This window comes from Kribbella sp. NPDC056951, assembly GCF_042674205.1.
GTDB lineage: Bacteria > Actinomycetota > Actinomycetes > Propionibacteriales > Kribbellaceae > Kribbella > Kribbella yunnanensis.
The window spans coordinates 112944-157132 of sequence record NZ_JBHUQZ010000018.1; the positions used below are offsets into that span (position 1 = coordinate 112944).

Here is a 44189-nt window from a genome sequence, read left to right on the forward strand (position 1 = left end):
AAGGCGGGATGTCAGTCTGAGCAGGGGAGTGGTGAAGGTCCGCCAGGCCGCGTTGGAATTGCCGACCGGTGCCCTACGGATCGGGCCGCCGAAGTCCGATGCCGGCATGCGTGAGATCTACCTGCCCGACTTGGTCGCCGGTGATCTGCACGTGCATTTCGAGTTGTACGTGAAGCCCGATGCGGATGCGTACGTCTTCACCGGGGCCAAGGGTGCGCTCCTTCGACGTTCGAACTTCCAGCGCTCCTGGCGGAAGGCAATCCGAAAAGCAGAACTTCCGCTCAACCTGCACTTCCATGACCTGCGACACACCGGCAACAACTGGGCTGCTGAATCCGGCGCGACTCTTGCCGACCTCATGCAGCGGATGGGACACGCCAGCACGAGAGCTGCCGTCCGGTACATCCACACTCGCGACAGTCGGCAGCGAGAGCTTGCCGAGCGGATGTCAGAACATTTGATCGCCGATCTAAACGGCGCGGCGGTAGAGGGCCGCGACGAGGATGACGGCGGCGCGGTTCCGGCTCTGACGGGCACGTAACGGGCACGGACACGCCGTAGAGGTCCTGAGAACGCGGAACGCCAGGTCAGGAAGTGGCCTCTGACCTGGCGTTTTCTCGTGGAGCGGGTGACGAGAATCGAACTCGCACTGTCAGCTTGGGAAGCTGATGTTCTGCCATTGAACTACACCCGCATGCGTCGCCCAGCAGCGGCGAGCGGAGAAAGCATAACCGATGGGTGGGGGCGCCGGTACGGCGGGTCCGGCGCGCCGCCCGAGGCAGTTGTTGCGCGGTCAGCGGAATAGGCCGGAGAAGGTGGCCGAACGCATCGAAAAGCGGTCCGGGACGGTTTGCGCGGGGGGTTCCGGGGCAGTTTTCCACAAAGGGCACGTCCAAGGACTGGGCATGCCCGTCATCTTCTGGCAGATTAGAACGCGTTGCCGGGGGCAACATTCGACGCAACGTGAGGATGCGGTCCTTGCCGGGACCGGACAAGATGGTTGCGGGGCAACTGGATGAAGGGGTGAACGGTGGCAACAGACACGAGTGACGCGCTGGAGAACCTGGAGAAGGAGCTCGTCACGTTGGCACGGCGGCTGCGCGGTCTGCAGCGGACGCTGTCCGACGAGGCGCATCCGGACCTGGAGCCGGCGCAATATGCGTTGCTCAACCACGTCGAGGAGCTGGCGCCGGTGCGGATGGCCGACCTGGTCGCTGCGCTCGAGGTGGACAAGGGACCGGTCAGCCGGGCTTGTGCGCGACTCGAGGAGGAGGGCCTGCTCAAGCGTGCCGCCGACAAGACGGACGCCCGGGCGACGCTGCTGACGCTGACCGCGGCCGGCAAGCGCAAGCTCGCCTCGGCCCGCAAGAAGCGGCACAAGGTGATCGAGGACCTGCTCAAGGACTGGTCGCCGGCACAGGTGAAGACCTTCGCCACCCAGGTGGGGAAGTTCAACAAGCTGTCCGACTAGTTCGTTGCCTCGGGCCACAGGAGTGGTGGTGTCTCACGCCGGGGAGCTGAGGGCTCCGGACGATCCATCACCAGCCTCCTGTGTACCGCCGGGGTAGGTAGGAACTGGGCGCAGAGCAGCACGCTTGCTACCGTGCATCCGTGCTGCTCTCCGACCGCGACATCCTGGCCGAGCTCGACGCCAAGCGCGTCCAGCTGGAACCCTTCGACGCCGCGATGGTGCAGCCGTCGAGTGTCGACGTACGGCTGGACCGGTTTTTCCGGGTCTTCGAGAACCACCGGTATCCGCATATCGACCCGGCCGAGGAACAGCCCGACCTGACCCGTGAGGTCGAACCGGAGGGTGACGAACCGTTCATCCTTCACCCGGGCGAGTTCGTGCTCGGATCGACCTACGAGCTGGTGACGCTGCCCGACGACGTCGCCGCCCGGCTGGAGGGCAAGTCCTCGCTGGGGCGGCTCGGCCTGCTCACCCACTCCACCGCCGGGTTCATCGACCCCGGCTTCTCCGGGCACGTGACCTTGGAGCTCTCCAATGTCGCGACGCTGCCGATCAAGCTCTGGCCGGGGATGAAGATCGGCCAGCTGTGCTTCTTCCGGCTCTCGTCACCGGCCGAGCACCCCTACGGTTCGGCGAAGTACGGGTCGCGCTACCAGGGGCAGCGCGGCCCGACACCTTCGCGTTCCTACCAGAAGTTCCACCGCACCGACATCTAGGCGGTCGGCTTCATCGCGATCAGGATCTTGTCGACGTCGTAGTTGTCGGCCTTGTCGTTCTGCAGGTAGGTGGCGCCGTACTCGGTGATGGCGGTCGGCGACGGCGTCCCCAGCTTCGGGTCGAACAGGGACAGGTCCGAGCCGAACTTGTTGCCGACGTCCTGGCTCGGGTCACCGGACGGCGCGCTGCTGCTGGTGCCGTCGGTCGGCGTGGTGCTCGTCGACGGGGTCGAGCTCGGGTCGCCCGAGGGCTGCGGGATGTCGGCGCCGGTCTTGGCGTCGAGCATGATCGGCTGCTCCTGGGCGGTGCCGTAGACGACGCCGTGGAAGGCGCCCGTGGTGAGCGGGACGACGCGGCTGGCCGAGTTCTTGTTGTAGCCCCAGACCTTCTTGCCGGTGGTGTCGTCGATCCCGATGATCTCCTCGGTACCGCCGTTCTGGCCGGTGCTGCAGACGATGGCGGTCGCCTGGTCGCTGAGACAGCTGTAGCCGTAGGCCTTCTCGGTGCCCAGCGTCGACTTGGTCTGGCCGACCAGCGTGCCGGTCGCGATGTCCACGGCGTACAGGCCGCTGTTGTACGTGTACACCATCGACTTCGGGTTCGGCACGTACGACGAACCGTTGAAATAGGCGTGTTTGGTGCCGCTGGCCTCGGGGGTCAGGTAGTCCATCTTGGTCGGGATCTGCTTGCTGATCTTGCCGCTGGCCCCGTCGAAGATCACGATCGTGCCGTCGTGCGCGCCCTCGTTGTTGGAGGCCTTCGCGCCGACGACCGTGCCGTTCAGTACGGCGGCCGGTGCGATGAAGGGAGTGATGGTCGCCTTCTGCGTCTTCGGGTCGGCGAACACGGTGAAGTCGCGGCTGCCGTTCTTACCGCCGTCGGAGCTGTTGGCGTGCAGGCCGATCGCGACCTGGCCGGTCGCGGCGTCGTACGACTGGGAGCTGATGTCGCCGGCGGTGGTGCCCGGCCCGAACTTCTCAGTGAAGTCCGTCGTCGTTTCGGCGATCGTCTTGCCGTCGACGGCGTCGATCCACTGGACGACGAGCAGGCCCTTGGCCTTCTGGGTGCCGTTGCCCTTGTCGATCTGGCTGTAGGCGATCACTGCGACGTCCTTGCCGTCCAGCTCGACGGGCATCACGTCGCTGTGGTCGGCGGTGGTGATCGTTTCGGTCTTGGTGGTGGCGAGCACGGTCCACGGGTCGCGCTGCCCGGCGATGTGGCGGCCGGTGAGACCGGTCTTGGCGGCGACCAGCGCGGTCTGGCCGACCATCCCTGCGGAGAGCGTGTCGTCGTCGGAGGCGCCCTTCTCGACCGGGATGCCGTACGCCGCGACGGGCGTGAGGCCCTTCGGCGGGTCGAACGATGCGACCGGCGGGGGCGCGGGAGTGCCCGGTGTGTCACCGCCACCCTGGGGTGCGTCGCTGCCCTTGTTGTCGTCCTTGCCGCCGCAACCGGCGACCAGGATCAGCAGGGCGGCGGCGGTGGCGACGGCCTTGGCTGTCGGACGCTGCATCGTTGCTCTTCTCCCCAAGTCAAACGAAGTGATCGCTTGAAACCTAGCAGCGTCCCCGGGGCCTGATCGCGGTTACCCACAGGCGTTGCACCAAGCTGCAACACAAGAGGTCAGCGCACGATCGAGAGGCCGGTACCGCGGGCTTCGGGGCGGGCGTGCCGGCCCTGCGGCGCCGGGGTCGTCAGCGGCTCGAGCTTGTCGGCCAGCCGGCGCAGGGCGATCGCCAGGCCGTGCCGGGGACCGCTGTCGGTGGACTGGTGCTCGTGCAGCAGCGCACGGGTCTCGGCGGCCCGGACCTGCTCGGCGACGCGGTAACGGGCGACCTCTTGGTGTTCGGTGATCATGGCCGTACTCCTTCGCGTGATGGTTTTTGGCAGTGCTTCGCCCAGGTCCCGCCGGACCGATGCCGGCGAGACCTCCTGGAGGCGTGGTTCAGACCTTGACGATGGTGATGTCGCCGGTGACGGTGCGGGCCCGCAGAGTCAGCGAGCGGGCGCCCGCCTCGGGCTTCTCGCTGGGCTCCAGCTCGGAGCGGATCCGGCCGGTGACCGTCTTCAGATCCAGGTACGTCGGGATGCCGTCGGGAACCCCGACGCGGACATCCCCGTTGGCCGTCTCGGCCTGGATGCTCGGCCCGTCGGCCACCTCGACGGTGACGTCGCCGGAACCGGAGGTGGCGACCGAGTGGTCGCGGATCCGCTCGATGGTGATGTCACCCGAGCCGACCTTGACGCTGGCGGGTCCGGTCGCGTCGCCGATCCGGACGTCGCCGGAGCCGGTGCTGAGCCCGATCGTGTCGGCAGCCTCGCCGATGTCGATCGAACCCGAGCCGGTGCTGCCCTTGGCGACACCGGACACGTGCGAGACCCGTAGGTCGCCACTGCCGGTGCTGACCGCGAGGTCGCCCTCGACGACCTCCAGGCGGATGTCGCCGGAGCCGGTGGACAGTCGAGCGGAGCCGATCGGGATCTCGGAGGTGATGTCGCCCGAGCCGGTCTTGGCCCGCACGTCGAGCACGGCCGACGTCGTGATCCTGAGGTTGATCTCGGGTCCGCGGCGAGTGCTGAACCGCCTGCCCTTACGCAGCTCGACGATCAGCTCGCCGTCTTCGACGGTGTAGACGACGTCCTCGTCGGTGCCGTCCTCGACCTCCAACTCGACGAACGTCTGGGTGCCTTCACCCTGGACGAGCAGGACCTGGCCGGAGCCGATCTCGATCCGCGCCTTGGTGACCTCGCCGTCCTCGGCGATCAACTGACTCGTGAAGCCGCTCACTGTGCCCACCCCTGGAATCGCTGGCTCGAGCCGCGCTCACCGCGGCGGTGCTCCTTCTCCTCGCGACGGCGCTCGCCCTCGGCGCGGCGCTGGTCGCGCTCACCGCGACGCTCGTCACGGCGGCCGTCACGCTCACGCCGGCCTCGGTCAGGACCGAAGACGCCGTTGTCGCCGAAGGGTCCACCGGGACCGAACACACCGTCCGGGCCGAAGACACCATCGGGTCCGAGCGGACCGTCGGGGCCCAGCGGGCCGTCCGGGCCGAACATCCCACCGCCACGCGGCGGGCGCGGCGGCCGCGGCGGGCGCCCCGGGCCACCACGGCGGCCTCGGTCGCTCAGCGACATCATCACCGTGCGCATCAGCCACGCGTTCGAGGAGATGCCCTCGGCGGTCGCGGCCTCGTCGACCTTGTTCTTCACCGACATTGGCAGCCGCAGCGTGATTCGCGCGGTCGGCTCGTCGGCCTCCGGGGCCAGGTCGTTGACCTCGGAGTCGTTGTCGTCTTCCAGTACGTCGTCCGTGTCGTCGGGTCCGGTCAGCTGGCTCGGGGCCGGCGTGACCACGAACTCGGGACGGCCACCGGCCATCCGGAGCTCGACCGAACCGGGGGACAGCTCACGGCTGATCTCCCCGGCGGCGTCGGACAGGGCTGAGATGAGGGCCAGGCGGCCGGCGTCATCCAGCGTGGCTGCGAGGCGCTGGGCCACGGAGCGAGTTTGGTCGTCGGCCAGGGCGGTCGCGTTCTCCACGCTCCGCCGGACCGACTCGAGATAAGGCTCAAGTTCCATGACGCCAACTATGACGTCATCGTGACGTCACTGTCAACCCTGTCTGATGTCACCAGGGCGTCAGAGGCAGAATGGGTGACACCACAACCATGGAGGAAACGTGTCCAGAGGAGTACTCGTGACCGGCGCATCGCGCGGGGTCGGAGCCGCCGCAGCCATGGCCTTCGCCCAGGGCGGCGACCGCGTGGTCCTGCATTGCCGCGGCTCGGTCGAACGCGCCGAAGAGGTCCGCGCAAACCTGCCCGGCGACGGCCATGCAGTGGTCGCCGCCGACCTCGGTGATTCGGCCGCAATCCCTTCCCTGGTTGAGGAATCAGCCCGCCTGCTCGGCCGGATCGACGTACTGGTGAACAACGCGGCCATGTACGTCGACGAGCCGGTCGCGGGGTCCCGGCGAGTCGGGCACCCGCTGGCCGAGACGTCGTACGAGGAGTGGGTCGCGGCCTGGCGCCGTACCCTCGCAGTGAACCTGGAAGGCGCCGCTCACGTGACCTGGTGCGTCGCTCGCCACATGCTCGACATCGAGCCGTCAGACGGTGTACGGCGGGGTGCGATCGTCAACGTGGGGTCGCGCGGCGCCTACCGCGGCGAGCCCGACGTACCGGCGTACGGGGCTTCGAAGGCCGGATTGCACGCGATGGGCCAGTCACTTGCCGTCTCGCTGGCGCCACATGACATCACCGTGACGTCAATCGCGCCCGGCTTCATCGCCACCGACCTGACGGCCGACTTCCTGACCGGCCCCGGCGGCGATGCGATCCGCGCCCAGAGCCCCTTCAACCGAACCGCCACCGCCGAGGAAGTAGCCGCAGCCATCCACTGGCTTGCCTCTTCCCCGGCAGGCTGGTCCTCCGGCGCCGTCCTCGACTTCAACGGCGCCTCCCACCTGCGCTGACGGGAGCGGTCAGCTGCCGTAGACCTCTAGTTCGACGATGCGGGAGTAGGTGTTGCCGTTGCCGGCCAGGCAGAGGATGCGTACGGCGTCCGCCTGGACCGGATCGAATGTCGATGCGACGTGGCCGAGGGTGTTACCGCGAACCTGGGCCACGGTCTGCCAGTCGCCGGTGCCGCTGCGGACCTGGACGTCCCAGTCGCGCAGGCCGTTGGTCGCGGCTGGGTACTTCACCGAGTCGAGCGTGTAGAGCTCGACGCGGTTGATCGTGGTCGGCGCGGCCAGGGCGACGGCGTAGTTGTCCGGGAAGACCGCGCGGGTGCCGTCGTTCCAGCCGGTCAGTGTGTCCCAGTGCTCGGAGTCGTGGTCGCCGTCGACCCCACCGCAGACCGCGAAGTTTCCGTGGGTCGACGAGGCCGTGGCCTGTTCGCCGAGTGCCACGTTGCTGCCAGGATCCTTTGAGGGCAAGGGATTCACGGTCACCGGCACGGTCACCTTGGATCTGTCGACCTCGAGATCGATCGAGTAGTTGCCGGGCTGGGTGTCGCGCGGCACGCGGACCTCGACCGGCGCGGAGACCGGCTGGTCGGGGTCGATCGCCGGGAGCCAGGACGAGAACAGTCTGCGGGACAGTTGCAGCGGACCACGTGGGTCCAGCGTCAGATCGGCGTACCGGTCCTCGGTGCCGGTGTTGGTCATGGTGAGCGTCAGGTAGCCCGGGAAACAGGGCAAACCGACGACGCTCAGCTGTGTGGGCTGCACCGACACCTGTACGTCGGACCGCGGCGGTGCGCCATTGGTTGCCTGGGGCAACGCAATCGCGGCCGCGACCGCCGTACCGAGGGCGACGGCCGATTGCCATCGAATCGTCATCGCTGTCTCCTCAGAGGGTCTGGATGCCCGGGCGGCCGTCCTCGACGAGGAGTTTGGCGCGGGTGCTGACGGTGCCGTTCGGGATGCTGACCTTGTCGACCACGCGGTAGTCGGAGATCCAGCGTTGCGGGGTGACACTGCAACTGACGTAGCCGCGCTGGAAGTTGCCGAACTTGATGTGCGGGTTCTCCTTGAGCAAGGTCACGCCGCCCGGATCGAGGTCCATGCCGTCCATCGCGGACGAGATCGACGTACCGACGAACTCGGTGCCGACGGTCGGTGAGTCGGGGTTCGCGAAGTCCAGCTTGAGGTCGGACGCCACGCTGCGGTGCAGGTCGCCACCGATCGAGACCAGGTTGCGGAGTTTGCGCTCGTAAGCCGCGCCGAGGACGCGGTTGCGGGACGCTTCGTAGCCGTCCCAGGTGTCCATCGGGACCAGGATCTCCGGGCCGTCCTTGACGTCGAGCTGGGCCAACGCGTTCTGCTGCGCCAGCACATTCCAGCGCGCCGGTGAGGATGCCCAGCCGTCGAGCAGCCACTTCTCCTGAGCGTCTCCCGTGATCGAGCGGGCCGGATCCTTGGTTTCCGGGCCGGGCGCCTTCGAGCCGTCGCCGTACGCCTGGTCCGAGCGGTACTGCCGGGTGTCGAGGACGCTGAACTCCGCCAGCCGGCCGTACTTGATCCGCCGGTAGAGGTGCATGTCCGGACCCTTCGGCAACTGCGCGAGCCGCAGCGGCATGTGCTCCCAATACGCGCGGAAGGCGTTCGCGCGCCGTACCAGGAACTGCGCGGGCGGCGCGCTCGTATGTGCCTCGTCGGCCCAGTTGTCGACCACCTCGTGGTCGTCGAGCGTGACCACCCAGGGCGCGGACGCGTGCGCCGCCTGGAGGTCGGCATCCATCTTGTACGCCGCATAGCGGGTGCGGTACTCGTCCAGCGTGACCGTCTGTTGCGTCATCCAGGGTTCGTTCGAATGCGGCCGGATGCCACGGTCGATCCCGAACTCGTAGATGTAGTCGCCGAGGAAGAACACCACGTCGTGCTCGCGCCGGGCCATGTCGGCGTACGCCGTGTACCAGCCCTCCCACCAAGCCTGACAGGACGCGAAGGCCAACGACATCTCACCAACAACCGCACCCTCCGCCGGCGCCGTCCGGGTCCGGCCGACCGGGCTGAGCTTCCCGTTCACCCTGAAGCGGTACCAGTACGGCCGCCACGGACGCAGCCCGCGGACATCGACGTGCACCGAGTGACTCGACTCCGGCCGAGCCTTGGTCGTGCCCTGCCGCACGATCCGCCGAAACCGCGGATCCTCGGCGACCTGCCATCCGACCTCGACCGGACGACGATTCATCCCACCGAACGGTGCCAGCGGCTCCGGCGCGAGCCGGGTCCAGATCACCACCGCATCCGGCAGCGGATCCCCGGACGCCACGCCAAGGGTGAACGGATCCCGGCGATCACTCCGACCGGTAGCCCCAGCCAGCGCCTGCCCCACCCCAGGCAGGTCGCCGGTCAACGCCAACGCCGCCGCCGCTCCGGTGACCGTCAGAAAGCTCCGTCGAGTACTCATCGGCCCACCCGATCATCCGCCAGTGACAACTTCCGCCGCAGGTAGGTTTCCACCCGCCTAACGCCACGTTACGAGAAGTTCTCACACATCAGCGTGAAATGACCGATTCCGGACTCAGCTCACGATCTTGCTCGCCGGCGGCGCCGTGATGCTGACCGGCTTGTTGTAGTCGGACATGGTCATCACCATCGAGGAGCCGCTGATCTCGAACTCCATCCGGCGGATGAGGTGCGACTTGTCCATCCACATCGTGTACATGATCGTCGCGGGCATCCCCTTGGGCACCTTCTTGCCCTGCGCGGCCAACGCCTTCGCCGCGTTCAGGTTGACCTCGTACTGCTCCATCTTCTCGCCGACGATGGTGTCCTCGCCGACGAATTTGATGCTGACCAGGCTCTTGTCGAACGACTTGAACGCCTTGGTCGGGTCACCGCTGTCGAGCAGCTGGTCGAGTTGGTCGATCTGTCCGGACTTGAACTTGACGTACTTCCCGGCCGGAGTCGCGCCGGGGATCGACGCGTAGCCGGTGCCCTTGGTGACGATCATCTTGGCCGTCTTGCCCTTGAAGGCCGCGCCGCTCATCTCCATCGACATCGCCGCCGGATTGAAGGTCTGGACGCCCCGAATCGTCATGACCGTTTGGGTCCCGGCCTTCAGCGTGGCGAACGTGCGCCACGACTTCTGCTTGGTGAGCGCGGTGTTCATCGCGGGGACGAAGGTGACTCGGTCGAGGCGGGTGACGGCGGGTGGCGGGGTGCTGACTGCCTTTTGTGGTTCGGCGGTGGTGGGTACCGAGACCGGCGCGGGTGGGGCCGCGGCTGGCTTGTCTGCGGACTTTTCAGAGCCTCCGCAGGCGGCCAGGCCGAGGGCCAGGGGTACGACGGTGACCGTGGCGACGGCGGCACGGAACTTCATGAGTGGTTTCCTCCCCAGGTGATTCAAACCCCGGATCCTACGGTTCGAACCACCTGAGAAGGAAGGGAATTGCACGTTGCTGCAATTAGCCTCGTTTGACGGAGGCGAGGAGCAGTTGGGCGACGTCCTGGACCTCTACTTCTTCGCGGGCGGAGCCGTCGGCCTGCTTGGCGGTGAGGCCGTCGGACAGCATCACGCGGCAGAACGGGCAGCCGGTGGCGATCTTGTCGGCGCCGGTTTCGACGGCCTCGGTGGTGCGGTTGACGTTGATCCGGCTGCCGATCTTCTCTTCCATCCACATCCGGGCGCCGCCGGCACCGCAGCAGAACGACTTGGTCTTGTTCCGCGGCATCTCGGCGTACTCGGCGCCGGGGATGATGTCGAGCAGTTCGCGCGGGGCGTCGTACACCTGGTTGTGCCGGCCGAGGTAGCACGGGTCGTGGTAGGTGATCTTCTGGCCGTTCAGCGTGCTGTCGGCGGGAGCGACCGGGGTCAGCTTGCCCTCGCGGACGAGTCGGTTGAGCAGCTGCGTGTGGTGGATGACGTCGAGCTCGACGCCCAACTGCGAGTACTCGTTCTTCAACGTGTTGAAGCAGTGTGCGCAGGTGGAGACGACCTTCTTCGCGCCGGTCTCCTTGAAGACCTCCGCGTTCTGCATCGCCAGCTGCTGGAAGACGAACTCGTTGCCGGACCGCCGCGCCGGGTCACCGGTACAGGTCTCACCATCACCCAGTACGGCGAACGAAACGCCGGCGATGTTGAGCAGCTCGGCGACGGCCTGCGTGGTCTTCTTCGCGCGGTCCTCGTAGGCACCCGCGCAACCGACCCAGAACAGGTACTCGACCTCTGCCAGCGTCTCGACATCGGTGCCGACCTGCTTGACCTCGAACGGCAGGTCCTTCGCCCAGTCCATCCGGCCGGACGGGCTCATGTTCCACGGGTTGCCCTTGTTTTCCAGGCCCTTGAACAGCCCGTTGAGCTCGGACGGGAACGACGACTCGATCAGCACCTGGTAGCGGCGCATGTCCATGATCGCGTCGACGTGCTCGATGTCGACCGGGCACTGCTGCACGCATGCGCCGCACGACGTACAGGCCCAGAGGGCTTCTTCGTCGATGACCGCGACGTCGGCCGGGCCGACCAACGGCTTCTCCTGCTCGTCGAGCACCAGTTGGGACAGCGACTTGCGGTCGTCCTCGGCAGCCAGCAGGTACGGCGCTTTGGCGTACGCGTGCTCGCGGAGTCCCATCATGATGAGCTTCGGCGACAGCGGCTTCTCGGTGTTCCAGGCGGGGCACTGCGATTGGCAGCGACCGCACTCGGTGCAGGTGGTGAAGTCGAGCAGGCCCTTCCAGGTGAAGTCCTCGACCTTGCCGACCCCGAGTGCCGCGTCCTCGTCGAGCTCGTCGATGTTCTCGAAGTCGATCGGCTCGCCCTTGACCATGATCGGCTGGAGCGCGCCGAGCGCCGTACCGCCGTCGGCCTTGCGCTTGAACCAGATGTTCGGCCAGGCGGTGAATCGGTGCCACGCGACGCCCATGGTCGCGTTCAGCGAGATGGTGATCATCCACGCGAACGAGATCAGGATCTTGACCATCGCGACCAGGTAGACGGTGTTCTCGAGCGCGTGCTCGGACAGCCCGCCGAACAGCGCGTCGCCGACGAACCAGGTGCTCGGGAAGTGGAACCTGCTGCCCGCACCGAGGGCGTACTCCAGGCCGCGCAGCAGCACGATGCAGACCAGTACGCCGAGGATCGTGTACTCGACGTAGTACGCCTGCCAGGCCGTGGAGCCGAAGAATCGGCTGTACCGGCCCTTCTCGCCGCGGGGGAGGGCGCGCAGCCGGATGGCCATCAGGCCGATGATCGAGACCAGACCGGTCCAGGTCAGGAACTCGCTGACCCACTCGAAGACGAACCAGTGCCCGATGATCGGCAGCGCGAAGTGCGCGTCGAACAGCTGACCGAACGCCGTCACCAGGCTGAGCACCAGCCCGAGGAAGCCGAACGCGACGAACCAGTGCAGGACGCCGATGTGGCTCCACTGCAGCATCCGCGTGTGCAGGAGGGTTTCCTTGGCCAGCGTGGCGCTGCGCTGCCCCGGCTGGTCGGTGCGGCCAGGTGCCGGCTGCCCCAGCTTGATGACGGACACGATGTGCCCGATCGTCTTGCCGAACAGCGCGACGCCGACCAGGGCGATCGCGAGCGACACGATGATGGCGAGGATCTGCATACCAGCGATGTTATTGGTTGGTTACCGATCAGTCATGTCGGTGTCGGGCTCGTCACGCGTGAGATGTGACCGTGATCAAACCTCCACAGAGCGTTACCGGGAACTCCTTGCCGCGGAGTAGACCAATCCGTAGGTTTCCAACCACTGCGAATGCAGAGATGGAAATGATTTCACGGGAGCATAGATGCGTTTTCAGCGGGCAGCGGTCGCAGGCGCGGTGCTGGCGAGTGGGTTGCTGGGGCCGAGCGCGGGTACGGCGAATGCGGCGTCGGTCGACCCGGAAGTCCGGGTCGCGAAGAAGTGCGACACCAAGACGGTCTACTGGTACACGCGCGGCGGTAAAGAGGTCTACGTCGGGACGAACCTCTACAGCGAGTGGCTCGAGGGCCCGGGCCGGATCACCTACCAGAAGACAGCGACCTCGGAGTCGAACTCGGCCTGGACCGGTGACCTCGGGGTGAGCATCCCGCTGGTGATCGCGGAGATCCAGAGCAAGTACGCCAAGACCGTCGGCAAGTCGCACTCGGTCTCGCAGACCTGGTCGTACACCGCCGAGGTCCCGGCCGGAAAGATCCGTCGCCTCCACCAGCTCAAGCAGTCCTGGCGCGTCCAGGTTGTCCGCTGGCGCTACACCACGTCCGACTGCAAGAAGACCAAGGAACTCAGCAGCAAGACCGCGACCTTCCCGGTCAAGAACCGCGACTACATGTGGATCCTCATCGGCCGCGAGTGAAGGTCAGTCGGCGAGGCGGTGGAGGCGGGCGGCGACGGCGCCGCGGCGGCGATCGGCCGGCGGCAGGTTCGCCGCCAAGGTCTCGAAGATCTCCAGGTCCTCGGCGCCGGTGGCCGTCTGCGAGAAGTGCCACAGCAGGTCGGGATCGCCGGCGTCGAGCACGCTGCGCCGGACGGTCGCATCCAGCTCGTCGCGCTCGGCACGAAGAGCCGGAGCGTCGGACCGGGTGAGCAGTGGGCCGGTATAGAGGTCGACTGCGGTCCGCAGATCACCGCGGCGCAGTGCGTCCTGTACGTCGGTCACGTCGCCGGTCACATCGGCGATGATCCGGTACGGCTTCGTGTCGAGGACCCCGCCACCGAGCAGGTTCCGCAGCCGGTGCATCTCGGCGCGAACAGTCGTCGGGTTCCCCTCGTCGCCGTACAACTGCAGCATCAACTGCTCTGCGGTCAGCCCGGACGGATGCAGGAGGAGAAGAGTCAGTACTTCGGCCCTCCGCAACGTGAGAGCGATCTCGCGGCCGCCGACGACCGCGATCGGCTGGCCGGCGCCGAGCAGCTTGAGCCGCAACGACGGTCGGGTACGGCGGATCGGCGTACCGGGGATGCGGAGCAGGTAGCCCTCATCGAGCTGTTCGACCAGGCCCTCGCGGCCGTCACCGAGGTCGATCCGGTCGGTGTCGGCCGGCACTTCCAGGCGGTCTGGAAGCCACTCATGCGGTTGTACGGCGAGGACGCGCCCGGTCGGCGTGAGTAGCGCGCCCGGCGCATCGCCAAGCGCGACCAGGTGCTGCATGTTGCGGGCGCGGAGCTTCTCGTCGGACGCGGCCATCCGGACCCGCAGTTGCCCCTCGGCGAGCTGAGCGGCGGCAGTCACCAACGCCACCATCGCAGGATGAACAGTGCGCAGCGGACCGGAGACGTCGACCGCACCGAGCAACTTGCCGGTGTCCGGGTCGTGCACCGGCGCGGCCGCACACGTCCACTCGTGGATCCGGCGGACGAGGTGTTCGGCCGAGTGGATCTGCACCGGCTGGCCGACGGCGAGCGCCGTACCCATGCCGTTGGTGCCGATCTGGTCCTCGGACCACACCGCCCCTTCCGACAAGGCGATCCGATCCGCCTGACGCCGTACGGCGGCCGACCCTTCGCGCCAGAGGATCATCCCCTGCGCGTCGGTGATGATCATGATGTGCGACGCCTCGTCGGCGATCGTGGTCAGCGTCTGCCGCAGCACCGGCAGCACAGCCTGCAGCGGGTGGTTGGCGCGGACCGCCTCCAGTAGGTCGTGGTCCATGACCACCGGGGGAGCGTCCAGCTCGGGATCGACCGCAGCCGCCAGCGACCGCTGCCACGATTCCGCGACCAGTTGGCGCGGTGCCCCGGGCACCCGGTGACCACCGAGCACTTCGTCGTACAGCTCGCTCAACCGGCGCGCCTGGTCCGCCGCGTCCATCGCCTCACCTCGCGTGCAACGTCGGTGCAACGTCGCGCTCCGTAGATTCCGCCTCAGGTATCCCGAGGAGGACCTATGACGATCTTCGCAGCTCCGGGGCAGGATGGCAGCCCGGTCACCTACAAATCCCGCTACGAACACTTCATCGGTGGTGAGTGGGTCGCGCCCGCGAAGGGTGCGTACTTCGAGAACCCGTCGCCGGTCACCGGCCAGAACTTCACCGAGATCGCCCGCGGTACGGCGGACGACGTCGAGCGCGCCCTCGACGCCGCCCACGGTGCCGCGCCGAGCTGGGGACGCACCTCGCCGGCCGAACGAGCCGACATCCTGAACAAGATCGCCGACCGGATCGAGGCGAACCTCGAACTGCTCGCGGTCGCCGAGAGCTGGGACAACGGCAAGGCCGTCCGCGAGACGCTGGCCGCCGACCTCCCGCTCGCGATCGATCACTTCCGCTACTTCGCCGGGGCGTTGCGGGCGCAGGAGGGGTCCGTGTCGGTGATCGACAACGACACGATCGCCTACCACTTCCACGAGCCGCTCGGCGTGGTCGCGCAGATCATCCCGTGGAACTTCCCGATCCTGATGGCGACCTGGAAGCTGGCGCCCGCACTGGCCGCCGGCAACGCCGTCGTACTGAAGCCGGCCGAGCAGACGCCGGCCTCGATCCACGTACTGCTCGAGCTGATCGCCGACCTGATCCCGCCGGGTGTGCTGAACGTGGTCAACGGCTTCGGCGTCGAGGCCGGCAAACCGCTTGCCTCAAGCAACAGAGTCGCCAAGGTCGCGTTCACTGGTGAGACCACGACCGGCCGGCTGATCATGCAGTATGCCTCGGACAACCTGATCCCGGTCACGCTGGAGCTCGGCGGCAAGAGCCCGAACATCTTCTTCGAGGACGTCGCCAACACGCGCGACGAGTTCTACGACAAGGCGCTCGAGGGTTTCACGATGTTCGCCCTGAATCAGGGCGAGGTCTGCACCTGCCCGTCGCGGGCGCTGATCCAGTCGTCGATCTACGACCAGTTCCTCGGCGACGCGACCGCGCGCACGCAGGCGATCAAGACCGGCAACCCCCTCGACACCGACACGATGATCGGCGCCCAGGCGAGCAACGACCAGTTCGAGAAGATCCTCGCCTATATCGAGATCGGCAAGGCTGAGGGCGCCAAGGTGCTCACCGGTGGCGATCGGCTGGAGCAGTCGGGCGATCTGGCCGGCGGCTACTACATCCAGCCGACCATCTTCGAGGGCGACAACAAGATGCGGATCTTCCAGGAGGAGATCTTCGGTCCGGTCGTCTCGGTGACCCGGTTCGACGACTACGCCGACGCGCTGAAGATCGCCAACGACACCTTGTACGGTCTCGGGGCCGGCGTCTGGTCGCGCGACATCAACACGGCGTACCGGGCCGGCCGAGAGATCCAGGCCGGGCGGGTCTGGACGAACTGCTACCACGCCTATCCGGCGCACGCGGCGTTCGGCGGGTACAAGAACTCCGGCATCGGCCGCGAGAACCACAAGATGATGCTCGACCACTACCAGCAGACCAAGAACCTGCTGGTCAGCTACAGCCCGAACAAGCTCGGGTTCTTCTGATCGTGGTCGACAAAGTTCTGTTGAGTGAGTCGGCGGGCGAGTGGCTCCGTCGACTCACCGACCTGCACGGCCCGCTGATGTTCCACCAGTCAGGCGGGTGTTGTGACGGCAGTTCGCCGATGTGTTTCCCGGACGGTGAGTTCCGGATCGGTCCGGCCGACGTGCACCTCGGCGACCTCATGGTCGAGGGGCTCGCGAAGCCGGTCGGATTCTGGATGGCCGCCGATCAGTACGAGTACTGGAAACACACGCAGCTCACTGTCGACGTCGTGAAGGGGCGCGGCAGCGGCTTCTCGGTCGAGGCGCCGGAAGGCGTCCGCTTCCTGATCCGCTCGCGCCTCTTCACCGACAAGGAGTCCGAAGCCCTCGGACTCCTCTGAAGCGAGTGCCGACCGTCCGGTGGCGTTGCCGGGCGGCCGGCACTCTTCTACAGATCCAGTACGGCGTTGTAGATCGCGCTGCTGTCGATGTCCGCACCCTTGAGCCGCAGGATCGTACGGCGCTGCTCGTCTGTGCACGCCGCCACTCGCTGCGCGAACTCCACGTGCGGCCGATCGATCACATGCAGCCAGAACGTCAGCTCGATCTTCCAGGTGGCTGTCCGCAGTACGGCGTAGTACCGCTCATCGGTGATCGCCGGAGTCGGCCGCCGGTCGCCGCGCTCGTCCCGGAAGTCGATCGACTCGATCTCCACCCGCTGTGCGAGCGTGGTCAAACCGCCCAACACCGTCGGCCCGGTCGCGTCGGGCGCGTCGAACATGACGTCGAGATCGCGCACGACCATCAGGCCGGACAGCGCGCTGCCGATCAACGTCGGTGGCCACGGGAACGCCGTACCGAGGTCTAGCCGGTCGAACAGTTCGTGGGCCTCGGATTGCAGGGCCTGGGCGCTCTCGACGAGTGACATGGACCCATTCTCCGGAAAGTCGCGGGGAATCCTTCGGTATTTTCCCGATCGGGCAGAACGCCGGATTCGCGCGGAAAATCGGTGCTTCCATAGGCGGCTGTCACGGGTCGGCCCATGACATTTGTCAGAGGCGTGATCGCTGGCTTCCGGTCGGCTGCCGGGCGGACGATTTCGAGCACCAAACCCGCCCAAATCGAGGAGTTCTGTTGAGGCAACGGAATCTCGTGTCCGCCCTGGGCGCCGGCGCACTCGCCGTCGCGGGACTGACCGCAGCTCAAGGGGCCTACGCGGCCCCGATCACCCCTTACACCGCCGGAAAGCACGCAGCGCAGGTCTGCTCGGCCGCCAAGGCCAAGCACACCGCGAGCTGCCACGCGATCAAACTGGTCGCGAGCAACGGCGTCACCCCCAGGACGGCCACACCACCGGCCACCGGTCTCACCCCGACCGGCCTGCGGAACGCGTACAAACTGAACGGATTGAGCGCGGGCGGCCGAACCGTCGCGATCGTCGATGCGTACGGCTACCCGAACCTGGAGCGCGACCTCGGCGTCTACCGCTCGCAGTTCGGCCTGTCCGCCTGTACGACGGCCAACGGGTGCCTGCGCATCATCAACCAGACCGGCGGGACCACCCTGCCGACGTTCAATGTCGGCTGGGCCGGTGAGCAGGCGCTCGACGTCGATGCGGTTTCGGCGGCCGCGCCGGACGCGAAGATCCTCGTCGTACAGGCCAAATCGGCCAGCTTCGCCGACCTCGGTACGGCGGTCCAGACGGCCGCCAAGCAGGCTGGTGTCGTGGCGATCTCGAACAGCTACGGCGGTGGCGACGCCTCCGACAGCAGCTACGGCCAGTACTACAATCACCCGGGGATCGCGGTGACGGCGTCGACCGGTGACGACGGTTACCAAGGTGGCAGCTACCCGGCATCTTCGTCGTACACAACGGCTGTCGGCGGTACGTCGCTGGTTGCCGCGAGCAACTCACGCGGCTGGACCGAGACTGTCTGGGACGGCGCCGGGTCGGGCTGTTCGACGTACAACACGGCTTTGAGTGCGGCCGCGTCGTTCGGAACTGGTTGCTCGAAGCGCGCGATGGCCGACGTGTCGGCCGCGGCCGATCCGGGCAAGGGCGGGATGGCGGTCTACTACCCGACCAGCAAGACGGCGTCGACCTGGGCACAGTTCGGCGGGACGAGTGAGGCCGCGCCGATCATTGCCGCGGTCTACGCACTGTCCGGCAACACCGCGGGCTACGCGAACGCGCTGCCCTATGCGCACCCCGGCTCGCTGTTCGACGTGACCAGCGGCAGCAACGGTAGTTGCCCCACCACCCAGTGGTGCAACGCCCGCACCGGCTGGGACGGGCCGACCGGACTCGGTACTCCGAACGGAGCAGGCGCGTTCTGAGTACCGACTGAAGCAGCGGCCGGGTCCCTAACCGCGATGGGGACCCGGCCGCTCGGTTACGTCCCTTTGCGCGTTGCTTTTAGTAATGTGCCGAGCACGAAGGACAACCCTCGTCTCCGCGCCATTCCGGGGAGTTCTCTTCCCCGGCACCGCATCCAGGCTTAAGGTCGGGCGCGGACGGGTCGCGGAGGGCGATCCGCGCAGGTGACTTTTCTGGAGTATCGCTGTGACCACATCACGCAGGCGACGGGGGCTTCTCGCTATCTCCGCCGTCTCCGCCGTCAGTCTGCTGGCCGTCTCGATGGCCAACGGCGCGACGGCCGCCCAGACCGCCGGCCCCGGCGAAGGCAAGGCCGCCAAGTCCGAGGGCATCGCGAGCAAGGAGCGCAAGGGCAACTACGACGCCCGGACGCCGAACGCGAAGACGACGTACACGCGGGCCGCCAAGGTGGCCGGCAAGGAGTCGGACGCCTCGGAGAAGTTCCGCAACTCGCTCGGCACCCAGGGTGTCGTCGAGCTCGACGCGAACACCGGGACCCCGGCCCAGGTCACGAAGCTGGACGGCTTCCTGACCGGTCGCAGCGCCAAGAAGGCCCAGGACGTCGCGCTGAACTACGTGAAGGCGCACCCCGAGGTCTTCAAGCTCGCCGCCGCCGACCTGGCCACGCTGAAGCTCCGCAAGGACTACGTCGACGACCTCGGCACCCACCACATCTTCTGGTCCCAGGTGGTCGACGGGATCGAGGTCTTCGGCAACGGCCTGAAGGCCAATGTCACCAAGAACGGCCAGCTGATCTCGGTGATGGGCTCGCCCGTCGCCGGCCTCACCGCCCAGGCCGAGGCGCGCTCGGCCGCCCCGGCGGTCTCCGCCGGCGACGCCCGGGCCAAGGCCGCGAAGGACCTCGACGGTACGGCGAAGTCCGCGACCACCAAGTCGGTCGGCTCGACCGTTGTGTGGAGCAACGGTGACCAGGCCAAGCCGGTCTGGTTCCACACCGCCGACGGCCTGCGCAAGGGCTGGATGACGTACGTCAACCTCGGCGGCACCAAGATCTACACGCACGTCATCGACGCGCAGTCCGGCAGCCTGCTCTACCGCCGCGACCTGTCCGCCGAGGGATCCGGTGACGCGCTCGTCATCGACAACTACCCGGGTGCGGCCGCCGGTGGCAAGCAGCGGGTCGAGAACCTGATCTACAACAAGTGGCTGCCGAAGAACGCCAAGACGCTGCTCGAGGGCACGTCGGTCCAGGCCTTCGCCGACGTGAACGACGACAACCAGCCGAACACCGGTGAGACCGTCAAGGTGCCCGGCACCAAGACCGGCGCGGAGTACAAGCTGACGACGTTCAACAGCAACCCGCTGTGTTCGGCGGCGTTCGTCTGCACCTGGGACCCGGCCAAGCCGGACTCCTGGAAGACGAACATGAACGAGGACGTCACCAACGCGTTCTACCTGGCCAGCAACTTCCACGACTGGCTGGCGAAGCCGCCGATCAGCTTCACCCCGGCGGCCGGTTCGTTCGACGCGGCCGGCGGCGACGCCGTGAAGCTGAACGCGCTGGACGGCGCCGCGACCGACCCGAGCGGGGGCCCGGACGCGAACCACATCAACAACGCGAACATGAACACCCCGCCGGACGGCATCGCGCCGACCATGCAGATGTACCTGTTCGGTGAGCCGGGCGACGACAAGACGGTTCCGAGCAGCTCGTCGACGTCGGCCGAGATCCTCTACCACGAGTACACCCACGGTCTGTCGAACCGCCTGGTCGTCGACGCCGGCGGCAACTCGACCCTGAACAGCATCCAGGCCGGCTCGATGGGCGAGGCGTGGAGCGACTTCTACGCGCTGGACTACCTGGCCTCGCACGGTCTGGAGAAGGACACCGTCGCCAACGGTGAGATGCGGATCGGCAAGTACGACACCGCCGGCGGCTCGATCCGGACGATGCCGAACGACTGCCGCGTCAAGGCCAAGGAAGCGGCCTGCGTCGGTATCGACGGCTCGCAGGGCGGCTACACCTACGGCGACTTCCCGACCATCGGCGGCACCCCCGAGGTGCACTCGTCCGGTGAGGTCTGGGCCCAGACGCTCTGGGACCTGCGCGAGCGCTTCGGCCGCAGCTACGCGGTCAGCATCATCACCCGCGCGATGGAGCTGTCGCCGTCCGACCCGACCATGCTCGACATGCGCAACGCGATCGTGCAGGCCGACCTGGTCGCCAGCGGCGGCAAGAACGCCGGCATCATCTGGCAGGTCTTCGCCAACCGCGGCATGGGCTGGTACGCCGGTGTGATCGACGGCGGCGACGCCTTCCCGGCCGAGGACTTCCACAAGCCGCCGACAGGCAAGACCACCACGCTGTCCGGCACCATCACCGACAAGGACACCGGCAAGCCGATCAAGGGCGCCCTCGTCTTCATCGGTGGCCACTCGTCCGGCTTCGCCGGTGACTACGCAGCCACCACCGACGCGGCCGGCAAGTACACCATCACCAAGGTCGCCCCTGGCACCTACCCGAAGTTCGTGGTCGCTTCCCCGGGCTACGAGCTCGCCGTCAACCCGGTCGTCGTCAAGGCCGGCGCCACCGCGAGCTTCGCCGTACGGCGTAACTGGGCCGCTGCCTCCGGTGGCGGTACCGTCACCGACTTCAACGGCCCGGACCTGAGCGACTTCGGCTGTGGCCCCGGCGGTGCGATCGACAACGCCCAGGGCACCGGCTGGGGCAGTACCACCGGCGACGACGACGGCACCCCGACGAACGTGATGATCCCCAAGCACATCGACATCAAGCTCCCGTCGAAGGTGACCATCGACTCGTTCAAGGTCGACCCGTCCAACGTCTGCGGTGACCCGGGCAGCGCCTCCACCGGCCAGTACCGGATCGAGACGTCGGTCGACGGCACCACCTGGGCCACCGCCCAGGAGGGCACCTTCACCGCCGCCAACCGCGGCAAGTACAACGTGGTCACCCCGACCGGCAACGCGACCGGCGTCCAGTACGTCCGGTTCGTGATGCTGGCCCCGCAGGTCCCGGGCTGGCCCGGGGCATGCCCCGGGCCGTTCGGCGGCTGCCAGTACACCGACATGACCGAGATCCAGGTCTTCGGCAAGCAGTAGTCACCAGCAGTACCTGAGAGAGCCGGCCGGGCAGCAGCCCGGCCGGCTTTTCGTTGCCCGGGCGCGGCATCCACATACTGGGACCGGTCCAGTAAGTCTACTGAGTTGGTTTAGTTTCAGAGGGTGGATGCAGGGAGCGGTCGGTCGGCGCTCCGCTCAGGTGGGCGGAGCGCTGACCGAGCCGCGCTCGATCAAGGTCGGTACGACGGTGGTGCGGCGGACCCGGCGGTTGGTGTCGACCGTGGCGGTGACGCGGGCGACGACGTCGGTGACGAGGTCGTCGAGGGGCCAGTGAAAGCTGGACAGGGGTGGCGTGAGCAGCTGGGAGAGCGGCTGGTCGTCGTAGCCGAGCAGCGACAGGTCCTCGGGGATGCGGAGGCCGAGCTCGCGGCTGGCGGCATACACACCGAAGGCCATCGAGTCGGCGAGGGCGAGGATGCCGGTCGGGCGCGACGTGCTGGTGAGCAGGGTGCGGGCCACGTCGGTGGCGCCGGCGAGGTCGTGTGGGCATTGCACGATGCGGATTCTGAGTTTGAGGTTGACCGCGATCCGGTGAGCGATCTCCTCGGCCGGGCGGTCGATCTCGGCGCGCAGGGTCGGGCTGAGGACCGCTACCTCGCGGTGACCGGCCTCGGCCAGCCGGCGCAGCGCCGTACTGACTCCCGTCTCGTTGTCGAAGACGACCTCGGACTTCGCTTTCGCGCCGGGAAGGGCGTCGCCGATCGCGATCACCGGGGCCTGCTCGGCGATCGCGGACCAGCCCGGCGCGGCCGGGTCGATCGGGATCACCACGATCGCGTCGGCGCGGTGGTCGACCAGGTGCTGGGCCAGCTCGAGCTGGCGGCCGGCGTCGCCGGCGGAGTCGATGATCCACGCGTTCCGGTCCGGGGCGAGGAGCTCGCGGCCGAGAGCGGCCGCGAGGCGCTGCTGCCAGAGGTCCTCGAGGGACGCGCACAGTACGCCGATCGAACCGCTTCGGCCCGAGGCCAGCGCGCGGGCCACCGGGTCGGCCTGATAGCCGAGCCGCTCGGCCGCCTCCTGAACCCGCTGCCGGGTCTCCGGGGTGCCGTGCAGGCCGCGCAGTGCGTAGGACACCGCGGCCATCGACAGGCCGGTGTCGGCCGCGATGTCTTTGAGAGTCGGCCGTCGGCTTCCGGACATGCTCAGAACCCTAGCCCGAGGCTCGGACAGAAACTTGACAAGAGTGTCTTTGAAGCGCTTCACTCTCTAACTACTGAAGCGCTTCAATCTGATCAAACCGGACCTTGTGAGGAGGGGCTGTGATCGACGTTCACCAGCACCTCTGGCCGGCCGAGTTCATCGACCGCCTCCGGGCTCGGACCGAGCCGCCGTACCTGGACGGCTGGACGCTGCACACCGCGACCGAGACGCCGTACGAGGTGGATCCGGCCGCGCACGACATCGACGCCCGGGTCGCGATCGAGCGCGAGTTCGGCACCGACCTCGCGGCAGTATCGCTGTCGAGCCCGCTCGGGATCGAGTCGCTTGGCGACGATGCCCTGCTCGACGCATGGCACACCGGTGCGGCTTCGCTGCCCGAGCCCTTCAAGGCCTGGGCCTCGGTGCGACTGCCTGAGCCGGATCTCGATGAGGCGAAAACCCTTCTGGACAAGGGATTCCTGGGCTTCCAGCTGCCCGCGCACGTGCTGACCACGCCGGCCGGCTGGTCGACGTACGGGTCCCTGCTCGAGATCGCGGAAGGCTGGGACCGGCCGGTGCTCGTGCACCCCGGGATCGCCGAGCCGGCCGGCGACGTACCCGGCTGGTGGGCCCCGGTGGTCGACTACAGCCAGCAGTTGCAGGCCGCTTGGTGGGCCTGGCACGCGTACGGCGGGCGTCGCGAGTTCCCGCGGTTGCGGATCTGCTTCGCCGCCGCGGCCGGCCTCGCCCCTGTGCACCACGAGCGGCTGACCGCCCGCGGCGGCCGCCTCGGCACCATCGACACCAACCTGTACGTCGACACCTCGAGCTACGGCCCGCAGGGAATCGACGCGGTCGCGCGCGTCCTGGGCATCGACCAGGTCGTCCACGGCACCGACCGGCCCTACGCCGGTATCACAGAGCTCCGCCAAGGCGCCGCCGCAACCGCGGTGATCCGCCACGACAATCCGAACCGGTTGCTGTTCGGGGGAAACCCCAGCGCCGGCCGTCCATCTCCTGAGAGGGGAGTGCAGTGACTGCTCAGCCCATCGACGCACCCGTCGTCCCGGCACGTCAACCCAGCCGGCTAGTGGATCTCAACAACTGTCTGTCGCTGGATGACCTTCCGGGTCGCGACCTCACCCCCCAGGAGCTCGCCGAGCTGGCCTCGTCGATCGCTGCCCAGCCGCACCTGTGGGAGGACAAGGTCGCCTACAGCGACGACGAGCGTGTCTTCGCCTCCCTGCACCGCGACGCGAACGTCGACGTCTGGCTGATCTGCTGGACCCCCGTCAACGACACCGGCTGGCACGACCACGACACCTCCTCCGGTGCCGTCGCCGTCGCCAAGGGCACCCTCGTCGAACACAACCTCGCCATCGGCACCGAGTCGATCGAGACCGAGGTCCCGGCCGGCACCGTCTACGGCTTCGGTCCCGACCACATCCACCGCATGGTCGGCCGCGACAAGGGCAGTGTCAGCGTCCACGCCTACAGCCCGCCGCTGTGGCGGATGGGTCAGTACTCCGTGAAGGACAACGTCCTGCGCCGGGTCTCGGTCTCCTACGCCGACGAGCTGCGCCCGATCGACTGAAACGCCCTGCGATAACCGATCGGGGAGGTCCGCACCTGGCGGGTGAAGTGCTGGCGCATGTTGATCGCCGTACCGAACCCGCAGTGCTGCGCGATCTCCTCGATCGGGATCGTCGTCGTCTCCAACAGCTCCTGCGCGTGCTGGATGCGCTGCCGCAGGAGCCACTGGAGCGGCGTCGTACCGGTCTGTTCGCGGAACTTGCGGTTCAGCGTGCGCGGGCTCACGGTCGCGTACGTCGCCATGTCGGCCAGCGTGATCGGTTCGGCGAGGTGATCCCGGATCCACCGCATCGTCGGCTCCAGTGAACCGCAGTCCGGACCGGGCTCCGGGTGCACGATGAACTGAGCCTGCCCGCCGTCCCGCAACGGCGGTAGCACGATGTGCCGGGCCACCTCGGCGGCGACGGCCGACCCGAAGTCCTTGCGCACCATGTGCATGCACAGGTCGAACCCGGTCGCCGCCCCCGCCGAGGTGAGGACATTGCCGCAGTCGGCGAACAGAACACTCGCGTCCACCTGAACGTGCGGGAACTGCTCGCCTAGCGCCTCGGCCGACGTCCAGTGTGTCGCCGCGACCTTCCCGTCCAGCAGGTCGGCCGCGGCGAGCACCAGCGCGCCACCGCAGATCGACGCAATCCGCACACCGCGCGCATGCGCCTCCCGCAGCAACGCCACCAGCTCGGCCGACGGATGGCTCACGTTGTGCCCACCCGGCACGACGATCGTGTCCGCCGTACGAGCGTCCTCCAGTGTGTAAGGCGCGTTGATCTGGAACAGCTCCAGTCCACCCGGCCCCCACATCGACGTCCCCGGACGCTCGGCACACACGATCACGTCGTACAGCCGCGGGCCCCACAACTCACCCGCCGCCTTCTCCAACGACCGCGCCGTCCCGAACACCTGCGCCGGAATAGCCACATCCAGCACAGCCGACCGCTCCGCGACCACCACCGCCACCCGATGCATGACCACAATCTATCGAACAACGGCATTCTTGCCACTGTCTGATCCGATCACCAGACAGAACCATGAAACCCATGCTCCTTGTCCGGATCGCTGTCTATGCCCTCGCACTCCTCCTCATCGTCCTCCTCGGCTACCTCGCCGACCGCCTCCTCAATCACGCTGCCCCACCCCGAAAAGCAACCCGCTCGCCTGCACCATCTCAGGATGCCGATCAGCAAGCCGCGCGCATTCAAGCGCAGTCTCCAGCGGATCCGGCTCGCGGAGGCTGTCCGGCAGTGCCAGTCCCTTGTAGTGACTGTCGATCATGACCGTCAGCCACCCGCCCGGCCCGGTCAACCCATGGATCGACACTGCGCGCAGCCCAGCGCCTATCAGCTCGGATCGCAGCTGGGCCACCGTGTGGTACGTCGCCTGGGCCAGCCGATCGTTCCCGGCGCTGAACCCGTCCCGGAGAATGTCGGCGACGACCTCGCGCCGTTCGATCAGTTCGTTGGCCACCGTGGCGCCGATCAGGTTCGCCGTACGGTTGATCGCGACCACCGCCACGAATCCGCCGTACTTCGTCACCCGCACTGCCTCGCGCAACGCTGTACGCCGATCGGCTGCGTCGACCAGGTGATACATCGGGCCGGCCAGGAACGTCGCGTCGAACTCCTCGTCCTCCCACGGCAGTTTCCGGGCATCTCCCAGTACGGCGTTGATCCCCGCCGCCGACGCTTCCGCGACATGGCGCAGTACCGGATCCAGCAACTCGACGTCGTACCCGTCCGACTGCAACCACTGGGCATGGACCCCCGGTCCACCGCCGATGTCCGCAACCCGCGCCGGCGGCTCCGGCAGGTAGCGGCCCAGTAGCTCGCGCACCCGCGCCAGCTCCAGCCGCCCCTTGACGCTCGAGCCCAACCGGCTCGCCTCGTCACACCGCTCTGTATAGAAATTCTCGAGTTCGTCATGAATCGTCATGACAACCGAGTCTCAGCACATCCCCCCGTCCCGGGGAGGGCAGATCGCGGGGCATCCAGGGGATTCCAGGGGCAGATCCCCCGCCTCCCCGCCCCCCGCCGGTTCTCATTTGCCTGGGTAGGCACCGAGCTTGGGGGTTAGGCACCGTCAACCACGGTGCTTAACCCCCGATTTGGCTGCCTAGCCAGGCAAATCGGGTGGGATCTGTCAGGCCCAGGATTCGGCGTGGGTGGGGATGCCGTTGGGGGCGGAGAGTTCGGTGGTGATGTCTTCGGCGTCGGGGTCGAGGGGGTCGAAGGGGGTTTCGGGGACTACGTAGGCGCGGGCGCCGGCGAGCATTTCGATGCCGGGGAGTTCGAACCAGGCTTCGCCTACCTCGCGGCTGATCTCGAAGATGGCTTGTTCGGCGGTTTCGACGGGGTCGGGTTCGCCGCCTTCCTCGAGTTCGGCGGGGTGGCGTTCCTGGGCGGCGCGGCCGGCTTCGAGGAGGGTGTCGAGGTCTACGACGCGGAGGTCGAAGCGGGAGACGACGCTGATCACGTGGTCTTCCTCGGTGTCGTCCTCGGCGTCGGGGTCCTCGGTTTCGTCGAGGAGGAGGGGGGTGGTGCCGGTGTGGTCGAAGACGGCGTCGTTCCAGTCGGCGACGAGTTCTTCGAGGGCGGCGTTCTGCTCGTCGAGGGACTCGTGGTTCTCGGCGCCGGTCATCGCGAGCAGGGCCTCGGTGTGGGCCTGGAGGCGCTCGGCGAGCTTGCGGCTGGCCTCGGCGAGGGCCTCGCGGCTCTCGGTGGAGAAGAACTGCTCGGCGGGGGCGGTGATGTCCAAATCAGTCACTGGCGGTTCTTCCTCAAATCGGTGGGGCTACTGCCACGCGTAAGTATGAGAGAGACGCGTGAGAGCTGTGTCAGCGGGTGTGAGAGAGCTGTGAGAAGCCTCCTGACCGGGCAGCGAGCGGTGTGCAGTGGAGCCATGAGCAATGTGAGGTGCAGTCGTGGCTGACGTGACCTATCTGGCTGTCACTGCCGTCGTGTTCGCGGCCGTCTGGTTCGCGCTGCGTGGAGTGGAGAAGTTGTGAGCGCCGAGAACATCGCCGGGCTGGTGGTGGCCGTGGCTCTGGTCCTCTACCTGGTCGCCGCCCTGATCTTCCCCGAGAGGTTCTGATGTCCGACACCGCCGCCGGCCTGTTGCAGGTCGGCTTCCTGGTCGCGTGCCTGGCCGTGGTCTACCGGCCGCTTGGCGGGTACATGGCCCGGGTCTACACCTCCGAATCCGACCTGCGGGTCGAGCGGGGAGCCTACCGGCTCTTCGGGGTGGACTCGAAGGCAGACCAGACCTGGGCCGTCTACGCCCGGTCGCTGATCGCGTTCTCCGCGGTCAGCCTGCTCTTGCTCTACATCCTGCAGCGGGTGCAGAGCCACCTGCCGCTGTCCCTCGGTCTGCCGAACGTCGAGTCCGGACTGGCCTTCAACACGGCGGCGTCGTTCGTCGCCAACACGAACTGGCAGTCGTACTCACCCGAGGCGACGATGGGCCACCTGGTCCAGTTCGCCGGCCTCGCCGTACAGAACTTCCTCTCCTCCGCCGTCGGTATCGCCGTCGCGGTCGCGGTCATCCGCGGGTTCGCCCGGTCCAAGACCGACCGGCTCGGCAACTTCTGGGTCGACCTGACCCGGACGGTACTGCGGGTTCTCCTCCCGATCGCCGTGATCGGGACACTCGCGCTGGTGGCGATGGGCGTCGTACAGAACTTCTCTGGTGGTCACGAGGTCACCTCGGTGGTCGGCCAGGCGCAGACCATCCCCGGCGGCCCAGTGGCCAGCCAGGAGGTCATCAAGGAGCTCGGTACGAACGGCGGTGGCTTCTACAACGCCAACTCCGCGCACCCGTTCGAGAACCCGAACGGCCTGTCCAACCTGTTCGAGATCTTCCTGCTGCTGCTGATCCCGGTCTGCCTGACCCGGACGTTCGGCCTGATGGTCAAGGACAAGCGCCAGGGCTACGCGATCCTCGGCGTGATGGGCACGCTCTGGGCGGCCTTCACCTTCTCCGCGACCTTCTTCGAGGTGCGCGGCAATTCGCTGGAGGGTAAGGAAACCCGCTTCGGCGAGTGGGCCTCGGCTCTGTTCGCCAGCTCAACCACCGGTACGTCGACCGGCGCGGTCAACGCTGCGCACGACTCGTTCTCCCCACTCGGCGGCGGTACGACGCTCTTCCACATGATGCTCGGTGAAGTCTCGCCAGGCGGTACCGGAACCGGTCTCTACGGCATGCTGATCCTCGCCGTACTGACGGTGTTCATCGCCGGACTGATGGTCGGCCGAACCCCGGAGTACCTGAAGAAGAAGATCACCGCGCGCGAGATGAAGCTGGTTTCGCTGTACATCCTCACGACACCGACCGTCGTACTGGTCGGGGCGTCGATCGCGATGGGTCTCGCGGTGGCGCGGGCGTCGATCTTCAACACCGACAGCCCGCACGGGTTCTCCGAGGTGCTCTATGCGTTCACCTCGGCGGGCAACAACAACGGGTCGGCGTTCGGTGGGCTCAGTGCGAACATTCCCTTCTACAACACGGCTCTCGGCATCGTGATGCTGCTCGGCCGGTTCGTACCGATCGTGTTCGCGCTCGCCCTGGCGGGTTCGCTCGCCAAGCAGCAGCCGGTCCCGGTCACCCAGGGCACGCTGCCCACCCACAAGGCGCTGTTCGTCACGATGCTGGTCGGTGTCGTCCTGATCGTGACCGGCCTGACCTACTTCCCTGCTCTTACTCTCGGACCCCTCGCGGAGGGACTGTGACCACGCTAGTAACGACCCCTCCTGCTGAGCAGAAGACGGTCGACAAGAAGGCGCCCTCGGGGCTGTTCGACCCGAAGATGCTGCTGACCTCCCTGCCGGACGCGCTGCGCAAGCTCGATCCGCGGGTGATGGTGAAGAACCCGGTGATGTTCGTGGTCGAGGTCGGCGCGGTCGCGTCAACCGTGATCGCCTTCACCGATTTCACCGTGTTCGTCTGGTGGATCGTGGTCTGGCTTTGGCTGACGGTGATCTTCGCCAACCTGGCGGAGGCCGTGGCCGAGGGCCGGGGCAAGGCCCAGGCCGAGACCCTGCGCCGGGCCAAGACCGAGACGACTGCTCGCCGGCTCACTGAAACTGGAGAAGAGGAAGTGCCGGCTGCTCAGCTGCAGCTCGGGGACCTCGTCGTGGTCGAGGCCGGTCAGATCATCCCCGGTGACGGAGATGTCGTAGAGGGTGTGGCGAGCGTCGACGAGTCGGCGATCACCGGCGAATCGGCGCCGGTCATCCGTGAGTCCGGTGGCGACCGCAGTGCGGTCACCGGTGGGACGAAGGTGCTGTCGGACCGGATCGTCGTGAAGATCATGACCAAGCCCGGTGAGAGCTTCATCGACCGGATGATCGCGCTCGTCGAGGGCGCTGCCCGGCAGAAGACGCCGAACGAGATCGCGCTGAACATCCTGCTGGCCAGCCTCACGATCGTGTTCATGATCGCCACGATCACGCTGCCGACCTTCGCGAACTACGCCAACGTGCACCTCAGTGTGGTGATCCTGGTGGCCCTACTGGTCTGCCTGATCCCGACCACGATCGGTGCGTTGCTGTCCGCGATCGGCATCGCCGGGATGGACCGGCTGGTGCAGCGCAACGTGCTGGCGATGTCCGGTCGCGCGGTCGAGGCGGCCGGTGACGTGAACACCTTGCTGCTGGACAAGACCGGCACCATCACCTTGGGCAACCGGCAGGCGGCCGAGTTCATCCCGGTCGACGGGGTGACCGACACCGAGCTGGCCGATGCGGCTCAGCTGTCCAGCCTGGCCGACGAAACGCCGGAGGGCCGGTCGATCGTCGTACTGGCGAAGAACGGCTATGGGCTGCGTGAGCGGCACACCGGAGAGTTGCCGCATGCAACGTTCGTCGAGTTCACCGCACAGACGCGGATGAGCGGTGTCGACATCGACGACCGGCAGGTCCGCAAGGGCGCGGCCGGCGCGGTCAACAACTGGATCAACAGCCACGGCGGTACGTCGGATCCGCGGCTGGGTGAGATTGTCGACGGCATCTCGGCCTCGGGCGGTACGCCGCTCGTCGTGGCCGAGGCGGTCGGCGGCACGGCTCGTGCGCTCGGCGTGATTCACCTGAAGGACGTGGTGAAGGCCGGGATGCGGGAGCGGTTCGACCAGATGCGCGCGATGGGCATCCGGACCGTGATGATCACCGGTGACAACGCGCTGACCGCGAAGGCGATCGCCGAGGAGGCCGGGGTCGACGACTTCCTGGCCGAGGCGACGCCCGAGGACAAGATGGCGCTGATCAAGAAGGAGCAGGAAGGCGGCCGGCTGGTCGCGATGACCGGTGACGGTACCAACGACGCGCCCGCGCTCGCGCAGGCCGATGTCGGGGTCGCGATGAACACCGGGACGTCGGCGGCCAAGGAGGCCGGCAACATGGTCGACCTGGACTCCAACCCGACCAAGCTGATCGAGATCGTTGAGATCGGCAAGCAGTTGCTGATCACCCGGGGTTCGCTGACCACGTTCTCGATCGCGAACGACGTGGCCAAGTACTTCGCGATCCTGCCGGCCCTGTTCGCGGCGGCGTACCCGGGACTCGACCGGCTGAACATCATGCAGTTGCACTCACCGGAGACGGCGATCATCTCCGCGATCGTCTTCAACGCGCTGGTGATCGTCGCGCTCGTGCCCCTGGCGCTGCGTGGGGTTCGCTACCGGCCGTCGTCGGCCTCGGCGATGCTGCGCCGCAATCTGCTCGTGTACGGCGTCGGTGGGCTGATCACGCCGTTCGTCGGTATCAAGCTTCTCGACCTGGTGATCTCGTTGATCCCGGGTCTCCGGTGAAAGGTCGCATGATGAGGCAGTTCGGGGTTGCAGCGCGAGTGCTGCTGGTATTCACGGTGGTGCTCGGTGTCGCCTACCCGCTGGTGATGACCGGGGTTTCGCAGCTGCTGTTCCACGGCAACGCGAACGGTTCGATCGTGAAGGTCAACGGCAAAGAGGTCGCCTCTGACCTGATCGGGCAGTCGTACACGATGGACAGCGGCAAGAAGGACGACAAGGGCGACGCGATCATGGTCGCCGACCCGAAGTGGTTCCAGACCCGGCCGTCGGCGGCGTCGTACGACGGGAAGGCGAGCGCCGCCTCGCAGTACGGGCCGAACAACCCGGATCTGCTGAAGCTGCTCAACGAGCGTCGGCAGGAGGTCGCTCAGCTGGAAGGAGTCGACCCGTCGCAGGTGCCGGTGGATGCGGTGACGGCTAGTGGAAGTGGGCTCGATCCGGCGATCAGTCCGGCGTACGCCGCTCTGCAGGTCAACCGGGTTGCGCGGGAGCGCGGGCTGTCGGTGCAGCAGGTGCAGCAGCTGGTGAAGGAGAACACGCACGGTCGCGCGCTGGGCTTCCTGGGGGAGCCCTACGTCAATGTCGTCACTCTCAACGCTGCGCTGGCATGATCGCTGTATGAAGCGCGGGCAGCTGCGGGTCTATCTCGGCGCCGCGCCTGGCGTCGGGAAGACCTACAAGATGCTGGGCGAGGGGCAGCGCAGGCTTGCCCGCGGCACCGATGTGGTGATCGGCTTCGTGGAGACCCACGGCCGGCAGCACACCGCGGAGATGCTCGAAGGACTCGAACTGGTACCGCGGCGGATCGTCGATTACCGCGGTGCCAGCTTCACCGAGATGGATCTGGACGCCGTACTGCGGCGGCGGCCCGAGGTCGCGCTGGTCGACGAGCTCGCGCACACGAATGTGCCGGGCAGTCGGAACGAGAAGCGCTGGCAGGACATCGAGGAGCTGCTGGCTGCCGGGATCGACGTGATCTCGGCGGTCAACATCCAGCACCTCGAGTCGATCAACGACGTGGTCGAGAAGATCACCGGCGTACCGCAGCAGGAGACCGTGCCGGATCGGGTGGTCCGGTCCGCGGATCAGATCGAGCTCGTTGACATGACTCCGGAGGCCCTGCGGCGCCGGATGGCCCACGGCAACGTTTATGCGGCCGACAAGATCGATGCTGCCTTGGGCAACTATTTCCGGGTCGGCAACCTGTCGGCACTGCGCGAGCTCGCACTGCTCTGGCTGGCTGACCGCGTGGACGCGGGTCTGCAGCAGTACCGGCAGCAGCACGACATCGACTCGACCTGGGAAGCCCGGGAGCGGGTGGTGGTTGCGCTCACCGGCGGTGCCGAGGGCGAGACGCTGATCCGCCGGGCGGCCCGGATCATGGCGCGTTCGTCCGGTGGGGATCTGCTGGCCGTCCATGTGGCTCGCTCTGATGGATTGACCGGGGCCGATCCGAAGCGGCTGGCCGAGCAACGCAGTCTGGTCGAATCGCTCGGCGGCACCTATCACCAGGTGGTCGGGGACGATGTTCCGGCCGCGCTGCTCACGTTCGCCAAGGCCGAGAACGCGACCCAACTGGTGCTGGGCGGTTCACGCCGGTCGCGGTGGTCGGCGATCACCGGGCCGGGGATCGGTTCGTCGACGATCCGGGATTCGGGCGATATCGACGTACATATCGTCACGCACTCGCAGATGGGGCGCGGGCGGTTGCCGCGGCTGCGCGGGAGTCTGTCGCGGCGGCGCAAGGTGCAGGGGTTCGTGCTGTCGATCGTGCTGCAGCCGATCCTGGCGTTGGCGCTCGATCTCGGCGGCGACCGCCTGAACCTGACCAGCGACGTACTGGCCTTCCTGCTCGCTGTGGTTGTCGTTGCACTGGTCGGTGGGCTGTGGCCGGCGCTCGTCACCGCGATCGGTGGATCGCTGGTGATCAACTACTTCTTCACGCCACCGACCAGGACCTTCACGATCGCCGAGGTGAACAACGCCCTTGCGCTGGCAATCTTCGTGCTGGTCGCGGCGCTGGTGAGCTCAGTCGTCGACCGGGCTGCTCGTCGTACCAGACAGGCCGCCCGATCGGCCGCCGAGTCGGAGACGTTGTCGACCCTGGCCGGTTCTGTGCTGCGCGGCGAAACCGCGTTGCCTGCTTTGCTCGAACGGGTTCGCGAGGCCTTCGGGATGACCGGGGCCTGCTTGATGGAGCGGGTCGACGAGGACGAGCTGACCGAGGTTTGGCGCCCGCTGGCCTCGGCCGGGACCATGACCTGCGGCCGACCCGAGGAGGGCGATGCCGAGGTACCGGCGCGTGACGACCTCGTCCTGGTGCTGCAGGGTCGCCAGCTCGCCGCGGACGAGCGGCGGTTGGTTGGAGCGATGGCCTTGTACGCCGCCGCGCTGGTTGACGGGGAGCGGTTGGAAGAGGCCGCCGCTGAGGCGAAGCCGCTCGCTGAAGCGGACAAGCTCCGTACGGCGTTGCTTCGGGCGGTCGGTCATGATCTGCGCTCGCCGTTGGCGTCGGCCAAGGCCTCGGTGACCTCACTTCGCAGCGATGATGTCGAGTGGAGTGAGTCGGAGCGAGCCGAGTTGCTGGAGACCGCGGACGAGTCGCTCGACCGCCTGTCGCGGCTGGTCGACAATCTGCTCGACCTGAGTCGCCTGCAGGCCGGCGTACTGCCTGTGTTCACTCGGCCGATGGCGCTGGACGAGGTGATTCCCGGCGTACTGACTGAGCTTGGTGACGACGGTGAGCGGGTCGTCGTGGACATCCCGCACACGTTGCCGCTGATCGAGGCAGACCCGGCGTTGATCGAGCGCGTGATCGCGAACCTGGTGGCGAATGCGCTGCGGTACTCACCGCCCGAGCGCGGGCCGCTGGTGACCGGGAGTTCGCTGGGTGACACGGTGGAGATCCGGGTGATCGACCGGGGTCCGGGGATTCCGCGCGAGGATCGGGATCGGGTGTTCGCGCCGTTCCAGCGGCTAGGCGATACCGACAACACGGTCGGGGTGGGGCTTGGGCTGGCGCTGGCTCGGGGCTTGGCCGAGGCGATGCAGGGGTCGGTTCAGCCGGAAGACACGCCCGGTGGTGGGTTGACGATGGTGGTGTCGGTGCCGGCAGCCGTCACCGCCGACCTGCCGGTACCTGGAACGCGGGAACGAACGGGGACAACTTCTGATGACTAGAGTTTTGGTGGTCGACGACGAACCGCAGATTGTGCGGGCGTTGCAGATCAACCTGAAGGCGCGTGGGTACGAGGTGCATCTGGCCGGCACCGGTACGGCGGCGTTGAAGGTGGCGGCGCAACATCCGCCGGAGCTGGTGATTCTCGATCTCGGGCTGCCGGACTTCGATGGGGTCGACGTGATTCGTGGACTCCGCGGTTGGACCGAGGCGCCGATCCTCGTGCTGTCGGGGCGAACCGATCAGACGGACAAGGTCGAGGCGCTGGACGCCGGGGCGGACGACTACGTCACCAAGCCGTTCGGAATCGACGAGTTGCTGGCGCGGATGCGCGCCGTACTGCGGCGAAGCAATCTTGCACAGGATGAGCCTGTCGTCACTGTCGGTGGGATCCGCGTGGACCTTGCTGCGAAGCGAGTCACGTTGGAGACCGGTGAGGACATTCGGCTGACCCCGACCGAGTGGCATCTGCTTGAGGTCCTCGTCCGGCATCCGGGCAAGCTGATGGCGCAACGCCAGTTGCTGACTGAGGTTTGGGGGCCTGGGTACGAGAACGCGAGTGGAAACCTTCGCTTCTACATGGGTCAGCTGCGACGCAAGCTCGAGGATGATCCGGCCCGGCCAAAACATCTGCTGACCGAACCCGGGATGGGCTACCGTTTCGAGCCGTGACTACTACGGGGGACCCACGCCGGGCCAACTACGCCAAACGTACCGCCGATACGCACGCGGCCTTTTTCACAAGGCATTTACGACCGGGAATCAACCTGCTCGACCTCGGTTGCGGACCGGGATCCATCACGGTCGGACTGGCCGAGCGAGTACATCCAGGCACGACGACAGGCTTCGATCTCAACCCAGGCCTGCCTGAAGGGGCAGACGCGATCACTTTGGTACCAGGTGATGTGACGAAAGGACTTCCCTTCGAGGACGGAACCTTCGACGCGATCTTCTCCAGCGCGATGCTGCAACACCTTCCGGATCCACTCGCTGTGATGCGTGAAGTACGCAGGGTGGCGCGTCCCGGTGCGGTCGTCGGTTTCGTCGACGCCGATTGGGACGGTCAGTTGCTCTACCCGACGAATCCGTTGCTAGAGGCATCTTTCGAGGTGATGCGCCGGTTGCGCGCCGGTACGTCGCCGTACGTCGGCAAGCAGTTGCGTTCGCTACTCGTCGAGGCCGGTTTCGTCGACTGCGAGAGCTACGCGCGGGTCGTGCACCACGGGACGCCGGAAGAGGTCGCGGGTGTCGGTACCTTCACCGCGAGTCTGATGTCCGGTCAGCGCGCCCAGATCATCGAGAACAACATCGCGACCGGCGCCGAGGTCGACGAGATGGACCTGGCTTGGCAGAACTGGTCCCAGGAACCTGGTGGATTCCTGGCCCGATTCTGGATCGAAGCCGTCGGCTGGGCGCCGGAAGGCTAGAGCGTCCGATTCGTTCAAGACAGCCGGGTCGTGGGTGCGGGAAGCTCTGGGTATGGACATCTTCAGCGCAGGTCGTGATTTCGTACGACGCGAGGCCCGGCTGGTCGAGAACCGGCTGTTCTCCGCTGTCTTCGACGGCGCCGATTCTGCTGGGGTCGTGGACGCTTTGCGTGGCTATCAGAACGCGGACGGTGGTTTCGGCCACGGTCTGGAACCGGACAAGCGGTGCCCGGACAGTCTCGGACTCGACGTCGAGACAGCGTTCGACATCCTGCTGGCGTCCGGTGCCCGGGACGAGACGATGGTCCGCCGGGCCGCTGATTGGCTGGCGTCGGTCGCCACGGCCGAGGGCGCGGTGGCGTTGGCGGCGCCGGTGATCGAGAACTATCCGCGGGCTTCGCATATGAGCGAGTGGACCTACGAGCCCGGTCTCAACCCGACCGCGGGACTCGTCGGCCGGCTGCACGAACTCGGTGTCGACCACCCTTGGCGGTCATTGGCCGGTTCGTGGTGCGCTGCCGAGCTGGATCGCGGTCTGCCGACCGAAGCGCACTCGTTCCACGAGGCGCTGATATTCCTCGAGCACACCGACGACGTGGACCTCGATCGGATCCGCGAGTGGCTGCCCAAGCTCTCGTTTTACCGTGCAGATGCGGACGATCCGTCGTACGGTGTGACGCCCTTGCACCTGGCCTCGACTCCGGACAGCCCTTGGCGTGCGTTGTTTTCCGAGGCTCAACTGGACGCGCACCTCGATCGGCTGATCGCGGATCAGCAGGACGATGGCGGCTGGGCGATCACTTGGGAACCGCCTGGTCAGGCCGCGACCTTGGAGTACCGCGGCATCGTGACGGTTGGTGCACTGCGAACCTTGAAGGCCTACAACCGGTTGTGAATCAGGCGGTCCGCTAGTTCGGTGCGGGTGTAGAGGACTACGCGGCCGGCTCGGGCGCGGGCGACCAGGCCGTTCGCGTGCAGGGTGGCGAGGTGCTGGGAGATCGCGCTCGGGCTGACACCGCGTCGGCGGGCGAGCTCGATGGTTGAGGTCGGAGCGTCGAGTGCCATCAGGAGGTCGGCGCGCGTCTTGCCGAGTAGGTCGGCCAGCGCCCCGGCGGCCGGTTCCGGTCGCGTTTCCCACAGTGTCCCGATTCCGCGCGCTGGGTAGGCGACCGTGGGCGGCTCGTTCGGGTTGAGCGGGGCGATCGTGTGTTTGGCGAACAGGGTCGGGACGAGCCAGAGTCCGCGGCCGCTGACGTCGGTCTCGTAGTCCAGCTCGTACGACGAGATGCGCATCCGCAATGCGCCGTTGGACCACACGACGCTGGGGTCGAGTCCGGTCAGTACGGCGGCCGCGCCTTCGCGGGCGAGCAATTGCGCTCGGTGGATCATGTCCGCTTCGAGCAGGGCGCGCATTCGCGGCCAATGCGGTTCGATCGCGAGTGTCCAGTACGCGGCGATCGCCGTACAGACCCGGTCGCGGAGTCGGCGGGGGCTGGCGCACAGGTCGACGAGCACGGGTGGGAGCGGGCGGCCGTCGTACGCGCGGATGATGTCGGCGACGGCTTGCCGGGGTGGGGTGGCGCGGATCTGGGCGAGCTCGTCGTGGACGTCGGGGAGTGGTGACGACGGGCGTGGGGTGAGGAAGTCCGGCAGCCAGTGGAGTTGCGGGGAGACCAAGGCCATCAGGAGGTCGCGGTCGGGCCAGTCGGCTCGTGCGGCCGTTTGCCGGATCCAGGGGAGGTGCAGGACGTACGCGGACGGCTCGGTCAGGGCCCACAGACTGGTCGCCGTCTCGAGCAACGGTGAGCATGCGAAGCGCATGTCGGCGATGTCGTCGACGCCGAGCTGGTAGGTGATCATTAAGGCATAGGCTAACTTTCTGGCGGCGCTTGGTGGTGTTGTCGTTTGCTGGCCGGCATGAAAGAGATCCGCCTGGTGTCGCGTCCGTCCGGCTTCCCGACCGCTTCGCAGTTCGAGCTTGTTGATTCGCCCGAGATCGAGTTGGTGCCGGGAGCGGCGCTGGTCGAGAACCTGTGGCTGTCGGTCGACCCGTACATGCGGCAGCTGATGGACTCCTTGTGGCCGGTCGGGGAGGTCGGCGAAGGCCGTGCGCTCGGGCGGGTGCTGCAAAGCTTGACCCCGTCGTATGAACCCGGCCAGATCGTGTTCCACCGGCAGGGCTGGCGGACCCATGCGGTGGTCACTCCCGAGGACAGCCGCCGGATCGACCGTGTGCCTGGCGTCCCGTTGTCCGCGCATCTCGGAATCCTCGGTGGTACCGGGCTCAGCGCGTACGTCGGCTTGAAGCGCATCCTGCAGTTGCAGCCGGGCGAGACGCTGTTCGTTTCGGCGGCAGCCGGTGGCGTCGGTACGGCGGCCGCCCATCTCGCGCGGTTGCTGGGCGCCGGCCGAATCATCGGGAGCACCGGGTCGGCGGAGAAGGCGAAGTGGTTGACGACCGAGGTCGGGTTCGATGCCGCGCTGAACTATCGGGACGGGTCATTGGCCGAACAACTGGCCGCGGCAGCGCCGGACGGGATCGACGTCTGCCTGGACAACGTGGGTGGTGAGCACCTCGCGGCGGCGATCGACGTACTGAAGCCGGGCGGGCGAATCGCGTGGTGTGGCGCAGTGTCGACGTACAACGGGGAGGGGGATGTTGCTCCGCGCAACCTGTTTGAGGTTGTGGAGAAGGGTTTGCGGCTGGAAGGGTTCCTGGTTCGCGACAACCTCGATCTGCGGCCCGAGCTGATCGACTTCCTGACGCCGCATCTGCAGGCCGGCGCGGTGGTGTCGGACGAGACAGTCGTGCACGGCATCGAGGGCACGGTCGACGCGTTCCTCGCGATGCTCCGCGGTGAGAACCTCGGCAAGATGCTGATCCAGCTCTAACGACAGGACGTATATGCCTGCAACGCCGTTCGCGCGGTGAGGTCAGGCGGGCGCGAGGCAGTACGTAGGTCTATACGTCCTGTTCTTAGGCGGATTCGGCGGGGTGTTCGACTTGGCGGTCGCCCCATTGGGTCAGGATGCCGCGGGCGATTTCCAGGTCTTCGCGCAGAGAGCGGTCGGTGAGGTCGTCGGGGAGGGCGGCCAGGGCGTCGGCGAGCCAGGGGGCGATGGCGGCGGGGGCGAGGTCGTCGGGGGTGAGGCCGGCCAGGCGGATGGCGCGGACCGCGGTGACTAGTTCGCTGGCGATGACTTCGCGGAGGGCGTCCAGGAGCTGAGCAGTCAGTACGGCGGCCTGGGGCGCGAAGCTGGCGTGGTGTTCGGCACCCCGGGACAGGGTGGCGGTACCGAGGGTGGCCGGCTGGGCGGCGGAACGAACCGCGGCCAGCGCGTCGTGGGCGACGTACTCGATCATCATCACGCCGGAGCTGGCCTCGGCGCCGCTGGCCAGGAAGCGGCTCAGGCCGGTGAAGTCCGGGTCGACCAGGTTGGCGACGCGGGACGTCGAGAGCGTCGCGACACTGTGCAGACTCAGGCGGAGCGAGTCGAGGGCGAGGGCGATCGGCATCGCGTGCCAGTTGCCGTTGTGCAGCACGGTGTCGCCGGCAACCAGCGGGTTCTCCGCCGAGGCGTTGATGTCGATCCGCAGACTGTTGCCTAGGGCATCCACATGGTCGACGGCCGGGCCGAGTACCTGGGCGAACGCGCGCAGACCGAACGGGTCCTGGATCCGGGCCGGCGGGAGCGGGAGACCGTCAAGCAGACCGCGCATCCGGCGGGCGACGCGGACCTGACCCGGTTGCGGTCGGGCCTCATGGACGCGGATGTCGTAGACCTCGGCATTGCCGCGCAGGGCGACATGCGAGAGGGCGCCGACCAGGGGTACGACATTGATCAGGGTGGCCGCCTCGACGTACGCGAGGCAGCACTCCGCCAGCGTGAGGGCGTTGCTCGACAGCAGCGGTAGAGCGCTGGTGCCGTCGATGACCGGGCCGAGGGCGAGACCGAGTTCGGCGAGTGGGCCGAGGTCGCCGGTACCGATCGCGCCGCCGCGGTGCAGATCCGGGAGCACATCATCGTTGAGCAGGGCAACGATCGCGTCGGCGACCGCCGGTTCGAGACCAGAGCCGCCCGAGGCCAACTGGTTGACCCGGATCAGCAGACCGAGCCGAATGACGTCCTTCGGGTACGACGTCGTACCGGTCGTGGAGTGTGATCCCAGCAGGCGCGCGCCGTGCTCGGGGTCCGACGTGAGGACGTCGCGGTTGGCGCCGACGCCGGTGGTCCGCCCGTAGACCGGTTGGCGGCTGGCCACTTCGGCGACCGCCAGGGCCGACTCGTGCATCCGCTTCCGGGCGTCGTCACCCAGCCGCACCGCGGTCCGCCGCTGCGCCAACGCAACGGCCTCCAACGGCGCCAATCCACCCCCGGACAGCTCCACCGGCTCCATTGGCCCAGTGTGAGACCGCCCACGCCCCGCGAGTAAGCGCCGCGCCCGGATCGGTGTCTGAAATCCGAGACGTCCGCATCTGGGCAAGCGAAAGGGCCCATCCCGCCCCGGATGAGCCCTTCGCTGCTTTGGTGGACTACTTCTTGCCGTAGCGCTTCTGGAACTTCTCCACGCGGCCCTGGGTGTCCATCACGCGCTGGTTACCCGTGTAGAACGGGTGACTGGCCGACGAGATCTCCACGTCGACGACGGGATAGGTGTTCCCGTCGGTCCAGACGATCGTCTCGGTGCTCGCGCTGGTCGAACCGGTGAGGAAGCTGAAGTTGCCGGACTTGTCCCGGAAGACGACCCGGCGGTAGTCGGGGTGGATGTCTTTCTTCATGCTGCACTACTTCCTTCCAGATAAGGGGCGAACGGGTCGGTCAGGTTGTGGACCGTTTCATCCGCACGAAGGACACAACCATCGAGGCGCGCCCGTAATTCCCGGGTGTCCAGACCGACTCCGGTGATGGACAGGTACGACGCCCGGTCGCCGTACTCGGGGTGCCATTCGAGGGCCGACCGGGCCTGGTGCTGCTGACCGACGCCGGCCCAGCGATCCGCGGGCAGGTCGGCCAGCCACGGACCCAGTACGCCGATCGAGATGTTGGTGCCGAAGCTGTCCCAGCTCAGGCGATTGCGGTGCTGGGTCGCGATCCAGACGGTTCCGCGACCGCGCGCCGTACCGGTGACGAGCTCCTCGAGAACCTCGTAGAGCCGCTCGGGGTGGAACGGTCTGGCGGACTGCCAGACGAGGGTTTGTGCTTTTTTGTCGTCCTGGAGTGGTGCAGTAATAGAGCCCGGCTCGGTGCGGGTCTCGGCCGCATCCGGATCATGCAGCCGTACGGCGAGGAGCCCGGCCGGCGTGGTCTGCACCCGCGCCTGCGGGTTGATCGCTTGGATGAGCGCGCTGGCGGTGGGGTCCGAGGCGCTCAGTACGACGGCATCCGCGTACTCGAGCTGGCGCGCAACCACCTCCGCGATGACGCGACCGTCCTCGGCAGCGGTCGCGATTCCGCGGTCCTGGATGAACTGGTCGCCGGTGAGGTCGTCGACCACGGTCGCGGTGTCGACCGCCGTGATCACCGCATCGACCCGAAGCTCGTCCTCGCGGGCAATCTCCTCCGCCAGCGACTGCGTGTCCCCGGCACCGGGCACCGACACGATCGCGACGCCGTACCGGTCGACGGCGGCAATGCTGGCCAGCAATTGCACCAGCGATCCGCGCATCGCGCACGACACACACGGGTGCCCCATCCGGATCGTCTCCTGGTCGATCACCCCGGTCGCCGTCCGTGCGATCCGCACGACAGAACCGCTCGGCAGGTCGCTCACGTCGTACTCGATCAGCACGCCCGTGGGACCCGCGGCGGCCAGCAGGTTCGCACCCACGGCCCCTCGGAATCCCTCGTCGACACCGGTCAGCAGGGTCACCGGCAGCATCCGCACTCCCACCTTATTGAAAATGATTACCAGTACAATGTACACTCTCGGCAGAGGAAAGGAACAGCATGGCCAAGCACAACGAACTCCGGCCGATCGTCAAGCTCCGCAGCACGGCCGGCACCGGCTTCACCTATGTAACGCGGAAGAACCGCCGGAACAATCCCGACCGGCTCGTCATCCGCAAGTACGACCCCAAGCTCCGCCAGCACGTCGACTTCCGCGAAGAGCGCTGATGGCCAAGACCAGCAAGATCGCCAAGAACGAACAGCGCAAACGCACCGTCGCCCGGTACGCCGACCGCCGCGCGTCGCTGAAGCGCATCATCGCGTCGCCAACGTCGTCCTCCGACGAGCGCACCGCCGCCCAGCTGAAGCTCCAGAAGCTCCCCCGCGACGCCAGCCCCATCCGCATCCGCAACCGGGACGCCGCCGACGGCCGCCCCCGCGGCTACCTCCGCAAAGCCGGCATCTCCCGAGTCCGCTTCCGCACCATGGCCCACCGCGGCGAACTCCCCGGCATCACCAAGTCCTCCTGGTAAACCTCCAGCCCGCCGCGACGTGGATGCCGCGGCCCCCGACGGCCCTCCGCAAAGCTCAGGTGGCTTCGCGGAGGGCCGTCGTACTTCTACTTCCCTCGCCTTTCACCCCTCCACCCTCTCTTTCTACCCGTGCAACCGCCGGGTGAGGGCGGTGGCGGCTTGGCGGAGGCGGTGGGTCAGGTGGAGGCGGTCGGCGGGGGTGAGGGTGTCGGTGCGAAAGGTTACGGAGATGGCGGCGGCTGGGTGGCCGGCGTGGTCGAGGGCCGCTGCGGCTAGGGAGGAGACGCCGGGGGTGATGTGGCCTTCTTCGTAGGCGTAGCCCTGGCGTTTTTCTTCGGCTAGTAGGCGGCGGAGCTGGGTCAGGGACTCGGGGCCTTTGTCGGTACGGCGGACGAAGGAGTCGGTGGTGGGGAAGAGGGCTCGGACCTGGGCCGGGGGGAGTTCGGCGAGGAGGGCTCGGCCGGAGGCGGTGAGGGTGGCGGGGAGGCGGACGCCTACGTCGGTGACGAGGGTGACTGGGCGTGGGGGTTGTTCTTTGAGCAGGTAGACGAGTTCTCGGCCGTGGAGGACGCCTAGGTGAGCGGTCTGGCCGATCTCGGCGACCAGTTGGCCCAAGAGCGGGCGGGCCAGGCGCTCCAGTGGGTCGTGGCGGAGGTAGGCGGAGCCGATTTCAAAGGCGGCTACGCCTAGGCCGTAGCGTTTCTCCTCGGGGAGGTGGACGACGAAGCTCTCGTCCATCATTGCCCGGAGCAAGTGGTACGTCGACGAGCGTGGCAGGCCGACCGCGGAGGCGATGCGCTCCATCGGTACCGGCCCGGGCTGGGTCGCCAGGAACGTCAGCACCCGCAGGGTGCGGGTCGAGGCGGGAACGTTGCCGCTCACAACGGCAGGGTAACCGGCCTGTCTCAGATTCCGGACGATTGGCGAGCCGAATTCTTTCCGGAACGTCGGCGTAGCCACGACCGCAGCAGTTCGCCGACCACTGCGAAGGCGAACAGAGCGGTCGCGATCGGCCAGTCGAAGTAGTCGTCGCCGGAGAGCAGGAAGCCGACGCCGACCGCCAACGCCAGGAAGAAGAGCAGGGAGAGTACGAGCCGGATCACAAGTCCTTCTCCGCGGTCCAGGCCGAGCCGGCGATCCGGTATCCGAGCCATTCGTTGACCGCCAGCATCGGCTTGTTGCCCGAATCGTTGCCGGTGTACGCACTCACCAACCCGGCGTCACGGGCGCGCCCGAGGGCGACCGCCTTCACCAGCTTGGCGAGTCCTTGGCCGCGTGCAGCCGGGATGGTCCCGGTGAGTGCCGACCAGATCACCTTCCGCTGCGGATCGGCCGTCGTGGTGACGAACGACAACACCGAAGAGCCATCCAGTACGGCGATGCTCAGGTCGCGCCGCAGTTCCGGATGATTCCACTCGACGGCGAACCATTCGTCGTACGGCGGCGCTGACGACAATCCGCTCGGATCGCCATGCGCGACCGCGACCGTGGCATGCCAGATCTGCTCGGGCTGTACGGCGTTGTAGTCGACCAACCGCAGTCCGTCGGGTACCGGGGGAGCAGCCGGTACGGCGCTCAGTTCCGCATGCGAGTGACTGAGCTCCCGACCGATCGTGAATCCGCGGTTGACGGCGAAGTCCCGCGAGTCGTTCGATGCGACCACGAGCAGTCGCGCGGCGCCGGCCTCGATCGATCGTGCGGTGATGCGTTCGAGGATTGCGGAGCCGATGCCCTGTCCGCGGAACTCCGGCAGCACCTGCACGGTGATCCGGACCCGCGATGCGACCGCGTCGGGAGCCGGCAGGTAGATGTTGCCGTAGCCCACAATCTCCGGACCGGTCGTCGCGACCAGCACCACCCGGTTCGGATTGTTCCGCAACCCGGCCTCGACGCCACGCGCTGTCATCACCAGATGCGGCATCGCCGCCGCCCAGACCGCTGCAATTCCAACCGCATCCTCCGGCACCGCCGTCCGGATCTCGAACACCATGCACACACCGTAGTCCCGCCCCAGGTCCAGCCAGCCCGCCATCGTTTGCTGGGTGAACCCCAAGGCCGGTTAGTTAAGGCGGGTTGGGTGGTGTCAAGGGGCGTGTTGAACGTAAAGCAGCGGAGCTCTGTTGGGTAGACAG

43 protein-coding genes and 1 tRNA gene (1 of these 44 only partly in view) are annotated in these 44189 nt (G+C 67.3%); 22 read left to right on the top strand and 22 right to left on the bottom strand.

Features of this window, described 5'->3' with window-relative positions; translation table 11 throughout:
- A protein-coding gene (locus ACFTSF_RS39375; RefSeq protein WP_380160453.1) for a tyrosine-type recombinase/integrase crosses the window boundary here: on the top strand, positions 1-541 show its 3' end. 626 nt of this gene lie to the left of the window's left edge; the window shows 541 of its 1167 coding nt (coding positions 627-1167); its start codon lies off the left edge, out of view; it ends in the stop codon at positions 539-541.
- Positions 542-620: 79 nt separating this feature from the next.
- Here the strand turns inward: ACFTSF_RS39375 and ACFTSF_RS39380 are convergent.
- Positions 621-694, bottom strand: a tRNA-Gly gene (locus ACFTSF_RS39380).
- 336 nt (positions 695-1030) lie between these two features.
- On the opposite strand from ACFTSF_RS39380, the gene ACFTSF_RS39385 reads away from it, so the two are divergent.
- The gene (locus ACFTSF_RS39385) at positions 1031-1471 is read left to right on the top strand and encodes a MarR family winged helix-turn-helix transcriptional regulator (protein ID WP_380160455.1); all 441 of its coding nucleotides are present in this window, start codon (positions 1031-1033) and stop codon (positions 1469-1471) included.
- A 140-nt stretch (positions 1472-1611) separates the two neighbouring features.
- The gene (dcd, locus tag ACFTSF_RS39390; protein ID WP_344162913.1) at positions 1612-2187 is read left to right on the top strand and encodes a dCTP deaminase; all 576 of its coding nucleotides are present in this window, start codon (positions 1612-1614) and stop codon (positions 2185-2187) included.
- Here dcd and ACFTSF_RS39395 read toward each other — a convergent pair.
- The 4 genes from ACFTSF_RS39395 to ACFTSF_RS39410 form a co-directional block, all read right to left on the bottom strand.
- Complete coding sequence (locus tag ACFTSF_RS39395) at positions 2184-3701, bottom strand: hypothetical protein (protein WP_380160457.1); 1518 nt, start codon at positions 3699-3701, stop codon at positions 2184-2186. The genes dcd and ACFTSF_RS39395 overlap by 4 nt on opposite strands.
- Positions 3702-3811: 110 nt before the next feature.
- Complete coding sequence (locus ACFTSF_RS39400) at positions 3812-4045, bottom strand: hypothetical protein (RefSeq protein ID WP_380160459.1); 234 nt, start codon at positions 4043-4045, stop codon at positions 3812-3814.
- Positions 4046-4133: 88 nt separating this feature from the next.
- Positions 4134-4976, bottom strand: a complete 843-nt coding sequence (locus tag ACFTSF_RS39405) for a DUF4097 domain-containing protein (protein ID WP_380160461.1) — start codon at positions 4974-4976, stop codon at positions 4134-4136.
- Positions 4973-5767 carry an Arc family DNA-binding protein gene (locus ACFTSF_RS39410; protein ID WP_380160463.1) on the bottom strand — a complete coding sequence of 265 codons (795 nt, stop codon included), beginning with the start codon at positions 5765-5767 and terminating at the stop codon, positions 4973-4975. The genes ACFTSF_RS39405 and ACFTSF_RS39410 overlap by 4 nt, the downstream gene beginning before the upstream one ends.
- Positions 5768-5867: 100 nt before the next feature.
- Between ACFTSF_RS39410 and ACFTSF_RS39415 the strand changes: the two genes are divergently transcribed.
- A complete protein-coding gene (locus ACFTSF_RS39415) occupies positions 5868-6662 on the top strand; it encodes an SDR family NAD(P)-dependent oxidoreductase (protein WP_380160464.1) in 795 nt (264 codons plus the stop codon).
- A gap of 9 nt (positions 6663-6671) precedes the next feature.
- Here ACFTSF_RS39415 and ACFTSF_RS39420 read toward each other — a convergent pair whose 3' ends face one another.
- The 4 genes from ACFTSF_RS39420 to ACFTSF_RS39435 all read right to left on the bottom strand — a co-directional run bounded on the left by ACFTSF_RS39420 (position 6672) and on the right by ACFTSF_RS39435 (position 12253).
- Positions 6672-7532 (bottom strand): hypothetical protein, encoded by an 861-nt coding sequence (locus tag ACFTSF_RS39420; RefSeq protein WP_380160466.1) that lies wholly within the window; start codon positions 7530-7532, stop codon positions 6672-6674.
- Positions 7533-7542: 10 nt separating this feature from the next.
- Positions 7543-9105, bottom strand: a complete 1563-nt coding sequence (locus ACFTSF_RS39425) for an alkaline phosphatase D family protein (RefSeq protein WP_380160467.1) — start codon at positions 9103-9105, stop codon at positions 7543-7545.
- Positions 9106-9219: 114 nt separating this feature from the next.
- The gene (locus tag ACFTSF_RS39430; protein ID WP_380160469.1) at positions 9220-10020 is read right to left on the bottom strand and encodes a hypothetical protein; all 801 of its coding nucleotides are present in this window, start codon (positions 10018-10020) and stop codon (positions 9220-9222) included.
- An 85-nt stretch (positions 10021-10105) separates the two neighbouring features.
- Entirely contained in the window at positions 10106-12253 is a 2148-nt protein-coding gene (locus ACFTSF_RS39435) for a (Fe-S)-binding protein (RefSeq protein ID WP_380160470.1), read from the bottom strand.
- 184 nt (positions 12254-12437) lie between these two features.
- Here ACFTSF_RS39435 and ACFTSF_RS39440 point away from each other — a divergent pair, with 184 nt between their 5' ends.
- Positions 12438-12986, top strand: coding sequence for a hypothetical protein (locus ACFTSF_RS39440; protein ID WP_344162883.1), 549 nt, complete (start codon positions 12438-12440; stop codon positions 12984-12986).
- A 3-nt stretch (positions 12987-12989) separates the two neighbouring features.
- Here ACFTSF_RS39440 and ACFTSF_RS39445 read toward each other — a convergent pair whose 3' ends face one another.
- Entirely contained in the window at positions 12990-14441 is a 1452-nt protein-coding gene (locus tag ACFTSF_RS39445; RefSeq protein ID WP_380160472.1) for a GAF domain-containing protein, read from the bottom strand.
- Positions 14442-14516: 75 nt separating this feature from the next.
- Between ACFTSF_RS39445 and adh the strand changes: the two genes are divergently transcribed.
- Both adh and ACFTSF_RS39455 read left to right on the top strand, forming a co-directional pair.
- Positions 14517-16040 (top strand): aldehyde dehydrogenase, encoded by a 1524-nt coding sequence (gene adh / locus ACFTSF_RS39450; RefSeq protein WP_344162878.1) that lies wholly within the window; start codon positions 14517-14519, stop codon positions 16038-16040.
- 20 nt (positions 16041-16060) lie between these two features.
- A complete protein-coding gene (locus tag ACFTSF_RS39455; protein ID WP_380160473.1) occupies positions 16061-16420 on the top strand; it encodes a DUF779 domain-containing protein in 360 nt (119 codons plus the stop codon).
- Between the two features lie 47 nt (positions 16421-16467).
- Here ACFTSF_RS39455 and ACFTSF_RS39460 read toward each other — a convergent pair whose 3' ends face one another.
- Complete coding sequence (locus ACFTSF_RS39460; RefSeq protein ID WP_380160475.1) at positions 16468-16947, bottom strand: hypothetical protein; 480 nt, start codon at positions 16945-16947, stop codon at positions 16468-16470.
- A 206-nt stretch (positions 16948-17153) separates the two neighbouring features.
- Here ACFTSF_RS39460 and ACFTSF_RS39465 point away from each other — a divergent pair, with 206 nt between their 5' ends.
- Complete coding sequence (locus ACFTSF_RS39465) at positions 17154-18356, top strand: hypothetical protein (RefSeq protein ID WP_344162869.1); 1203 nt, start codon at positions 17154-17156, stop codon at positions 18354-18356.
- Between the two features lie 226 nt (positions 18357-18582).
- Positions 18583-21480, top strand: coding sequence for a M36 family metallopeptidase (locus ACFTSF_RS39470; RefSeq protein WP_380160477.1), 2898 nt, complete (start codon positions 18583-18585; stop codon positions 21478-21480).
- A gap of 156 nt (positions 21481-21636) precedes the next feature.
- Here ACFTSF_RS39470 and ACFTSF_RS39475 read toward each other — a convergent pair whose 3' ends face one another.
- Positions 21637-22641, bottom strand: a complete 1005-nt coding sequence (locus ACFTSF_RS39475; RefSeq protein WP_380160479.1) for a LacI family DNA-binding transcriptional regulator — start codon at positions 22639-22641, stop codon at positions 21637-21639.
- Positions 22642-22760: 119 nt separating this feature from the next.
- Here ACFTSF_RS39475 and ACFTSF_RS39480 point away from each other — a divergent pair, with 119 nt between their 5' ends.
- Both ACFTSF_RS39480 and ACFTSF_RS39485 read left to right on the top strand, forming a co-directional pair.
- The gene (locus tag ACFTSF_RS39480) at positions 22761-23678 is read left to right on the top strand and encodes an amidohydrolase family protein (RefSeq protein WP_380160480.1); all 918 of its coding nucleotides are present in this window, start codon (positions 22761-22763) and stop codon (positions 23676-23678) included.
- Positions 23675-24235, top strand: coding sequence for a cysteine dioxygenase (locus ACFTSF_RS39485; protein WP_380160481.1), 561 nt, complete (start codon positions 23675-23677; stop codon positions 24233-24235). The genes ACFTSF_RS39480 and ACFTSF_RS39485 overlap by 4 nt, the downstream gene beginning before the upstream one ends.
- Here the strand turns inward: ACFTSF_RS39485 and ACFTSF_RS39490 are convergent.
- From ACFTSF_RS39490 to ACFTSF_RS39500, 3 genes are all read right to left on the bottom strand, one after another.
- Positions 24205-25200, bottom strand: a complete 996-nt coding sequence (locus ACFTSF_RS39490; protein WP_380160483.1) for a GlxA family transcriptional regulator — start codon at positions 25198-25200, stop codon at positions 24205-24207. The two genes, ACFTSF_RS39485 and ACFTSF_RS39490, sit on opposite strands and share 31 nt — an antisense overlap.
- A gap of 150 nt (positions 25201-25350) precedes the next feature.
- Entirely contained in the window at positions 25351-26163 is an 813-nt protein-coding gene (locus ACFTSF_RS39495) for a class I SAM-dependent methyltransferase (RefSeq protein ID WP_380160484.1), read from the bottom strand.
- A 207-nt stretch (positions 26164-26370) separates the two neighbouring features.
- Positions 26371-26994: a hypothetical protein gene (locus tag ACFTSF_RS39500; protein WP_380160487.1), complete on the bottom strand. Its 624-nt coding sequence runs from the start codon at positions 26992-26994 to the stop codon at positions 26371-26373.
- 237 nt (positions 26995-27231) lie between these two features.
- On the opposite strand from ACFTSF_RS39500, the gene kdpF reads away from it, so the two are divergent.
- The 8 genes from kdpF to ACFTSF_RS39540 are packed head-to-tail and all read left to right on the top strand — an operon-like array spanning position 27232 to position 36530.
- Positions 27232-27321, top strand: a complete 90-nt coding sequence (gene kdpF, locus ACFTSF_RS39505) for a K(+)-transporting ATPase subunit F (protein ID WP_131363646.1) — start codon at positions 27232-27234, stop codon at positions 27319-27321.
- On the top strand, positions 27321-28955 hold the full coding sequence (gene kdpA, locus ACFTSF_RS39510) for a potassium-transporting ATPase subunit KdpA (protein ID WP_380160490.1): 1635 nt from the start codon (positions 27321-27323) through the stop codon (positions 28953-28955). The genes kdpF and kdpA overlap by 1 nt, the downstream gene beginning before the upstream one ends.
- Positions 28952-31030, top strand: coding sequence for a potassium-transporting ATPase subunit KdpB (gene kdpB, locus ACFTSF_RS39515; protein WP_380160492.1), 2079 nt, complete (start codon positions 28952-28954; stop codon positions 31028-31030). Before kdpA ends, kdpB begins: the two co-directional genes overlap by 4 nt.
- 8 nt (positions 31031-31038) lie before the next feature.
- Positions 31039-31641, top strand: coding sequence for a K(+)-transporting ATPase subunit C (gene kdpC / locus ACFTSF_RS39520; RefSeq protein ID WP_380160494.1), 603 nt, complete (start codon positions 31039-31041; stop codon positions 31639-31641).
- Between the two features lie 7 nt (positions 31642-31648).
- Positions 31649-34210 (top strand): DUF4118 domain-containing protein, encoded by a 2562-nt coding sequence (locus tag ACFTSF_RS39525; RefSeq protein ID WP_380160496.1) that lies wholly within the window; start codon positions 31649-31651, stop codon positions 34208-34210.
- Complete coding sequence (locus tag ACFTSF_RS39530; RefSeq protein ID WP_344162827.1) at positions 34203-34880, top strand: response regulator; 678 nt, start codon at positions 34203-34205, stop codon at positions 34878-34880. The genes ACFTSF_RS39525 and ACFTSF_RS39530 overlap by 8 nt, the downstream gene beginning before the upstream one ends.
- Positions 34877-35635 carry a class I SAM-dependent methyltransferase gene (locus tag ACFTSF_RS39535; RefSeq protein WP_380160498.1) on the top strand — a complete coding sequence of 253 codons (759 nt, stop codon included), beginning with the start codon at positions 34877-34879 and terminating at the stop codon, positions 35633-35635. The genes ACFTSF_RS39530 and ACFTSF_RS39535 overlap by 4 nt, the downstream gene beginning before the upstream one ends.
- 52 nt (positions 35636-35687) lie before the next feature.
- Positions 35688-36530, top strand: a complete 843-nt coding sequence (locus ACFTSF_RS39540) for a hypothetical protein (RefSeq protein ID WP_380160499.1) — start codon at positions 35688-35690, stop codon at positions 36528-36530.
- On the opposite strand, the gene ACFTSF_RS39545 is transcribed toward ACFTSF_RS39540, so the two are convergent.
- Complete coding sequence (locus tag ACFTSF_RS39545) at positions 36515-37495, bottom strand: DUF5937 family protein (protein ID WP_380160501.1); 981 nt, start codon at positions 37493-37495, stop codon at positions 36515-36517. The genes ACFTSF_RS39540 and ACFTSF_RS39545 overlap by 16 nt on opposite strands.
- Positions 37496-37552: 57 nt before the next feature.
- On the opposite strand from ACFTSF_RS39545, the gene ACFTSF_RS39550 reads away from it, so the two are divergent.
- Positions 37553-38527, top strand: a complete 975-nt coding sequence (locus ACFTSF_RS39550; protein ID WP_380160503.1) for an NADP-dependent oxidoreductase — start codon at positions 37553-37555, stop codon at positions 38525-38527.
- Between the two features lie 85 nt (positions 38528-38612).
- Here ACFTSF_RS39550 and ACFTSF_RS39555 read toward each other — a convergent pair whose 3' ends face one another.
- The 3 genes from ACFTSF_RS39555 to ACFTSF_RS39565 form a co-directional block, all read right to left on the bottom strand.
- Entirely contained in the window at positions 38613-40034 is a 1422-nt protein-coding gene (locus ACFTSF_RS39555; protein WP_380160504.1) for an aromatic amino acid lyase, read from the bottom strand.
- Positions 40035-40170: 136 nt separating this feature from the next.
- On the bottom strand, positions 40171-40416 hold the full coding sequence (locus ACFTSF_RS39560) for a type B 50S ribosomal protein L31 (RefSeq protein ID WP_344162809.1): 246 nt from the start codon (positions 40414-40416) through the stop codon (positions 40171-40173).
- Positions 40413-41516 carry a CobW family GTP-binding protein gene (locus ACFTSF_RS39565; protein WP_380160506.1) on the bottom strand — a complete coding sequence of 368 codons (1104 nt, stop codon included), beginning with the start codon at positions 41514-41516 and terminating at the stop codon, positions 40413-40415. The genes ACFTSF_RS39560 and ACFTSF_RS39565 overlap by 4 nt, the downstream gene beginning before the upstream one ends.
- A 68-nt stretch (positions 41517-41584) precedes the next feature.
- Between ACFTSF_RS39565 and rpmG the strand changes: the two genes are divergently transcribed.
- Both rpmG and rpsN read left to right on the top strand, forming a co-directional pair.
- A complete protein-coding gene (gene rpmG / locus ACFTSF_RS39570) occupies positions 41585-41752 on the top strand; it encodes a 50S ribosomal protein L33 (RefSeq protein ID WP_132405751.1) in 168 nt (55 codons plus the stop codon).
- On the top strand, positions 41752-42057 hold the full coding sequence (gene rpsN, locus ACFTSF_RS39575) for a 30S ribosomal protein S14 (protein WP_380160508.1): 306 nt from the start codon (positions 41752-41754) through the stop codon (positions 42055-42057). The genes rpmG and rpsN overlap by 1 nt, the downstream gene beginning before the upstream one ends.
- Before the next feature lie 123 nt (positions 42058-42180).
- On the opposite strand, the gene ACFTSF_RS39580 is transcribed toward rpsN, so the two are convergent.
- The 3 genes from ACFTSF_RS39580 to ACFTSF_RS39590 are packed head-to-tail and all read right to left on the bottom strand — an operon-like array spanning position 42181 to position 44047.
- A complete protein-coding gene (locus ACFTSF_RS39580; RefSeq protein WP_380160510.1) occupies positions 42181-42939 on the bottom strand; it encodes an IclR family transcriptional regulator in 759 nt (252 codons plus the stop codon).
- Between the two features lie 23 nt (positions 42940-42962).
- Positions 42963-43160 carry a hypothetical protein gene (locus ACFTSF_RS39585; protein ID WP_380160511.1) on the bottom strand — a complete coding sequence of 66 codons (198 nt, stop codon included), beginning with the start codon at positions 43158-43160 and terminating at the stop codon, positions 42963-42965.
- The gene (locus tag ACFTSF_RS39590) at positions 43157-44047 is read right to left on the bottom strand and encodes a GNAT family N-acetyltransferase (RefSeq protein WP_380160513.1); all 891 of its coding nucleotides are present in this window, start codon (positions 44045-44047) and stop codon (positions 43157-43159) included. Before ACFTSF_RS39590 ends, ACFTSF_RS39585 begins: the two co-directional genes overlap by 4 nt.
- Positions 44048-44189: the final 142 nt, after the last annotated feature.

What these genes read in the sequence shown, in the direction of transcription:
- ACFTSF_RS39475 (WP_380160479.1), bottom strand. Translation starts at nt 22,641, where the DNA reads ATGTCCGGAAGCCGACGGCCGACTCTCAAAGACATCGCGGCCGACACC.
- ACFTSF_RS39540 (WP_380160499.1), top strand. Translation starts at nt 35,688, where the DNA reads ATGGACATCTTCAGCGCAGGTCGTGATTTCGTACGACGCGAGGCCCGG.
- ACFTSF_RS39395 (WP_380160457.1), bottom strand. Translation starts at nt 3,701, where the DNA reads ATGCAGCGTCCGACAGCCAAGGCCGTCGCCACCGCCGCCGCCCTGCTG.
- ACFTSF_RS39530 (WP_344162827.1), top strand. Translation starts at nt 34,203, where the DNA reads ATGACTAGAGTTTTGGTGGTCGACGACGAACCGCAGATTGTGCGGGCG.
- ACFTSF_RS39590 (WP_380160513.1), bottom strand. Translation starts at nt 44,047, where the DNA reads ATGGTGTTCGAGATCCGGACGGCGGTGCCGGAGGATGCGGTTGGAATT.
- ACFTSF_RS39430 (WP_380160469.1), bottom strand. Translation starts at nt 10,020, where the DNA reads ATGAAGTTCCGTGCCGCCGTCGCCACGGTCACCGTCGTACCCCTGGCC.
- ACFTSF_RS39555 (WP_380160504.1), bottom strand. Translation starts at nt 40,034, where the DNA reads ATGGAGCCGGTGGAGCTGTCCGGGGGTGGATTGGCGCCGTTGGAGGCC.
- ACFTSF_RS39460 (WP_380160475.1), bottom strand. Translation starts at nt 16,947, where the DNA reads ATGTCACTCGTCGAGAGCGCCCAGGCCCTGCAATCCGAGGCCCACGAA.
- ACFTSF_RS39545 (WP_380160501.1), bottom strand. Translation starts at nt 37,495, where the DNA reads ATGATCACCTACCAGCTCGGCGTCGACGACATCGCCGACATGCGCTTC.
- ACFTSF_RS39525 (WP_380160496.1), top strand. Translation starts at nt 31,649, where the DNA reads ATGAAGCGCGGGCAGCTGCGGGTCTATCTCGGCGCCGCGCCTGGCGTC.
- adh (WP_344162878.1), top strand. Translation starts at nt 14,517, where the DNA reads ATGACGATCTTCGCAGCTCCGGGGCAGGATGGCAGCCCGGTCACCTAC.
- rpsN (WP_380160508.1), top strand. Translation starts at nt 41,752, where the DNA reads ATGGCCAAGACCAGCAAGATCGCCAAGAACGAACAGCGCAAACGCACC.
- ACFTSF_RS39445 (WP_380160472.1), bottom strand. Translation starts at nt 14,441, where the DNA reads ATGGACGCGGCGGACCAGGCGCGCCGGTTGAGCGAGCTGTACGACGAA.
- kdpC (WP_380160494.1), top strand. Translation starts at nt 31,039, where the DNA reads ATGATGAGGCAGTTCGGGGTTGCAGCGCGAGTGCTGCTGGTATTCACG.
- ACFTSF_RS39420 (WP_380160466.1), bottom strand. Translation starts at nt 7,532, where the DNA reads ATGACGATTCGATGGCAATCGGCCGTCGCCCTCGGTACGGCGGTCGCG.
- ACFTSF_RS39560 (WP_344162809.1), bottom strand. Translation starts at nt 40,416, where the DNA reads ATGAAGAAAGACATCCACCCCGACTACCGCCGGGTCGTCTTCCGGGAC.
- ACFTSF_RS39495 (WP_380160484.1), bottom strand. Translation starts at nt 26,163, where the DNA reads ATGACGATTCATGACGAACTCGAGAATTTCTATACAGAGCGGTGTGAC.
- ACFTSF_RS39565 (WP_380160506.1), bottom strand. Translation starts at nt 41,516, where the DNA reads ATGCTGCCGGTGACCCTGCTGACCGGTGTCGACGAGGGATTCCGAGGG.
- rpmG (WP_132405751.1), top strand. Translation starts at nt 41,585, where the DNA reads ATGGCCAAGCACAACGAACTCCGGCCGATCGTCAAGCTCCGCAGCACG.
- ACFTSF_RS39425 (WP_380160467.1), bottom strand. Translation starts at nt 9,105, where the DNA reads ATGAGTACTCGACGGAGCTTTCTGACGGTCACCGGAGCGGCGGCGGCG.
- ACFTSF_RS39410 (WP_380160463.1), bottom strand. Translation starts at nt 5,767, where the DNA reads ATGGAACTTGAGCCTTATCTCGAGTCGGTCCGGCGGAGCGTGGAGAAC.
- ACFTSF_RS39490 (WP_380160483.1), bottom strand. Translation starts at nt 25,200, where the DNA reads ATGCATCGGGTGGCGGTGGTGGTCGCGGAGCGGTCGGCTGTGCTGGAT.
- ACFTSF_RS39550 (WP_380160503.1), top strand. Translation starts at nt 37,553, where the DNA reads ATGAAAGAGATCCGCCTGGTGTCGCGTCCGTCCGGCTTCCCGACCGCT.
- ACFTSF_RS39435 (WP_380160470.1), bottom strand. Translation starts at nt 12,253, where the DNA reads ATGCAGATCCTCGCCATCATCGTGTCGCTCGCGATCGCCCTGGTCGGC.
- ACFTSF_RS39440 (WP_344162883.1), top strand. Translation starts at nt 12,438, where the DNA reads ATGCGTTTTCAGCGGGCAGCGGTCGCAGGCGCGGTGCTGGCGAGTGGG.
- kdpA (WP_380160490.1), top strand. Translation starts at nt 27,321, where the DNA reads ATGTCCGACACCGCCGCCGGCCTGTTGCAGGTCGGCTTCCTGGTCGCG.
- ACFTSF_RS39400 (WP_380160459.1), bottom strand. Translation starts at nt 4,045, where the DNA reads ATGATCACCGAACACCAAGAGGTCGCCCGTTACCGCGTCGCCGAGCAG.